Annotated in this window: 54 protein-coding genes and 1 pseudogene (1 of these 55 only partly in view); 42 read left to right on the forward strand and 13 right to left on the reverse strand. The window is 63.9% G+C overall.

The genetic code is table 11. The features are described from left to right. Positions 1 to 157: 157 nt before the first annotated feature. From J8I33_RS31310 to J8I33_RS31330, 5 genes and pseudogenes are all read left to right on the forward strand, one after another. Positions 158 to 886, forward strand: a complete 729-nt coding sequence (locus J8I33_RS31310; protein WP_209925805.1) for a M35 family metallo-endopeptidase — start codon at positions 158 to 160, stop codon at positions 884 to 886. A 4-nt stretch (positions 887 to 890) separates the two neighbouring features. Next, positions 891 to 1361 carry a hypothetical protein gene (locus J8I33_RS31315; protein WP_209939741.1) on the forward strand — a complete coding sequence of 157 codons (471 nt, stop codon included), beginning with the start codon at positions 891 to 893 and terminating at the stop codon, positions 1359 to 1361. Positions 1362 to 1405: 44 nt separating this feature from the next. Further along, a pseudogene (locus J8I33_RS31320) lies at positions 1406 to 1675 on the forward strand (EamA family transporter); the annotation flags it as partial. A 122-nt stretch (positions 1676 to 1797) separates the two neighbouring features. Then, positions 1798 to 2451 (forward strand): hypothetical protein, encoded by a 654-nt coding sequence (locus tag J8I33_RS31325; protein ID WP_245172602.1) that lies wholly within the window; start codon positions 1798 to 1800, stop codon positions 2449 to 2451. A gap of 51 nt (positions 2452 to 2502) precedes the next feature. Beyond that, positions 2503 to 3054: an RES family NAD+ phosphorylase gene (locus J8I33_RS31330; RefSeq protein WP_348636041.1), complete on the forward strand. Its 552-nt coding sequence runs from the start codon at positions 2503 to 2505 to the stop codon at positions 3052 to 3054. Positions 3055 to 3097: 43 nt separating this feature from the next. On the opposite strand, the gene J8I33_RS31335 is transcribed toward J8I33_RS31330, so the two are convergent. Next, on the reverse strand, positions 3098 to 4312 hold the full coding sequence (locus J8I33_RS31335) for an MFS transporter (RefSeq protein ID WP_209939743.1): 1215 nt from the start codon (positions 4310 to 4312) through the stop codon (positions 3098 to 3100). Positions 4313 to 4644: 332 nt separating this feature from the next. On the opposite strand from J8I33_RS31335, the gene xdhA reads away from it, so the two are divergent. The 4 genes from xdhA (at position 4645) to J8I33_RS31355 (ending at position 9851) form a co-directional block, all read left to right on the forward strand. Beyond that, a complete protein-coding gene (xdhA, locus tag J8I33_RS31340) occupies positions 4645 to 6216 on the forward strand; it encodes a xanthine dehydrogenase small subunit (RefSeq protein WP_209925807.1) in 1572 nt (523 codons plus the stop codon). Between the two features lie 18 nt (positions 6217 to 6234). Continuing rightward, the gene (gene xdhB / locus J8I33_RS31345) at positions 6235 to 8598 is read left to right on the forward strand and encodes a xanthine dehydrogenase molybdopterin binding subunit (protein WP_050011711.1); all 2364 of its coding nucleotides are present in this window, start codon (positions 6235 to 6237) and stop codon (positions 8596 to 8598) included. 69 nt (positions 8599 to 8667) lie between these two features. Next, positions 8668 to 9336, forward strand: a complete 669-nt coding sequence (xdhC, locus tag J8I33_RS31350) for a xanthine dehydrogenase accessory protein XdhC (RefSeq protein WP_176015552.1) — start codon at positions 8668 to 8670, stop codon at positions 9334 to 9336. Between the two features lie 113 nt (positions 9337 to 9449). Then, a complete protein-coding gene (locus J8I33_RS31355) occupies positions 9450 to 9851 on the forward strand; it encodes a nuclear transport factor 2 family protein (protein ID WP_089488199.1) in 402 nt (133 codons plus the stop codon). 45 nt (positions 9852 to 9896) lie between these two features. Here J8I33_RS31355 and J8I33_RS31360 read toward each other — a convergent pair whose 3' ends face one another. From J8I33_RS31360 to J8I33_RS31370, 3 genes are all read right to left on the reverse strand, one after another. Further along, positions 9897 to 10844 (reverse strand): LysR family transcriptional regulator, encoded by a 948-nt coding sequence (locus J8I33_RS31360; RefSeq protein ID WP_050011708.1) that lies wholly within the window; start codon positions 10842 to 10844, stop codon positions 9897 to 9899. Positions 10845 to 10936: 92 nt separating this feature from the next. Beyond that, the gene (locus tag J8I33_RS31365; RefSeq protein ID WP_050011707.1) at positions 10937 to 11575 is read right to left on the reverse strand and encodes a 2-hydroxychromene-2-carboxylate isomerase; all 639 of its coding nucleotides are present in this window, start codon (positions 11573 to 11575) and stop codon (positions 10937 to 10939) included. 94 nt (positions 11576 to 11669) lie between these two features. After that, complete coding sequence (locus J8I33_RS31370) at positions 11670 to 13112, reverse strand: TAXI family TRAP transporter solute-binding subunit (protein ID WP_124555691.1); 1443 nt, start codon at positions 13110 to 13112, stop codon at positions 11670 to 11672. A 432-nt stretch (positions 13113 to 13544) separates the two neighbouring features. Here J8I33_RS31370 and J8I33_RS31375 point away from each other — a divergent pair, with 432 nt between their 5' ends. The 3 genes from J8I33_RS31375 to J8I33_RS31385 all read left to right on the forward strand — a co-directional run bounded on the left by J8I33_RS31375 (position 13545) and on the right by J8I33_RS31385 (position 18589). Beyond that, a complete protein-coding gene (locus tag J8I33_RS31375) occupies positions 13545 to 13910 on the forward strand; it encodes a BON domain-containing protein (RefSeq protein WP_050011705.1) in 366 nt (121 codons plus the stop codon). 138 nt (positions 13911 to 14048) lie between these two features. Beyond that, positions 14049 to 16139 (forward strand): D-(-)-3-hydroxybutyrate oligomer hydrolase, encoded by a 2091-nt coding sequence (locus tag J8I33_RS31380; RefSeq protein WP_209939744.1) that lies wholly within the window; start codon positions 14049 to 14051, stop codon positions 16137 to 16139. 614 nt (positions 16140 to 16753) lie between these two features. Beyond that, entirely contained in the window at positions 16754 to 18589 is a 1836-nt protein-coding gene (locus tag J8I33_RS31385) for a peptidase S1 (RefSeq protein ID WP_209939745.1), read from the forward strand. A 154-nt stretch (positions 18590 to 18743) separates the two neighbouring features. Here J8I33_RS31385 and J8I33_RS31390 read toward each other — a convergent pair whose 3' ends face one another. The 5 genes from J8I33_RS31390 to J8I33_RS31410 form a co-directional block, all read right to left on the reverse strand. Next, positions 18744 to 19532, reverse strand: a complete 789-nt coding sequence (locus tag J8I33_RS31390; RefSeq protein WP_069621218.1) for a sulfite exporter TauE/SafE family protein — start codon at positions 19530 to 19532, stop codon at positions 18744 to 18746. A gap of 309 nt (positions 19533 to 19841) precedes the next feature. Further along, positions 19842 to 21281: a DHA2 family efflux MFS transporter permease subunit gene (locus J8I33_RS31395; RefSeq protein ID WP_209939746.1), complete on the reverse strand. Its 1440-nt coding sequence runs from the start codon at positions 21279 to 21281 to the stop codon at positions 19842 to 19844. Positions 21282 to 21415: 134 nt separating this feature from the next. After that, positions 21416 to 22147 (reverse strand): DsbA family oxidoreductase, encoded by a 732-nt coding sequence (locus tag J8I33_RS31400; RefSeq protein ID WP_209939747.1) that lies wholly within the window; start codon positions 22145 to 22147, stop codon positions 21416 to 21418. 179 nt (positions 22148 to 22326) lie between these two features. Next, a complete protein-coding gene (locus tag J8I33_RS31405; RefSeq protein WP_069621215.1) occupies positions 22327 to 23121 on the reverse strand; it encodes a PAS domain-containing protein in 795 nt (264 codons plus the stop codon). Further along, complete coding sequence (locus tag J8I33_RS31410) at positions 23118 to 24080, reverse strand: ornithine cyclodeaminase family protein (protein ID WP_209939748.1); 963 nt, start codon at positions 24078 to 24080, stop codon at positions 23118 to 23120. The genes J8I33_RS31405 and J8I33_RS31410 overlap by 4 nt, the downstream gene beginning before the upstream one ends. A gap of 380 nt (positions 24081 to 24460) precedes the next feature. Between J8I33_RS31410 and J8I33_RS31415 the strand changes: the two genes are divergently transcribed. The 10 genes from J8I33_RS31415 (at position 24461) to groL (ending at position 32585) form a co-directional block, all read left to right on the forward strand. Continuing rightward, positions 24461 to 25240 carry an ABC transporter substrate-binding protein gene (locus tag J8I33_RS31415; protein WP_209939749.1) on the forward strand — a complete coding sequence of 260 codons (780 nt, stop codon included), beginning with the start codon at positions 24461 to 24463 and terminating at the stop codon, positions 25238 to 25240. A gap of 67 nt (positions 25241 to 25307) precedes the next feature. After that, the gene (locus J8I33_RS31420; protein WP_209939750.1) at positions 25308 to 26552 is read left to right on the forward strand and encodes an FAD-binding oxidoreductase; all 1245 of its coding nucleotides are present in this window, start codon (positions 25308 to 25310) and stop codon (positions 26550 to 26552) included. Between the two features lie 333 nt (positions 26553 to 26885). After that, positions 26886 to 27245 (forward strand): hypothetical protein, encoded by a 360-nt coding sequence (locus J8I33_RS31425; protein WP_050011695.1) that lies wholly within the window; start codon positions 26886 to 26888, stop codon positions 27243 to 27245. Between the two features lie 39 nt (positions 27246 to 27284). Next, positions 27285 to 27800: a sigma-70 family RNA polymerase sigma factor gene (locus tag J8I33_RS31430; RefSeq protein ID WP_089488204.1), complete on the forward strand. Its 516-nt coding sequence runs from the start codon at positions 27285 to 27287 to the stop codon at positions 27798 to 27800. Next, complete coding sequence (locus J8I33_RS31435) at positions 27797 to 28579, forward strand: anti-sigma factor (RefSeq protein WP_124555700.1); 783 nt, start codon at positions 27797 to 27799, stop codon at positions 28577 to 28579. Before J8I33_RS31430 ends, J8I33_RS31435 begins: the two co-directional genes overlap by 4 nt. 26 nt (positions 28580 to 28605) lie before the next feature. After that, positions 28606 to 29025 (forward strand): quinol oxidase, encoded by a 420-nt coding sequence (locus J8I33_RS31440; protein ID WP_209939751.1) that lies wholly within the window; start codon positions 28606 to 28608, stop codon positions 29023 to 29025. Then, positions 29022 to 29654 (forward strand): DUF1571 domain-containing protein, encoded by a 633-nt coding sequence (locus J8I33_RS31445; protein WP_124638626.1) that lies wholly within the window; start codon positions 29022 to 29024, stop codon positions 29652 to 29654. The genes J8I33_RS31440 and J8I33_RS31445 overlap by 4 nt, the downstream gene beginning before the upstream one ends. A gap of 44 nt (positions 29655 to 29698) precedes the next feature. Next, the gene (locus J8I33_RS31450) at positions 29699 to 30211 is read left to right on the forward strand and encodes an SRPBCC family protein (protein ID WP_124654043.1); all 513 of its coding nucleotides are present in this window, start codon (positions 29699 to 29701) and stop codon (positions 30209 to 30211) included. Between the two features lie 393 nt (positions 30212 to 30604). Next, positions 30605 to 30898, forward strand: a complete 294-nt coding sequence (groES, locus tag J8I33_RS31455) for a co-chaperone GroES (protein ID WP_004186661.1) — start codon at positions 30605 to 30607, stop codon at positions 30896 to 30898. Between the two features lie 46 nt (positions 30899 to 30944). Then, positions 30945 to 32585, forward strand: coding sequence for a chaperonin GroEL (gene groL / locus J8I33_RS31460; protein ID WP_006476740.1), 1641 nt, complete (start codon positions 30945 to 30947; stop codon positions 32583 to 32585). A 146-nt stretch (positions 32586 to 32731) separates the two neighbouring features. On the opposite strand, the gene J8I33_RS31465 is transcribed toward groL, so the two are convergent. Beyond that, positions 32732 to 33598, reverse strand: coding sequence for a hydroxymethylpyrimidine/phosphomethylpyrimidine kinase (locus tag J8I33_RS31465; RefSeq protein ID WP_124593927.1), 867 nt, complete (start codon positions 33596 to 33598; stop codon positions 32732 to 32734). A gap of 255 nt (positions 33599 to 33853) precedes the next feature. Here J8I33_RS31465 and J8I33_RS31470 point away from each other — a divergent pair, with 255 nt between their 5' ends. The 8 genes from J8I33_RS31470 (at position 33854) to J8I33_RS31505 (ending at position 40457) form a co-directional block, all read left to right on the forward strand. Further along, complete coding sequence (locus J8I33_RS31470; RefSeq protein ID WP_004186709.1) at positions 33854 to 34024, forward strand: rubredoxin; 171 nt, start codon at positions 33854 to 33856, stop codon at positions 34022 to 34024. 104 nt (positions 34025 to 34128) lie between these two features. Further along, a complete protein-coding gene (locus J8I33_RS31475; RefSeq protein WP_209926572.1) occupies positions 34129 to 35430 on the forward strand; it encodes a hypothetical protein in 1302 nt (433 codons plus the stop codon). Positions 35431 to 35612: 182 nt separating this feature from the next. Then, positions 35613 to 36191 carry a YqgE/AlgH family protein gene (locus J8I33_RS31480; RefSeq protein WP_034206570.1) on the forward strand — a complete coding sequence of 193 codons (579 nt, stop codon included), beginning with the start codon at positions 35613 to 35615 and terminating at the stop codon, positions 36189 to 36191. Further along, positions 36188 to 36637, forward strand: a complete 450-nt coding sequence (gene ruvX, locus J8I33_RS31485) for a Holliday junction resolvase RuvX (protein ID WP_006476737.1) — start codon at positions 36188 to 36190, stop codon at positions 36635 to 36637. Before J8I33_RS31480 ends, ruvX begins: the two co-directional genes overlap by 4 nt. Continuing rightward, a complete protein-coding gene (gene pyrR, locus J8I33_RS31490; RefSeq protein WP_050011687.1) occupies positions 36624 to 37136 on the forward strand; it encodes a bifunctional pyr operon transcriptional regulator/uracil phosphoribosyltransferase PyrR in 513 nt (170 codons plus the stop codon). The genes ruvX and pyrR overlap by 14 nt, the downstream gene beginning before the upstream one ends. A 73-nt stretch (positions 37137 to 37209) precedes the next feature. Continuing rightward, positions 37210 to 38241, forward strand: a complete 1032-nt coding sequence (locus tag J8I33_RS31495) for an aspartate carbamoyltransferase catalytic subunit (protein WP_006476735.1) — start codon at positions 37210 to 37212, stop codon at positions 38239 to 38241. 61 nt (positions 38242 to 38302) lie between these two features. Beyond that, complete coding sequence (locus tag J8I33_RS31500) at positions 38303 to 39580, forward strand: dihydroorotase (RefSeq protein WP_124555707.1); 1278 nt, start codon at positions 38303 to 38305, stop codon at positions 39578 to 39580. A 19-nt stretch (positions 39581 to 39599) separates the two neighbouring features. Continuing rightward, positions 39600 to 40457, forward strand: coding sequence for a lysophospholipid acyltransferase family protein (locus tag J8I33_RS31505; protein WP_209939752.1), 858 nt, complete (start codon positions 39600 to 39602; stop codon positions 40455 to 40457). 32 nt (positions 40458 to 40489) lie between these two features. Here the strand turns inward: J8I33_RS31505 and J8I33_RS31510 are convergent, their stop codons facing one another. Continuing rightward, positions 40490 to 41329, reverse strand: coding sequence for a symmetrical bis(5'-nucleosyl)-tetraphosphatase (locus J8I33_RS31510; protein WP_209939753.1), 840 nt, complete (start codon positions 41327 to 41329; stop codon positions 40490 to 40492). Between the two features lie 334 nt (positions 41330 to 41663). On the opposite strand from J8I33_RS31510, the gene rfbB reads away from it, so the two are divergent. From rfbB to glf, 11 genes are all read left to right on the forward strand, one after another. Next, positions 41664 to 42725, forward strand: coding sequence for a dTDP-glucose 4,6-dehydratase (rfbB, locus tag J8I33_RS31515; RefSeq protein ID WP_209939754.1), 1062 nt, complete (start codon positions 41664 to 41666; stop codon positions 42723 to 42725). A gap of 11 nt (positions 42726 to 42736) precedes the next feature. Further along, entirely contained in the window at positions 42737 to 43630 is an 894-nt protein-coding gene (gene rfbA / locus J8I33_RS31520) for a glucose-1-phosphate thymidylyltransferase RfbA (RefSeq protein ID WP_124593933.1), read from the forward strand. After that, entirely contained in the window at positions 43615 to 44166 is a 552-nt protein-coding gene (rfbC, locus tag J8I33_RS31525; protein ID WP_124593934.1) for a dTDP-4-dehydrorhamnose 3,5-epimerase, read from the forward strand. The genes rfbA and rfbC overlap by 16 nt, the downstream gene beginning before the upstream one ends. Then, positions 44163 to 45056 (forward strand): dTDP-4-dehydrorhamnose reductase, encoded by an 894-nt coding sequence (gene rfbD, locus J8I33_RS31530; RefSeq protein WP_124593935.1) that lies wholly within the window; start codon positions 44163 to 44165, stop codon positions 45054 to 45056. The genes rfbC and rfbD overlap by 4 nt, the downstream gene beginning before the upstream one ends. Positions 45057 to 45060: 4 nt before the next feature. After that, positions 45061 to 45969: a glycosyltransferase family 2 protein gene (locus tag J8I33_RS31535; RefSeq protein WP_209939755.1), complete on the forward strand. Its 909-nt coding sequence runs from the start codon at positions 45061 to 45063 to the stop codon at positions 45967 to 45969. Between the two features lie 39 nt (positions 45970 to 46008). After that, a complete protein-coding gene (locus J8I33_RS31540) occupies positions 46009 to 46791 on the forward strand; it encodes an ABC transporter permease (RefSeq protein WP_124593972.1) in 783 nt (260 codons plus the stop codon). A 10-nt stretch (positions 46792 to 46801) separates the two neighbouring features. Beyond that, positions 46802 to 47548, forward strand: a complete 747-nt coding sequence (locus J8I33_RS31545; RefSeq protein WP_124593937.1) for an ABC transporter ATP-binding protein — start codon at positions 46802 to 46804, stop codon at positions 47546 to 47548. A 104-nt stretch (positions 47549 to 47652) separates the two neighbouring features. Beyond that, positions 47653 to 48354, forward strand: a complete 702-nt coding sequence (locus J8I33_RS31550; protein WP_209939756.1) for a sulfotransferase family 2 domain-containing protein — start codon at positions 47653 to 47655, stop codon at positions 48352 to 48354. Positions 48355 to 48431: 77 nt separating this feature from the next. Further along, on the forward strand, positions 48432 to 49352 hold the full coding sequence (locus J8I33_RS31555) for an NAD-dependent epimerase/dehydratase family protein (RefSeq protein WP_124593939.1): 921 nt from the start codon (positions 48432 to 48434) through the stop codon (positions 49350 to 49352). Between the two features lie 67 nt (positions 49353 to 49419). After that, positions 49420 to 51276, forward strand: a complete 1857-nt coding sequence (locus tag J8I33_RS31560; protein ID WP_209939757.1) for a DUF4422 domain-containing protein — start codon at positions 49420 to 49422, stop codon at positions 51274 to 51276. Position 51277: 1 nt separating this feature from the next. Next, on the forward strand, positions 51278 to 52426 hold the full coding sequence (gene glf, locus J8I33_RS31565) for a UDP-galactopyranose mutase (protein ID WP_124593941.1): 1149 nt from the start codon (positions 51278 to 51280) through the stop codon (positions 52424 to 52426). Between the two features lie 52 nt (positions 52427 to 52478). Here glf and J8I33_RS31570 read toward each other — a convergent pair whose 3' ends face one another. Continuing rightward, positions 52479 to 53438, reverse strand: coding sequence for a glycosyltransferase (locus J8I33_RS31570; protein ID WP_209939758.1), 960 nt, complete (start codon positions 53436 to 53438; stop codon positions 52479 to 52481). Between the two features lie 2 nt (positions 53439 to 53440). Further along, positions 53441 to 55882, reverse strand: a complete 2442-nt coding sequence (locus J8I33_RS31575) for a glycosyltransferase (protein WP_209939759.1) — start codon at positions 55880 to 55882, stop codon at positions 53441 to 53443. 236 nt (positions 55883 to 56118) lie between these two features. On the opposite strand from J8I33_RS31575, the gene J8I33_RS31580 reads away from it, so the two are divergent. Then, positions 56119 to 57039: the 5' portion of a glycosyltransferase family 2 protein gene (locus J8I33_RS31580; protein ID WP_239468928.1), read on the forward strand. 93 nt of this gene lie beyond the right edge of the window; only the first 921 of its 1014 coding nucleotides appear in the window; it begins with the start codon at positions 56119 to 56121; its stop codon lies off the right edge, out of view.

The raw sequence follows: 57039 nt of genomic DNA on the forward strand, positions 1-57039 counted from the left end.
GATGGCTCCCGCCGTCCGCTCGCGAACATCCGCTACCGAATCGTTACCGACACCGGCCAGATTTTCACGGGCACCACCGATACAGCCGGGCAAACACATCGGATCGCCACCGACGCCGCAGCATCCTTGAAAATCTTTACTGAGGCTTATTGAACCAATGAGTGATTTTTTCGGGAAAAGCAAAGGCGAATTTAAAGTTGACCAAAACGAAGAGTGGATTCTTGTTCATTCGGGTGCGGTCACCAACACCAATCCTGGGTCAATGGTTTATGTATCGATCAATACAACGCCAATTTGTCCGAACATGACCAACAAGGAGTTTCGTGAATTAATGATGCGTCTTCGAGACGCCGCGGTGATCTTGATTGAGGAACGTATATCGGATCTAGCGCGCTGGGATAAATCTGCGAGAGATAGGGTGCAATTCTGGTTCGGTAGAAGCGACGAGGCGATACGCGAAATACTTAGTTGCGGTCTTCCGAGGCTGGCGATGGCCATGCGCGAGCTGCAACCCGAAAAGATCATCAGATGGGATGAGCAGCGTGGACAGCAACTCACATGCTCGGTCGCCCCTGATACCGGTACAAATGACGCGGCAGTGTGCAAGCCCGATTCGGCACGTCGCATCATTGCGATCTACCCCCACTTCTGCACTGTCGAGGACGTGTATGTCGCAGGGAACTGCAAGTTAAAAATTCTCATCCATGAATGCGCGCACTACATTGACACGTTCGATGCGGATGACGTCAACTATGGTTTTGCCCGCGGCATCGGCTATTGGGCGCAAACCGATCCGGTCGGTGCAAGCAGAAATGCAGACAGCATCGCATGCTATGTTGCGCACTTTGATGACATGGACGAGTTCCTCAGAAAGAGGATCTGGTAATCACATGATGAAGATACTGTTTGCCGGTGCCGTGCTCATGGGCTCATCTTTAACTAGTCATGTAAATGCCTGCACCATATCGGAAAATCTTCTTGAGAGTGTGCCGCTCGATTACCCTGGAATTCCGAATGCATATCGCATAAAGATGGTTGATATGGTGCTGGCTGCACGACAATGGCCTGATGTTGACGTGCAGGCGCAAATCGTAGCCAGCGCATATATCTCCGAAAAAGATGCTTCGTCGCTGGCGAAATCGCGGGGTGAACAGTTAAAGAGATTCTTGATGCAACTTGGTCTCAAGTCGCAATATATCTATGTTGATACGCACGTCAATCGAACTGTGTACCCGGTTGATAGTACGGGCCATGGAGGATATCTACAACTCGGTGTGAGTCTTTTGCCTCTCTGTAAGAGTGGATGCGATAGTTTGTGCAATGACGCTCGATTCGTTCCATCGACAAAGCTCGGTCAATAACAAAATGGGATTTTTTCGATGGTCGGCGATCGTCGGCGCGCTGCACGAGCCCGCGCTATCTCGGCGCGCTCGTGTATCTGGCCGTGCCGGGCTCGGTGATCGGCTTCACCGCGTACCTGACGCTCGTCGGCCGGATCGGGCCGGAGCGCGCCGCGTACTGCACGGTGCTGTTCCCGATCGTCGCGCTGGCCGTGTCGACGGTGTTCGAGGGCTACCAGTGGTCGCCGCTGGCGGTGGTGGGGCTGCTGCTGGTGGTGGCCGGCAATCTCGTCGCGTTCGACCTCACGCGGCGGTTGTTTCTGCGCACGGCGTGACGGCGTTCGCGGCTGCGCGAACCCGCGATCGAGGAAACCGGCGAACGGTTGATTTGGTTGACACGGTTGACTTGGTTTCGATTCGGGGCTGCGCTCAATCATTCCGGTCGTGACGGGAGGTGATGATGATTGCGCGAGCGCATACGCTGGAAGGGACGGCCGTCGTTCTTGATGTCGAGACGGAGGAAGCGCTGCGCAGCGCTGTCGGCGCGGCGACCATGCTCGGCCCCGATCGCGCGCGGGCGCTGCTCAGCCTGTCCGACGAGCAATTGGGGCACCTGTTCAAGGTCGGCATCGCGCAGGTCATCGATCTGGCCGGCACGATCACGTTCGGCATCGCCGCGGCCGCGACGCGCGACAGGAAGCCGGCCGGCGCGAAGAAGCGGGCGGCGGGGGGCGTCGCCGATCCGGAGCGGCAGGTGCAGGCGGAACGGCGGATGCTGGTCGCCGACGGCAAGCTGCTGCCTGCCGCGCAGACATGGGCCGGCCTCGGCATGACGCGGCAGGCGCTCAGCAAGGCGGTGGCGTCCGGCCGGATCTTCGCGGTCGACGTCGGCGCCGCCCAGTGCTATCCGGCCTTCTATCTGACGGCAGACATCGATCGCAAGACGTTGGGCCGGGTGACCCAATGTCTCGGCAGTTTGCCGCGATGGAGCAAATGGCAGTTCTTCACGACGCCGAAGGCGTCGCTGGGCAACGTTACGCCGCTCGTCGCGCTGTCGCGCGGGAAGGTGGATGAAGTCGAGCGCGCCGCCACGGCGTTCGCCGAGCGCTAGGCGGCCCGTTTGCCGACGGCGCCGGGGGAACATTTCGCGAGCGCGACGCTGGTGACGCACGAAGTTGCGCCGACGGCGCTGGTGCGTATCTCGCGATATGCGACCGGCGAGCCTTACTTCGGGAAATCGGGCGGCAATCGCTTCGACGATCCGCGCAAGCGGCGGCGGTACGGCACCCGCTATTTCGGTTTCGATCTGCGTTGCGCGTTCGCCGAAACGGTGCTGCACGACGAAGTCGCCGATCTGGTGCCGGGCGGTTTTCCGCTCGTGACGACCGAACTCGACCGCTATGTCCTTTCGTTTGACGGCGCGCCGCTGACCGTCGCCGTCCTGCACGGCTTGCCGCTGAAAAATCTCGGTGGCGACGGTGCGTTGTCGACCATCGCACCGTACGACGTTCCGCAACAGTGGTCGCTTGCCGTCCACCGGCATCCCCGCCGCGTCGACGGATTTTTGTACATGTCGCGCCATCTCAATACGTCGGAAGCGCTCGTGCTGTTCGATCGTGCGGAGCCGAAGCTCTCGCTCGGGCGCGCCGTTCCGTTCAGGCGCCATCCCGATGCGGCCCGCGTATTGCGGGACTTCAACGTACTGCTGCGTTGACGCGTGTGGCGCGTGACCCACACGCCACACGCGCGCATCCCTTTCACGCCGCCGCGCCGCTGCCCGCCACGCGCGCCTGCCGCTGGTACAGCACCATCGACAGCCCGACGCCCGCGGCCGCGGCCACCGCCGCGAACAGGAACACCTGCGGATAGCCGAACGCACCGGCCACATAGCCGGCGAGCGGGCCGGTGATGCCGAGCGACAGGTCGAGGAACACCGAATACGCGGACAGCGCCGCGCCGCGGCTCGCGGGCGGCACCAGCGCGACGGCCTCGACGCCGAGCGCCGGGAAGATCAGCGCGAAGCCGAAGCCCGTCAGCGCCGCGCCGACGAGCGCGACGTGCGGCACCGGCGCGAGCCACAGCAGCAAAAGGCCCGCGGATTCGAACGCGAACGACACGATCGCGACGCGGAAGCCGCCGTAGGTCTTGATCGTGTTCGCGAACAGCAGGCGCGCGCCGATGAACAGCGTGCCGAACACGGTCAGCGACAGCGCGGCGTTCGGCCAGTGGCGCGCCGCGTAGTACAGCGTGACGAACGTCGCGATCGAGCCGAAGCCGGCCGAACCGAGCGCGAGGCCGAGGCCGTGCGGCAGCACGCGCGTGAACACGCTCGCATACGACATCCGTTCGCCGTGCACGAGCGGCACCGGCGCGATCGGGCGAGCGAGGGTGAAGCCGAGCGCGGCCAGCGCGATCACGATCACGCCGATCAGCGCCGGATTCAGCGTATGCGCGATCGCGACGCCGACCGGCGCGCCGAGCGCGAGCGCGCCGTAGGTCGCGATGCCGTTCCACGAGATCACCTTCGCGTTGTGCGCGACGCCGACCCGGCCGATGCCCCACAGGATCGCGCCGGTGCCGCACAGGCTTTCGCCGACGCCGAGCACGAGCCGGCTCGCGACCAGCAGCACGAGGCTCGCGACCGGCCAGTGCGCGAGCAGCAGCGCGACGAGCAGCAGCACGCCCGACACGCCGCAGCCGACCAGCCCGCGCAGCACCGTCTGCTTCGGCCCGAGCGTATCGGCGAGGCGCCCGGCGAGCGGCCGCGACGCGAGCGTCGCGAAATACTGGACGCTGATCGCCCCGCCCGCGACGATCGCGGAAAAGCCGAGGTCGTCGTGGACGAAGCCCGGCAGCACCGCGAGCGGCAGGCCGATGGTCAGGTAGCAGATGAACGTGAAGCAGACGACGGACACGATTTGCAGCGTGACCGCAAACCCGCTGCGCGGCGGTGTGGCGGAATCGGATGACATGGGGTCGGAACGAATGGCGGAGCGGACGGAAAACGGCGGAAAAGGGAATCGGGATTTTCCCATGGAACCGGTTTTCCCGCAGGTACCGTTTAGTTAACTGCGCCCCGTTCGTAGAGAGGACCGCCGGTCACGGGGCAGGGACGGACGGAGCGCCCCGTCCGGCAAGGGCGTCAGCCGGCCGGGCGCGCATATCGCAGCAGTTATATGAGCCGCATGCGTGATGGGCTATGGGTTGCGGAATTTGACGGTGATAGCGTGCAAACTGTCGGAAAAACGTCGGTCGAGCGCTCCGCGCAGGCCGCCTTGCCCCCCATTTGAAGAAACACCGAGACATGAGTGAGCCGATCCGCTTCTACCATCGTCACGCGATCCGCGAAGTCAGCGGCGCGGACGTGACCCGCACCGTGCTGCAATACCTGCGCGAGGACGCGCATTGCACCGGCACCAAGGAAGGCTGCGCGGAAGGCGACTGCGGCGCGTGCACGGTCGTCGTCGGCGAGCTGACCGACGCCGGCGCGGTCGAGTTCAAGGCCGTCAACGCATGCATCCAGTTCCTGCCGACGCTCGACGGCAAGGCGCTGCTCACGGTCGAGGACCTGCGCCGGCCGGACGGTTCGCTGCACCCGGTGCAGCAGGCGATGGTCGATTGCCACGGGTCGCAGTGCGGCTTCTGCACGCCCGGCTTCGTGATGTCGATGTGGGCGCTGTACGAGAAGCACGGCCACGAAGGCTGCGGCAGTGCGTGCGCGAAGGCGAAGGACGTGCCGACGCGCACCGAGATCGCCGATGCGCTGACGGGCAACCTGTGCCGCTGTACCGGCTATCGCCCGATCGTCGATGCGGCGGTGCGGATGTTCGATGCGACCGGCGAAGCCGCGCCGCAGCCGGCCGCGCCGGTCGACACGGCCGCGCTCGCCCGCACGCTCGCATCGCTCAAGCGCGACGACACGTTCGACTACGCGACGGTCAACGGCGCGCGCTTCGCGGCGCCGCGCACGCTCGACGCGCTGGCCGCGCTGAAGGCCGAGCGTCCCGACGCGCGCATTCTCGCGGGCAGCACCGACATCGGCCTGTGGGTCACCAAGCAGATGCGCCGCCTCGACGACCTGATCTACGTCGGCCAGATCGCCGAACTGCAGCAGGTCGTGCACGGCGACGACTGGATCGGGATCGGCGCGGGCGTGACGGTCGAAAAGGCCTATGCGGCGCTGGCCGGCACGTATCCGGAACTGACCGAGATGTGGAAGCGCTTCGCGTCGCTGCCGATCCGCAACGCGGGCACGCTCGGCGGCAACGTCGCGAACGGCTCGCCGATCGGCGATTCGATGCCGGGCCTGATCGCGCTCGGCGCACGCGTCGTGCTGCGCGGCGGCGACACGGTGCGCGAGCTGCCGCTCGAGGCGCTGTACACCGGTTATCAACAAAAGGACATGGCGCCGCACGAATTCGTCGTCGGCGTGAAGGTGCCGACCCGCACCGGCGCCCGTGCAAAGCTGCAGTTCCGCACGTACAAGCTGTCGAAGCGGTTCGATTCGGACATCTCGGCCGTGTGCGCGGCGTTCGCGTTCATCGCGGACGGCGACAGGATCCGCGAGCCGCGCATCGCGTTCGGCGGGATGGCCGCGACGCCGAAGCGCGCGGCCCATACGGAAGCCGTGCTCGACGGCGCGCAGTGGCACGAAGCCACCGCGCAGGCCGCGATGCAGGCGCTCGAGCGCGACTACCAGCCGCTGTCCGACATGCGCGCAACCAGCACGTATCGCCTCGATACCGCGAAGAACCTGATGTTCCGATTCTGGCTGGAGACGCGCCCGCACGACCCGCTGCCGCCGCAGGCGCTGAACGTGCGCGAAGTGGCCGCCGAAGCAGGCGCTGAAGTTGCCGACGACGCGGCACGCGTCTGACGACGGAGAACACCGAACATGAACCAGCAAGCAGAACCGTTCCTGAGCACCCTCGACCCGCAGGCCGACGCCGCGCAGGTGCACGTGTCGCGCGCGCACGAATCCGCCCACCTGCACGTGAGCGGCCGCGCGACCTATACCGACGACATCCCGCTCGTCGCCGGCACGCTGCACGCGGCGCTCGGGTTGTCCGCGAAGCCGCACGCGAAGATCGTGTCGATGAACTTCGACGCGGTGCGCGCGACGCCGGGCGTGGTCGCCGTGTTCACGGCCGACGACATCCCGGGCGTCAACGATTGCGGCCCGATCATCCACGACGATCCGGTGCTCGCGAACGGCATCGTGCAGTTCGTCGGCCAGCCGATGTTCATCGTCGTCGCGACGTCGCATGAAACCGCGCGGCTCGCCGCGCGGCGCGCGCAGGTCGACTACGAGGAACTGCCCGCGATCCTGACCGCGCAGGAAGCGCGCAAGGCCGAAACCTACGTGATCCCGCCGCTGAAGCTCGCGCGCGGCGACGCGGCCGCGCGGCTCGCCGCCGCGCCGCACCGCGAGTCGGGCGAGATGCTGCTTGGCGGCCAGGAGCAGTTCTACCTGGAAGGGCAGATCGCGTACGCGGTGCCGAAGGACGACGACGGGATGCACGTGTACTGCTCGACGCAGCACCCGAGCGAGATGCAGCACCTGGTCGCGCACGTGCTCGGCGTCGCGTCGCACAACGTGCTGGTCGAATGTCGCCGGATGGGCGGCGGCTTCGGCGGCAAGGAGTCGCAGTCAGGCCTGTTCGCGTGCTGCGCGGCGCTCGCCGCATGGAAGCTGCTGTGCCCGGTGAAGCTGCGTCCGGACCGCGACGACGACATGATGATCACCGGCAAGCGGCACGACTTCCATTACCGCTTCGACGTCGGCTACGACGACGACGGTCGCATCGACGGCGTCGCGCTCGACATGACGTCGCGCTGCGGCTTCTCGGCCGACCTGTCGGGCCCGGTGATGACGCGCGCGGTGTGCCACTTCGACAACGCGTACTGGCTCGGCGACGTCGACATCGCCGGCTACTGCGGCAAGACCAACACGCAGTCGAACACCGCGTTCCGCGGCTTCGGCGGCCCGCAGGGCGCGTTCGCGATCGAAACCATCCTCGACGACATCGCGCGTTCGCTTGGCCGCGATCCGCTCGACGTCCGCTACGCGAACCTGTACGGCAAGACCGAACGGAACGTGACGCCGTACGGGCAGACCGTCGAGGACAACGTGCTGCACGAATTGCTCGGCGAACTCGAGACGACGAGCGACTATCGCGCGCGGCGCGCGGGCGTGCGCGCCTTCAACGCCCGCAACACGGTGCTGAAGAAAGGCATCGCGCTCACGCCGGTGAAATTCGGCATCGCGTTCAACGTCACGCACTTCAACCAGGCCGGCGCGCTCGTGCACATCTACACCGACGGCTCGGTGCTCGTGAACCACGGCGGCACGGAGATGGGGCAGGGGCTCAACACGAAGGTCGCGCAGGTCGTCGCGCACGAACTCGGCATCCGCTTCGGCCGGATCCGCGTGACCGCGACCGACACGAGCAAGGTCGCGAACACGTCCGCGACCGCCGCGTCGACGGGCTCCGACCTGAACGGCAAGGCCGCGCAGGACGCGGCGCGCCAGTTGCGCGAGCGGCTCGCGGCGTTCGCGGCGAAGCAGTTCGGCGACGGCAACGTCGAGGCGGCCGACGTGAAGTTCGGCAACGACGTCGTGTGGGTCGGCGGCCATGGCGTGCCGTTCGGCGAGGTGGTCGCGAAGGCGTATCTCGCGCGCGTGCAGCTGTGGTCCGACGGGTTTTATGCGACGCCGAAGCTGCACTGGGATCAATCGAAGCTGCAGGGCCGGCCGTTCTACTACTACTCGTACGGCGCGGCCGTGTCGGAAGTCGTGGTCGACACGCTGACGGGCGAGATGCGCACGCTGCGCGTCGATGCGCTGCACGACGTCGGCGCGTCGCTGAACCCGGCGCTCGACATCGGCCAGGTCGAAGGCGCGTTCATCCAGGGGATGGGCTGGTTGACGACCGAGGAGCTGTGGTGGAACGCGGGCGGCAAGCTGATGACGCATGCGCCGTCCACGTACAAGATCCCGACGGTGAACGACACGCCGCCCGAGTTCAACGTGCGGCTGTTCCAGAACCGCAACGTCGAGGACAGCATCCACCGCTCGAAGGCCGTCGGCGAGCCGCCGCTGCTGCTGCCGTTCTCGGTGTTCTTCGCGGTGCGCGATGCGGTGGCCGCGGTCGGCGACTACCAGGTGAATCCGCCGCTCGACGCGCCGGCCACGGGCGAGTCGATCCTGCGCGCGATCGGCGCGGTGCGTGCGGCGAGCGCGAGCCGGGCAGGTTGAGATGAAACGCTCTTTGCGCTTGCTTCGTTCGTTGCTCGCTCACGGCGGCACGACCCGACGGAGGCCGGCATGAACGGCCCCGCTCGTTCGCCGCGTGCCGCGTCGCAGGCGTCCGCCGCCGGATGCGACGGCGCGTGCGGCAGCGCGTCGTCGCAACGACAGCCGTTCGCGCCCGGCTCCGGCCAGCGCAACCGCGTGACCGCAGCACCGCCGCCGATGCACATCGTGCTGTTCGGCGCGGGGCACGTCGGCCACGCGCTCGTCACGCTGCTCGGCGCGCTGCCGTGCGTCGTGCAGTGGGTCGACACGCGCGACGAGCTGTTCCCGGACGAATGTCCGCCGAACGTGCAGCCGGAGCCGACCGACACGCCGGAGGCCGTCGTCGACGCGGCGCCGCCCGGCGCGTACTTCCTCGTGATGACGCACAACCACGCGCTCGACTTCGCGCTCGCCGCGCAGATCATGCGGCGGCGCGACTACGCGTACTTCGGGATGATCGGCTCGCGCACCAAGCGCGTGAAGTTCGAGCGCCGGCTCGCCGCGCGCGGCGTCGATCCGGCGCGGCTCGTCGAGATGGTGTGCCCGATCGGCGTCGCGGGCATCGTCGACAAGGCACCGGGCGCGATCGCGGTGGCCGTCTGCGCGGAGCTGCTGCAGGCCCGCTCGGGCATGCCGGTGGCCAATGCGAAGGCGGCCGCGGCCGGGCGCGCACGCGACGACCTGTCCTGCGCGCGCTAAAACGCGCGGTAAAACGGTCATGCCGCGCGGCTGGCGCACGACCGCGCGTTTTTGCCTACACTGCACGACAACGCGCGGCAGCGGGCCGCGCTTCACGTCACCGTGCACGCCCCATGTCCGATCACTCCGTCTATCTCGACGCGCTCGATGCGAGCCTCGTCGCCATCGAGCGCTGGCTGTCCGGCGTCGATACCGCGCCGGCGGCGCTCGATGCGCTGCTCGCCGCGTTTTCCGTCGACTTCACGATGATCCTGACCGACGGCCGCGTGGTCGACCATGACGGCATGCGCGCGCTGTTCGCGACGCTGGCCGGCGCGAAGCCGGGGCTGCACATCGCGCTGTCGGAGATCCGCGTGCTCGCGGCCGATGCAGCGCATGCGGTGATCACCTATCTCGAAACGCAGCATGCGGCAGCGGGCGAACTGCCGGCGCGCCGCGCGACCGCCGTGTTCGCGCGCGACGCGGCGGGCGTCGTGCGCTGGACTCATCTGCAGGAAACCTTCTGCACGGCCTGAGCGGCCGCGCTGCCTGACCACTCCGCGCCGCGCTTTGGCCGCGCGTCAGCGCTTGCGCGTGCGGGCGACCGTCAGTTCGTCGGACACGCTCTGCATCAGCGCGCACAGCCACGCGATGTCGGTCGGCCGATCGGGTTGCGGGTGCGTGAGCAGGTAGCTCTTGATGCGCGGGAACGGCACGGGCGGCGTGACGACGACGAGCGGCAGCAGTTGCGCATAGTGCGTCGCGAAGCGGCGCGTCGTCGTGAAGATCAGGTCCGACTGCAGCAGCACCTGCGGCACGATCCCGAAATACGGCAGCGTCGTCACGATGCGCCGCGTGAGGCGTGCGCGCGCGAGGCCGATCTCGATCGCGTTGCGCTTGTCGCCGGTGTACGGCGTCGGCGCGACGTGCGCGGCCGACGCATACGCGTCGCGCGTGAGCGGTTCGCGGGCGAGCGGATGCGCGTCGCGCATCAGGCACACGATCGTGTCGGAGAACAGGTCCTGGCGCGCGAACTGCGGGTCGGGCTTCGGCCAGTTGCCGATCACGAGATCGAGCGCACCCGATTGGAGCGCGCCCGCGTGGTCGAGCGCGGGATTCAGCGAATCGATTTCCAGATGCGCATGCGGCGCCGCGTCGCGAAAGCGCTCGATCAGCGTCGGCATGAAGAAATCGTTCAGGTAGTCGGGTGCGGCGACGCGGAACGTGCGCCGCGCGGACGACGGATCGAAGTCGCCGTGCGGCGTCGCGATGAAATCGACCTCGCGCAGCGCGCGCGACGCGGCTTCGAGCAGCGACGCGCCGTATTCGGTCGGCACCATGCCGGATTTGCCGCGCACGAGGATCGGGTCGTTCAGCGTCTCGCGCAGCTTGCGCAGCGCAGTGCTGATTGCGGGCTGAGTCTGGTTCAGCCGCAGCGCGGCCTGCGTGACGCTGCGCTCGAGCAGCAGCGTGCGCAATACGCGCACGAGCCAGATGTCGAGCGAGGCGGTACGGTCGTCGTCGTCCATTGGTGGGGGGGATTCGGGGGACGCGTAACCTTACCGCAGCCGCGCGTTGCCGTGCGTGATACCGGCCATCACGCACCCCATCACGCACCCCATCACGCGCGGCCCTTCGGCAGCGTGCTGATCCGCTTGACCTCGCGCGATTCGAGCCAGTTCGGCGTGCGCGCGCAGTACAGCACCATCGGCAGCGCGTCCTCGCCCCAGAACAGCTGCTTGTTCATCCAGAAGGTGGGCACGCCGAACACGCCGAGCGCGATCGCATCGGCCGTGTTGCGGGCCAATTGCGCGGCGGTTTCCTCGAATTCGATCAGCTCGTCGCCGTGGCTCACGCCGACGCGTTCGCACAGCGCCGCGAAGCCGTCCGGCGTCGACGGATCGTTGCCTTCTCGCCAGACGAAGCGGAACATTTCCAGCACCGTCACGATATCGGCGCGCAGCGCGATCGCGAGGCGCAGCACCTTGTCGGAATCGAATGGATGCGCGGGCGGCATCTTGAAGCGGATGCCGAGCTGTTCCGCGCGAAACAGCGCGTGACGGTACGTGAACACGCGCTTGGCCGGCACGTCGGCGCTCGGGCGCTGGCCCCAGTGGCGCTGCAGGTCGGGCAGCGATACGGCGACGGGGTTGAACGGCACGTCCGGCCATTTGTCGTGCTGCTCGAGCAGCAGATACGAGAACGGCGACACGAAGTCGAAGAACCAGGCGGGTTGGGCGGTATCGAGGCCGGTTGTCATGTCGTTCTCCAGAAGGGGGGGCGTGCGGCGCCTGGCGGCGGCCTCCATGTTACGCGGCAGCGCGCGCATGCAGCAATGATCGCGGATCGTTCGCTCACGCGGAACCGGGAGTCGCCCGGGGGCCATCGCCGGCCGGCGGCGGGCCGGTTTCCGCGCGCGCCGGCGAATTGCCGGCGCCGGGCGGGCCCGCCGGCGCATCCTGGTCGTGCGCGGTGAGCCGTTCGCGCACGAAGCCGATGTGCTCGCGCAGCACGTAGAACTGCCCGGCGTACGCGAGCGGCATCTTCATCCGGTTCACGGCTTCCTCGATGTCGTCGAGCTCGTCGAGCAACTGCACGCGCTCCTCGGCCGTATGTTCGCCGAGCGCGCGGCGCTCGAGCGCGATCAGCGCGCCGTACCAGCGGTAGATGCGCGAGCGCACGCGCCAGCCGTACAGCGACGGCACGAGCCGCAGCCCGGGGATCAGCACGACGATCAGCGGCACGACCACGACCAGCAGCCGGTCGACGAGGCTCGCGACCCAGAACGGCAGCCGCCGGTACAGGAAGCTCTTGCCCGACTTGTAGTAGCGGGCGGCGTCGTCGGACAGCGGAAAGCCGCGCGTGACGGACGACGGGAATTCGCCCGCGTGCTGCAGGATCGTCGCGTGGCCGTGCACTTCGCGCGCGGCCTCGATCAGCAGGTCGGACAGCGCCGGGTGCAGCGAGTCGCGCGCGACGAGTTCGATCGTCGGCGCGACCGTGTGGATGTCGGCCGGCGGCAGGTTGCGGCCGAGATCGTAGACGCCCATCGGCAGCGTGATCGCGGTCAGATACGGAAAGCGCCGCGCGTACGCCTCGGCCTGCGTGAACGAATATACGTGCACGCCGGGCGCGCGGAACAGCTTTGCCATCACCGGGATCTGCGTCGAGTCGCCGGACAGGAACGCGGCGTCGATCTTGCCGTCGAGCAGCGCGGTCGCGGCGTCCTCGCCGGCGGTCGGCAGCAACTCGGTCGGGCCGCCCGGCACGATGCCGTTCATCTTCAGCAGCGCGAGGCTCAGTTCGCGCGCGCCGCTGCCTTCGGCGCCGAGCGCGAGCCGCTTGCCCTTGAAATCGGACAGGCGCGCGACGACCGGGCCGCGGTACATGATCGCGAGCGGCACGTAGCCGATGCTGCCGAGCGACACCAGATGCTCGTCGCGCTCCTTCGGGCCGATGCCGCTCTGCACGAAGCCGACGTCGACCGGCGCGTTCGGGTTCGACAGCCGCGCGAGGTTCTGCGCGGAACCTTCGGACGATTGAACGTCGAGCGTGACGCCGTTTTTCGCGAGGATCGTCTTGTATTTCTGCGCGGCGTTCCAGTACGTGCTGCCGGGTGGCCCGGCCGAGATCACGAGCGTGGACGGCGGCGCCGGCTGGATCAGCTTGACCGCGAGCCAGACGGCCGCGCCGGCGAGCAGCACGGTCGGGCCGATCGACAGCGCGAGGTCGCGCCACGACACGGCGACGAAGCGGGCGAGGATGCGGCGCGGCGGGCGGGGACGGGCAGGCTTCATGGGATCGGCGGATGACGCTGGCGTGACGCATCGGTGACGGTCGTCGCGGGACGATGCGGATTCTCGCGGCGATGGTACCCGGTTTCCCTGCGCCTGCGCGAGTCGGGGCGGTATTGCACCGCGGCACCGCGACGGCGGCGGGCATCCCGGCGTCAAAAGCTTTGCGCTTCGGCGGGCGCTGGATTACATTGTGCGACGCAGCCGCGCCCGATTCGCGCGCGACCCGGCACGTCATGAGGCCGGGCGCGTCCGGCCGGCGGCTGCCCGGCCCGACCGGCCCGCTTTTGCGTGCGCCGGCCGCCGGCCCGTGACGCCTCTCTCGTATCGCCGTGGAAAACACCGGCTGTCCCGCCCGTTCGCGCGCGGGCCGGCTGTTTTTGGGGGTATCCGGCCGTACTGTGCACGGCCGTTCCGGAGTGATAAGGAGATAGCATGAAGTCGATCGTGTTGAGAGCGTTGGGCGTCGCCGCCGTGGCGGCCTGTCTGTCGGGCAGCGTATATGCGCAGTCGAGCGACGCAGCGGCAACGGAAGCGCCGGCGGCCGCGACGAGCGCGCCGAAAGCCGCCGCGAAAACCGCGAAGAAGGCGAACCGCAAGCTCGGCTATGCGGTGCGCAAGGCCATTACGAAGGCAGGCGGCATCGACGTGGCGAACCTCGTCGTGCGCTCGAAGGGCGGCGCGATCACGCTGGAGGGCACGGTGCCCGACCAGGCTCAGATCGACAAGGCGGAAGAGGCGGCGAAGGGCGTGAGCGGTGTGACGTCGGTCACGAACAAGCTGACGGTTCAGCAGCAGTAACGCCGGGCGGCGGCGCGCGAGCGCCGCGCGCGCCCGTTTCAGGCGGGCCCCGGCATGCCGGGGCCCGTTTGCGCTTCAGGGGGCCGACAGCCGCGCGCGGCGCGGCGACGGACCGATAACGATATCGAGGGGGCGGCGATGACGAAGTTCGGGTGGGGCAAGCGGGTGGTGTGGGGGGCGGCGCTGGCCGCAGTCGCGATGCTCGGCGCCTGCAACGGCGACGAGTCGGCCGAGCGCAACCGGTTGCCCGGCTTCGTGTCCGGCAGCGTGCGCACGACGGCCTACGACGGCGCGAGCGACGACCTGCTGACGGCCGGCCTCGGCAAGACGGGCCTCGCGGCGGCGACCGCGCCGGGCTTCGCGAACCCGTCGCGGCCGACGAGCGCCGAATTGCGCCGCCTCGCGATCTGGTCGAACTACCGCGCGCTCGTCGACATGAGCGCGAACGGCGGCTACGGCCGCTTCTGGGGGCCGAACGTCGACCTCGACGGCAACGACACGCTCGGTGAAGGCAAGATCCCCGGCACCGAATATCTCGCGTATGCCGACGACGGCAGCGGCGCCAAGAACGTGACGCTGCTCGTGCAGGTGCCTGCCAGCTTCAATCCCGCACAGCCCTGCATCGTCACCGCGACGTCGTCCGGCTCGCGGGGCGTGTACGGCGCGATTTCCGCGGCCGGCGAATGGGCGCTCAAGCGCGGCTGCGCGGTCGCCTACAACGACAAGGGCGGCGGCAACGGCGCGCACGAGCTCGGCTCCGACACCGTCACGCTGATCGACGGCACGCTCGCCGACGCGGTGCTGGCCGGCACCGCGAGCCTGTTCACCGCGAACGTGACGAGCGGCGATCTCGCCGCGTTCAACGGCCGCTTCCCGAACCGCTATGCGTTCAAGCACGCGCATTCGCAACAGAATCCGGAACAGGACTGGGGGCGCGTGACGCTGCAGGCGGTCGAATTCGCATACTGGGCGCTCAACGAGCAGTTCGGCCCGCTGATCGACGGCACGCATCACGCCGTGCGCTATCGCGCGGGCGACATCACGACGATCGCCGCGTCGGTCAGCAACGGCGGCGGCGCGTCGCTCGCGGCGGCCGAGCAGGACAGCCGCGGCTGGATTACCGCGGTCGTGGTCGGCGAGCCGCAAATCAACGTGCGGATGGCGCCGAATGCGGTCGTCCGGACGGGCGGCCAGCCGGCGCCGTCGTTCGGCCGGCCGCTGGCCGATTACGCGACGCTCGCGAACCTGCTGGAACCGTGCGCGGCCGCGTCGGCGTCGCTCGCCGGCGCGCCGTACCTGAGCGCGCTGCCGTCCGCGACCACGCAGTCGATCCGCACGCAGCGCTGCGCAACGCTCGCCGCGGCCGGGCTGGTGGCGGGCGCCGACACGCAGAGCCAGGCGGCCGACGCGCTCGCGCAGCTCCATGCGGCCGGCTATCTGGCCGATTCCGACCAGTTGCAGGCGGCGATGTGGGATTCGCAGGCGATTCCCGCGATCGCGGTCACCTATGCGAACGCGTACACGCGCTCGCGCGTCACCGACAACCTGTGCAACTTCAGCTTCGCGACGACGAACGCGGCGACGGGCGCGGTCGCGGCGCCCGCCGCGTCGCCGATGCCGGCCGTGTTCGGCATCGGCAACGGCGTGCCGCCGACGGCCGGCATCAATCTCGTGTTCAACAACGGCGCGGGCGTCGACCACCGGCTCGCGACGCCCGATGCGAGCTTCGCGGGCGCGCTGTGCCTGCGCCAGCTGTGGACGAACGGGATGCTCGGGATGCCCGCGAACGTCGACGCGGTGCGCGTGAACGCGAACCTGCACGGCAAGCCGGCGATCATCGTGCAAGGCCGCAGCGACGCGCTCGTGCCCGTGAACCACGCGTCGCGCGCGTACGTCGCGCAGAACGGCATCAGCGAAGCCGGGCGCAGCCAGCTGGTGTTCTACGAAGTGACGAACGGCCAGCACTTCGACGCGTTCCTGTCGGTGCCGGGCTTCGACACGCGCTTCGTGCCGGTTCACTACTACAACGTGCAGGCGCTGAACCTGATGTGGAAGCGCCTGAAGAACGGCGCGCCGCTGCCGCCGTCGCAGGTGATCCGCACGGTGCCGCGCGGCGGCACGCCGGGCGCCGCGCCCGCGCTGACGAGCGCGAACCTGCCGCCGATCTCGGCCGCGCCGGGCGCGAACGCGATTTCCGTCGGCGTCGGTACGATCGACGTGCCGCTCTGACGGCGCCCGTCACGCGCCTCCAGCAAGCCGGACAGCCGTCCGGCTTTTTTTATGCGTTTCTGGAATCGGTCCCGGACTGCCTTTTATCCGAATGACGAGCGCTGTAACAAATTCTTACTTTACGGCGATAAATCCGGAACCTATTATGCGCCGGTATTTTCACTTAATTTTTAATAAATCAGATTACGAAAATATTTCTTTCTATTTAATTAATCGATTCTTTCGATTTTATTCAATCGGCTCGAGTCGCGATTGGTCGCGGTTTCGCGATTAATCGGTATCTCGCCGATGGGGATCGTTCGTCTGGTCGAAGTGAAGACGCTTTGCTGAGCAGGCTTTGCGAGGCGTCATTTTGTCCGACACTTTCGTTGTGCGTGCGAATCCGCGGAATGAATCCGTATTGCGTCGAATCATTGAATTGTCATTGGCAATGGAATGGATGCCATTGTGCGGTTGCAAAAAACATGGGTGGGGTAAATCGTGCCGATCGGTATTTGCCGATCCGGTAAAAAACTCGGAATGCGTCGCATAACGAATGCATTCCCGGTGCGGAGCGCCGGCGCAAATGATCCTTTGCGACCGGCGGTATTTATCGTTCTGTTCGAGAGGCAATAATGACGACACGCAAGTCCTTGAAAGACGGTTTCGCGCTATTCGGAACGACCTTGAGCGTACCGCTCGCCGCCGCGGCGGCCGCGGCGCTGCTCGTCACGGGGTGCGGCGGCGACGATGGGCCGAGCCCGGCTGCGTCGGCCGCCACCGCGGCCGCGACGTCCAGCGGCGGCACGTCGGCCACCACCGACGCAACGGCCGCCACCGCGGCCGACCAGCCGTACGTCGACACCGACGTATACGGCACCGGGCCGAACGACGCGGTCACGGATTCGACCGAAGGCGCGGCGGTCGTGCACCGCCAGGTCGCGATCGGCGGCAAGACGATCCAGTACACGGCCACCACGGGCCACCTGACGACGATCGATCCGATCACGTCGGCGCCGAACGCGAAGATGTTCTACGTCGCGTACACGCAGGACAATCCCGACCCGTCGAAGCCGCGCCCGGTCACGTTCTTCTACAACGGCGGCCCCGGCTCGTCGTCGGTCTACCTGCTGCTCGGCTCGTACGGGCCGAAGCGCCTGCAGTCGTCGTTCCCGAACTTCACGCCGCCCGCGCCGTACAAGCTGCTCGACAACCCGGACAGCCTGCTCGACCGCACCGACCTCGTGTTCATCAACCCGGTCGGCACCGGCTACTCGACCGCGATCGCGCCGGCGAAGAACAAGGACTTCTGGGGCACCGACCAGGATGCGCGCTCGATCGACCGCTTCATCCAGCGCTACCTGACCAAGTACTCGCGCTGGAATTCGCCGAAGTTCCTGTACGGCGAGTCGTACGGCACCGCGCGCAGCGCGGTCGTGTCGTGGGTGCTGCACGAGGACGGCATCGACCTGAACGGGATCACGCTGCAGTCGTCGATCCTCGACTACGCGAACGCGCTGTCCGCGCCGGGCACGTTCCCGACGCTCGCGGCCGATGCGTTCTACTGGAAGAAGACGACGCTCAACCCGACGCCGACCGATCTCGACGCGTACATGGTCCAGGCCCGCCACTACGCGGACAACACGCTCGCGCCGCTTGCGCAGAAGCCGAATCCGCAGGACGGCGGCTTCGTGAACGTGCGGCTGAACCTGAAGCTCTCGACCGCGCAGCAGATGGGCGCGTACATCGGCACGGACCCGACGTCGCTGATCCAGACCTTCGGCAACCCGGCTGCGCTCGGCAACGTGCCGTCGTCGAACGACAACCCGCCGTACACGTTCTTCCTGACGCTCGTGCCGGGCACGCAGATCGGCCAGTACGACGGTCGCGCGAACTTCACGGGCAAGGGCATCGCGCCGTACATCCTGCCGAACTCGGGCAGCAACGATCCGTCGATCACGAACGTCGGCGGCGCGTACACGGTGCTGTGGAACAGCTACATCAACACCGATCTCAAGTACACGTCGACGTCGTCGTTCGTGGACCTGAACGACCAGGTCTTCAACAACTGGGACTTCAGCCACACGGACCCGACCGGCGCGAACAAGGGCGGCGGCAATACGCTGTACACGGCCGGCGACCTGGCGTCGACGATGAGCGTGAACCCGGACCTGAAGGTGCTGTCGGCGAACGGTTATTTCGACGCCGTCACGCCGTTCCACCAGACGGAGCTGACGCTCGCGCAGATGCCGCTCGATCCGACGCTGAAGGCGCAGAACCTGACGATCAAGAACTACCCGTCGGGCCACATGATCTACCTGAACGACGCGTCGCGGACCGCGCTGAAGGGCGATCTCGCCAACTTCTACGACGGCATTCTCGCGAACCGTACTGCGCTGCAACGCGTGCTGAAGCTGCAGGCGCGCACGCAGCAGATGAAGCAGCAGAAACTGCAGCAGCAGGGGCAGTAAGCGGCGAGGGCGGCGGACGCCGCCCCGGATGGACGACAGCCCGATCGGCGCAGGCCGGTCGGGCTGTTTTGCTTTTGTCACGGATGACGGCGCGGCGTGTGATTGCGCCGGCCGGGAAAAGACGTGGCCGTGGGAAGGGCGGAGCGGCGCCCGCTTACGCCAGCACGAGCCGCACGCCGACCGCGACCAGGGTCGACGCGAGCAGGTTGCGCAGCAGCCGCTCGGGCGCGCGCGCCGACAGCAGGCTGCCGATCACGATGCCGGGCAGCGAACCGAGCAGCAGCGACAGCAGCATCGACCAGTCCACCGAGCCGAGCAGCCAGTGGCCCATGCCCGCGACCAGCGTGAGCGGCACCGCATGCGCGATGTCGGAACCGACGATGCGGGTCGTCGCCAGCAGCGGATACAGCAGCAGGAGCACGGTCACGCCGATCGCGCCGGCGCCGACCGACGTCATCGACACGAGCACGCCCAGCACGGCGCCCGTCAGCACGGTCGACCACAGCGTGCGCGCGGGGTTCGGCGTGAGCGGGTTGCGCGCGGCGAATGCCGTGAGTTGAGGGCGAAAGATCAGCGCGAGCGACGTGAGCAGCAGCGCGACCCCGAGCACGAGCTGGATCATCCGCGCGGTGCCCGGCGTGTTCATCCCGTGCGTGTGCAGCCACCACAGCGTGAGCGCCGCGGCCGGTACGCTGCCCACCGCGAGCCGGCCCGTGATGCGCCAGTCGACCGAGCCTTTCAGGCCGTGGACGAGCGTGCCGGTGGCCTTGGTCGCGGCCGCGTACAGCAGGTCCGTGCCCACGGCCGTCGCCGGGTGGACGCCGAACAGCAGCACGAGGATCGGCGTCATCAACGAACCGCCGCCGACGCCCGTCAGGCCGACGAGAATGCCGACGAACAGGCCGGACAGCGAGTACAGCAGATCGATATGGGGAAGCGACATCGGAGGCAGGCGGTTAGGTGGCGTTCGGCGGCGGCGCGCGGCCGCGGCGCTGCGCGCGCGTCAAAGTCCGCCATTGTCGCAAAAGTGGCGCGTCAATGTACGACTGCGTTAAAAATCGGCCGGGAAGGTCTGCACCGCAGGCGGCCGGCGGGACGTAAAACGGGCGTTTGAATGGGGCGCGGCCGACGATGACGACCGGTCTGAAAGCGATGACGAACCGGGGCCGACGCCGTGTATCCGGGCGCGCATAAAAAGGGCGCGACAGTGCGCGCCCCGACTCGATGCCGGTTCCGGGCCGCCCATCGACGGTCAGTGCATCGCGGGCCCGGCACCTTCGACCGTGCGTGGCGGCCGGATGCGCAGCGCGAAACCGGTCAGCGCGGCCACGGCCGCAAACGCCGCGCCGAACGCGAAGGCCGCGTGGTAGCCGCCGTTCAGTGCGTCGAGCGGCGCCGCTTGCGCTGCCGCGAGCGCATCGGTGCGTGCGCCGGCGAGACTCGCGAGGACCGCGAGCCCGAGCGCGCCGCCCATCATGAACGCGGTGTTGACGATCCCCGACGCGAGCCCGGAATCGGCCGGATCGACGTCGTTCATCGCGGCGAGCAGCACCGGATTGAACGCGACGCCTGCACCAATGCCCAGCAGCGTCATGCCGGGCAGCACGTGCCACACGAAACCGCCGTCGACCGGCGCGCGCGAGAACAGCGCAAGGCCGCACGCCGCGATCAGCAGGCCGGCGGCGATCGGGCCGCGGATCCCGAAGCGCATCACGATCCGCGCCGACAGCCCGAGCGAGAACGCCGCCATGATCAGGTTCGCCGGCAGGAACGCGAGGCCGACCTGCAGCGGCCCGTAGCCGAGCACGCGCTGCATGTACAGCGCGGACAGGAAGAACCACGCGAACATCGCGGCCGCCCACAGCACGGCGATCGCGTTTGCGAGCGCGACGTTGCGCGCGGCGAACAGCGTAAGCGGCATCAGCGGGTGCGCGGCGCGCGACTCGATCGCGATGAACAGCGCGAGCAGCACGACGGCCGCGCCGATCAACGCGACGGTCTGCGTCGACAGCCAGCCGGCCTCGTTGCCGCCGACGATTCCGTAGACGGCCAGCATCAGCGATGCCGTCACCGTGATCGCGCCCGCCACGTCGAGCCGCGCGGTGCCGGCCGCCGCACGCGTGCGCGGCAGCAGCGCGGCGCACATCGCGTAGACCGCGACGCCGATCGGCAGGTTGACGAGGAAGATCCAGTGCCACGACAGCGAGCTCGTCAGCAGCCCGCCGAGCAGCACGCCGATGCTGCCGCCGCCCGCGCACACGAAGCCGTAGACGCCCATCGCGCGAGCGCGTTCGCCGGGCTCGGTGAACAGGTTCATGATCAGCGACAGCGAGACGGCCGACACGACCGCGCCGCCGAGCCCCTGCACCGCGCGCGCGGCGATCAGCATCGCCTGCGATTGCGCGAGCCCGCATGCGAGCGACGCGAGCGTGAACACGACGAGGCCCGCGAGAAACATGCGCCGCTGGCCGTACAGGTCGCCGAGCCGGCCGCCGAGCAGCAGGCAGCCGCCGAATGTCAGGAGGTAGGCATTGACGACCCACACGAGGGCCGTTTCGGTGAAGTGGAGATCGGTGCTGATCGACGGCAGCGCAACGTTCACGATCGTGCTGTCGAGCACGATCATCAGCACGCCGAGGCAGAGCACGATCAGCGCGTACCAGCGCTTCTCGCCGTGAATCCCGTGGGTCATGGGCTCGCAGCCTTCTATTCGTTATATGGAAGGATGCATTGTAGATGCCACCGGCGCGGGCTTCCTGTCGGTTTGTGGCAGGAGCGTCGCGTAGCGGCGCGTGTGGCCCGGCGCGCGTGAAGCGGGATGTTGCGTTACGCGCGCCCCGGCAATTCGCAGCCGTCGGGGCCGCAGGCGGCCGCGTCGCTGCCGTCGAGTTCGACGACGCCGTCGCGCCACGCGTGGTCGAGCGCTTGCGCGAACGCGTCGGCCGGCTGCGCGCCCGATACGGCGTAGCGGCCGCCGAATACGAACAGCGGCACGCCGCGCCCGCCGATCTGCGCGGCGCGCGCGATGTCGGCCTCGACTTCGTCGCGGTACGCGTCGCTGTGCAGCACCGCTTCGACGGCCGAGCGCTCGAGCCCGGCTTCGACCGCGAATTCGGTCAGCGCGGCATGATCGAACAGCGAGCCGTGCTCGCAGAAATACGCGCGATACAGGCGCTCGGTCAGCGCATGCGCGCGGCCCGACGCGTGCGCGAGCTTCACGAGCCGGTGGCCGTCGAGCGTGTCGCCGACGAGCGTGCCGGGCAGGTCGTAGCGCAGCCCGACGCTCGCGGCCGCCTCGGTTACCTGGCGCAGCATCTGGTCGACCTGTGCGGGCGCCATCCGGTATTTGCCTGCGAGCATCGCCTCGACCGGCTCGACGGGCTGGCCGGGCATCAGCCGGTACGCGCGCAGCGCGACGTCGACGCGGTCGGCGTGCGCGAACGCGGCCAGCGCCTCGTCGAAACGGCGCTTGCCGATCCAGCACCATGGGCAGATCAGGTCGGACCAGATTTCGACGGTCAGGGTCGGGCGGTCGGTCGGGGCGGGAGCGGTCGTCATGGCGGTTGGAGCGGTCAAAAATGTAACTGTGACTATATCACTTTATGCTCCCGGGCTCCGTCGTCCGCAGGCCCGTGCGGAATCCGGGCCGCGCCCGCGCATCGCGAAGCCTGGACGCGGCATCGGCAGCCCGGTACCGGTGAACGGAGCGTGCCGTCATCACGCCCGCCGCTGCGCGCTCAGGCGTCGCCCTGCGTTTCCTTCAGATGCTTCAGATGCTTGTAGACCGTCGCGCGCCCCATCCCGAGCACGTTCGCGACGTAGTTCGCCGCGCTCTTGCCGCGGAACGCGCCTTCCGCGTACAGCGCCTCGACGAGTTCGCGCCGATGCTCGCGCGTGAGCCCGTTCAGCCCGACCTGCCGCTCGCGCAGCCAGCCGTGCAGGAACGTATTGATGCGCTCCTGCCAGTCGTCGCGGAACAGCTCGTCGGGCTGCGCGACGACGCCCGCGCCCTTAATGAACAGGTCGAGCGTCGCGCGCACCTCGTCGAACACCGCGATGTTGAAGTTGATGCACATCATCCCGGCCGGGCGGCCTTCGTCGTCGAACAGCACGTTGCTCACGCAGCGCATCCGCCGGCCGTCCCAGTTCAGCTTCTCGTACGGGCCGATCACGCGCTCGCGCGCCGAATGATCGATTTCCTCGAGCGCGGAATCGTCGCCGACCTCGCGCTTCGACAGGTTGTTCGCCAGATACAGCACCGTCTGGTCGTGCAGGTCGTGGATCACGACTTCCGCGTACGGGAAGAACAGCGCGGCGATACCGTCGGCGATCGGCGCATAGCGGGTGAGCAGCAGGTCTTTGACGGGAGATTTCTTCTTGCGCATCGGTATCGCGATCTCGGGTGGGCGGGAGCCGGGCAGCGTGTCGGGCCGGCGGGCCGGCGCACCGTCGGCCGGCATGCCCGTGCGCCCGCGCGCGGCCGCCGCGGCGGTTGCGCCATTGTATCGGCCCCGCGCGCGCGGGGCGCTCATCCGCGCGTCAGATGCGTGTACAGCGCGTGCGCGATCGCGATGTCCTCGAGCCCGAGGCCGATCGAGCGGAAGAATGCGTGACGCGTGCGCGACGGCGCCGCGCAGGTGCCGGCGACGAGCGCGGGCAGGTCGCCGGCGATCCGGCCGGCATCCCAGCCGTGCTCGTCCGCCGCGATCTGCATCTCGCCGGCGCTCGCGGGCGTCGTGTGCCGGTAGTCGCAGTAGACGTCCATGTCCGGCAGCCACGCGGGCGGGATTTCGTGTGCGCGCGCGACGTTCGTGCTGATCGACGTGACGAGCGCGGCGCGCGTGAGCATCCCGTCGCCGAGCACGGGCGTGCCCGACGACGTGCACAGCATCACCACGTCCGCGTCGCGTACGCACGCCTCGACGCTTGCCGCCGCGCGTGCGCGCGGGTCGAGCGCGGCGAGGCTCGCCTGCAGTGCCGTATCGCCGGCCAGCGCGGGCGAGTACACGCGGATCGTGTCCCAGTCGCGCAGCGCCGCCGTGTGCCGCAGGTGCGCGAGGCCGACCGCGCCCGCGCCGACGATCGCCAGATGACGCGCGTTGCGCGGCGCGAGGCAGTCGACCGCGAGCGCCGTCGTGCCGGCCGTGCGTTCGACGGTCAGCAGCCCGGCGTCGCACCACATCAGCGGCCGGCCGGTTTGCATCGACATCAATGCGGTCCATGCGGTGACGATGGGTTTGCCGCCTGTCACGACATACGGCGACAGCTTCGCGCCGAATACCTGCTGGTCGGCGAGCGCGCCGAGATACGTGATGAAGTCGCCGGCCTGGTCGGGAAACGGCGTGAGCGTCTGCGGCGGCTGCACCGCGCGCGCCGCGGCGAGCGACGCGAACATGCGGCGCAGCGTGCCGAGCACGTCGAGCGACGGCAGCGCCGCGCGCACCGCGGCTTCGTCGACGGTCAGCGGCAGGGTGGGGCAGGGTTGCGTCATCGGGACATCTCCGGTGCGGGCTGGACAGAAAGTCTCGAAAGACGGTGTCCGGCGGGGTTCGTTGTGGAATAAAAGTCTAATATAGACAAACGAAATCGGGATAATTTTTCTTTTCGAGACGTCGTGGCGGTGCTGGGATCATGAAAAATTCCACAGAATCAACGATGTTTTGGCTCGGACGACGAAATTTCGGCGTCGAGCAACACGGCGATCTCCTCGTATCCCCTATAGTCTATAGTAGACTTTGAGTCTATATTTCGCATGCAGAGCCCGACACGTCGCCATGCGGCGGCCGCCTGCGCCGAATCCCGACCCGGCGTCCGACCGAGGGCGTCGTGCGACCGATCTTCATCGCCTCATTCCAGAACAGAAGGACCGTCATGAACTGGAAACTTTCCCTCTGCGCCGCTGCGGCGCTCGCGTGCGCGGCCGTCACGGCCCATGCGGAACAGACCATGTTGCGCTTCGGGATCGAAGCCGCCTATCCGCCGTTCGAGAGCAAGACGCCGGCCGGTCAGCTGCAGGGTTTCGACGTCGACGTCGGCAATGCGGTATGCGCGAAGCTGAACATGAAGTGCGTGTGGGTCGAGAACGCGTTCGACGGGCTGATCCCGGCGCTGCAGGCGCGCAAGTTCGACGCGATCAACTCGGCGATGAACATCACCGCGAAGCGCAAGCAAAGCATCGACTTCACGCCGGCGATCTACGTGGTGCCGATCGTGATGGTCGCGAAGCACGGCTCGCCGCTGAAGCCCGACGTCGCGAGCCTGCGCGGCAAGCACGTCGGCGTGCTGCAGGGCTCGTCGCAGGAGGATTTCCTGAAGGCGCACTGGGCCAATGCGGGCGTGGACGTCGTGTCGTACCCGGATCAGGACCAGATCTACGCCGATCTCGTCGCGGGGCGTCTCGACGCGGCCGTGCAGGAAGCGCAGACCGCGCAGGACGGCTTCCTCGACAAGCCGGCCGGCCGCGACTACCGGATCGTCGGCGAGCCGCTGAAGGATCCGGCGACGCTCGGCGAAGGCACCGGCTTCGGGATGCGCAAGAACGACAAGGCGCTGCAGGCGAAGATCGTCGGTGCGCTCGATGCGCTGAAGAAGGACGGCACGCTGAGCGCGCTGTCGCAGAAGTACTTCAAGCGCGACATCATCGCGAAGTAAGCGCCGCCGCGTGCCGCCCGCCGGGCCGGCGCACGGCGCATCCCATCTCGACGCAGTGCGGGGGACCATGGATTTCGACGTCATCGTTCTGGGGGCCGGCATCGTCGGCGTGTCGTCGGCGCTGCATCTGCAGGATCGCGGGCTGCGCGTCGCGCTCGTCGACCGGCGCGCGCCCGGCGAGGAAACCAGCCACGGCAATGCGGGGCTGATCGAGCGCTCGTCGGTCGTGCCGTATGCGTTTCCGCGCCGGCTCGGCACGCTGCTGCGCTACGCGCGCAACCGTTCGGTCGATCTCTATTGGGATTACCGCGCGCTACCTGCGTATGCGGGCTGGCTCGCGCGCTTCTGGCGCGAATCGTCGCCGCAGCGGCTCGCGGCCGCCGCGCGCGACCTGCTGCCGCTCGTCGCGGCGAGCGTCGTCGAGCACGTTGCGCTGCTCGCACGCACCGACGCGCAGCCGCTCGTGCACGACGGCGGATGGATCGAGGCGTTCCGTTCACCGGGGCTGTTCGACGCGGAAGCGCGCGCGCAGCAGCAGGTCGCCGCCGCGCACGGGTTGCGGATGACCGTGCTCGACGCGCATGCGCTGCGCGCGCGAGAGCCCGGTATCGGCGACGCCTTCTGCGGCGCCTTCCACTGGCAGGATCCGAAGACCGTGTCGAGCCCGGGCGGGCTGACCAAGGCCTATGCGCGACTGTTCGAGCGCGACGGCGGCACGTTCGTGCACGGCGACGCGACGACGCTCGTGCAGGTCGATGACGGCTGGCAGGTCCGATCCGAACACGGGCCGATCTCGGCGCGCTCGGCCGTGGTCGCGCTCGGGCCGTGGTCCGATCAGGTGTTCGCGCCGCTCGGCTACCGGATTCCGCTGCGCGCGAAGCGCGGCTATCACATGCATTACCGGCCGACGCGCACGCCGCTGAACGTGCCCGTGTGCGATACCGAGGCCGGTTTCGTCGTCGCGCCGATGGAGGGCGGCCGCCTGCGGCTGACGACGGGCGTCGAGATCGCGCCGCGTGGTGCGCCGCCGACCGGCGTGCAACTCGCGCGCGCCGAACCGCTGGCGCGCGACGCGTTCGGCATCGGCGAGCGGCTCGATCCGGAACCGTGGCTCGGGATGCGGCCGTGCACGCCCGACATGCGTCCGGTGATCGGGCCCGCGCCGCGCCATCGCCATTTGTGGTTCGCGTTCGGCCACTGCCATCACGGGCTCACGCTTGGGCCCGCGACCGGCCGCCTGCTCGCCGAAATGATGACGGGCGCGCCGACCTATATCGATCCGCATCCGTATCGGCCCGCACGCTTCAGTTGAACCGGCCGCGCGCAGTTGCGGCGTCGGTCGCCGGCACGCGCCGATGGCAATGCGCGTATCTCACGGTTTTTCGTTCTGCTGCCCGGGTGGTCGAAATCCGCGCCGTCGAAAATGATCTGCCAATCGACAAGAAAGACATTCAGGCTTCCCGCGTGCTTTCGTCGCATGAATGATCGCCACCACTCGTCGCGCCGCCGCATGGAATAACCGGCCGCCGCCGTCCGTTTACATACCGAGTTCCGGCACAGCCGGCCGGCGGGATAATGATCGCGACGCAGCCGATCGTCCCGTTCGGCGGCACCGTGTCGCGACACGACGCCAAGGAGAACGGGAATGAAACGGATGCTCTTCGCTGCCGCGCTGACGGTGGCGATCGTGCGGCCGGCGGCCGCGGAACCGCCCCAGGTCGGCGACGGGAAACTGGTCGACGAAGCGCACATGACGCTGTACGTGTTCGATCGCGATGCGCCGGGCAAGAGCATGTGCGACGGCACATGCGCAGCGAACTGGCCGCCCGCGCTCGCCGACGCGTACGACAGGGCGTCGGGTGCGCTGAGCCTCGTCGCCCGCGACGACGGCAAAAAGCAATGGGCATACCGCGGCCGCCCGCTGTATCGCTGGAAGATGGACCGCAAGGCCGGCGACGCGAGCGGCGATGGAATCGGCGGCATGTGGCACGTCGCGCGACCGTGACCGTGACCGTGACCGCGCGGCGACGCGCGAGGCGCCCCGATGAGCTATGAATCGGATCTGCTGGTATGGCTTCCGCATCTCACGCGCTATGCGCGTGCGCTAACGGGCGAGCGCGCGTGGGCCGACGATCTCGTGCAGGACACGCTCGAGCGTGCGCTGAACCGGCCGCCGCGCGACGGCGGCAACCTGCGCGCATGGTTACTGACGCTGCTGCGGCACCGCTTCATCGACCAGTTGCGCGCGCGGCACGAGATCGCGGTCGACGACGCGACGGCACCGTGGCAGACGATGGCCGCGCCGGCCGGCGAGGTCGGCGGGCTGGAGTTGCGCGACGTGCAGCGTGCGCTGTACCGGCTGCCGGTCGAACAGCGCGAGGTGCTGCTGCTGGTCGCGCTGGAGGAGTTGAGCTATCGCGATGCCGCGCAGGTGCTCGGCGTGCCGGTGGGCACGGTGATGTCGCGGCTCGCGCGGGCGCGCGCGCAGATGCGCGCGTTGCTGTCGGACGCGCCGTCGACGCACGGCACGGCCACGTTACGGGTGATCGGGAAGCCATGATGGACGATCCGCGCAAGCCTTCGAACGAGCAGGGAGACGATGCGTCGGCGCAACTGCTGTCCGCGCTGCTGGACGGCGAACTGTCCGGGCACGAGCGGCGCGAGGTGCTCGCGCGCCTGCAGGCCGATCCGCAGGAAGCCGAACGATTCGCGCATTACCGCGCGCAGCGCGATGCGCTGAAGGCGCTGTTCCCGTTGCCGGGCGCGGCGCCCGCGTTGTTCGTGCAGCGCCGCGCGCCGCGCTGGCGCGCGGTCGCGCATGCGTTCGCGGGGCTGGCGGCCGGGCTGCTGATCGGTGTCGCGCTGCATGCGGGCTGGGCGGCATTCGGCCGCGAACCGGCGTTCGCCGCGCGCGCCGATGTCGCCTACGCGGTGTACGCGGCCGACCGCGAGCATCCGGTGGAAGTCGGCGCGAACGATCCCGAGCGTCTCGCCGCGTGGTTGTCGGCGCGCGTCGGCCGGCCGGTGCGCGCGCCGTCGCTCGACGAATACGGTTACGCGCTGCTGGGCGGCCGGTTGCTGCCCGGCGACGCGGGGCCGGCCGCGCAGCTCATGTACCAGCGCGCGGACGGTGCGCGCGTGACGCTGTACATGACCGCATACGATGCGCGGCGTCTCGCGCCGCACGCGCTGTCGGCGAACGGCCGCTACACGTATTTCTGGTCGGATCGCGGCATGGGTTATGCGCTGTCCGGCCGTGGCGACGAACGGCGTCTGCGCGAGCTCGCGATCGACGCATGCGGTGCGCTGGGCGGGCCGACCGACGCGTGGAAGGGCTGACGCGCGGCGCCCGCAGGGAGCAGGCGATGAAGATGGCGACGATGAAGGGGCTCGTACTGGCGGTGTTCGCCGCGGGCACGGTGCTTGCGCACGCGGATGCCGACACGCCCCTGCGCGTGCCGATCGACGCGGACGGCGTGCAGCGCGCGACGATCGTCGGTGGCAGCTATTTCTTCCGGCCGAATCACGTGATCGTCCGTGCGCACGCGCCGGTCGAACTGACCGTGTCGGCCGAGCCCGGCGTGGTGCCGCACAGTTTCGAGATCGACGCGCCGCAGGCCGGCATCGCGGTACGCACCGAGCTCGGCACGACGCCGAAGACGTTTCGTTTCACGCCGGTGCAGCCGGGGCGATTCGCCTACTATTGCACGCACCGGCTACTGTTTTTCAGAAGCCATCGGGAGCGCGGAATGGAAGGCGTGATCGATGTCGAGGCGGCGCCGTGATCGCCGCGTTGCTGGCCGCGAGCCTGATAGGAGCGAGCATGACCGCCGATCCCGTGACCGTCGCGCAGGCGCATTTCGACCACGTCCGCTCGTACCGCGCGACGATCCGCTCGTCGGCGCGCGACGGCGAGCGCACCGAAATCCGCTACGCGTACCTGAAACCGGGCTTCGTCCGGATGGATTTCGTGTCGCCGCATCGCGGCGCGGTGCTCGCGTACGATCCCGGCGACGGCAAGGTCAGGCTGCGCCCGTTCGGCACGCATGCGCCGCCCGCGCTGACGCTGTCGCCGTCCAATCCGCTCGTGCGCGACCGCACCGGCCACCGGGTCGACCGCTCGGACGTCGGCGAACTGCTGCGCAACGTGCATGCGCTGCAGCAGGGCGGTGCGACGGTGACCGAAGGCGAGGAGGCCGTCGGCGGCCGGACCGCGCAGCGCGTGCTGGTCACGGGCGCACCCGCGCACGCGATCGACGGCGTGCATCGCTACCGGTTGTGGCTCGACGCCGCGGACGGCTTTCCGCTGAAGGTCGTCAGCTATGCGGGCGACGACGACGTGCCGCTCGAAACCGTGACGCTCGACGACGTGGAGATCGACGTCGCGTTTCCCGAGCGTTTCTTCGCGCCCTGACGGCGCGCCGATCCGCGTTCCTGAACGCGCATGCCGGAGGCTGCATGGCGGAGTACCGGTTTTCGACAACCTGGCGGGTGGATGCGCCGCTCGCGGCGGTCTGGGACGCGATCTACCAGGTCGATCGCTGGCCCGACTGGTGGAAGGGCGCCGTGCGCACCGTCGAGCTGGAACCGGGCGACGCGCGCGGCGTCGGCGCGTTGCACCGGTATACGTGGAAGGGGGCGCTGCCGTACCGGCTGACCTTCGATATGCGCGTGCGGCGCGTCGAGCGGCCGCATGCGCTCGAAGGCCATGCGAGCGGTGCGATCGAGGGCGACGGCTGCTGGTCGTTCGCCGCCGACGGCGCGCGCACCGTCGTGCGCTACGACTGGCACATCCGCACGCACGGCTGGATGAACTGGCTGGAGCCGCTCGCGCGGCCGCTGTTCCGGTGGAACCACGACGTCGTGATGCGCGAAGGCGCGAAGGGGCTCGCGCGGCGGCTGGGCGCGACCGTCGAGACGGACGGCCGGACCTTCCGGCCGTTGTCCGGCGCGGACTGCGCCGACGCGTGAAATCGGCCCGGCGACGCCGGCGAGCGAGCACGGCGCGGCAGACGAAATCGGCGTCCGCGCGGTTTTTTCGATGCGATGTCACCGGTCCCGGCAACTCCGGGCTTACCCGGTGTCCAAACGGGGCTGGATGGGATCAGCGGGCCGCATGGGCCCGCCTGGCGGGTCGGTCGCATTCGACATGGCATTGTTTTAAAAGGGGTTTTTGTTGTTTTCGTGGGTTTTTCCCGCCGCGTCGCCGCCCCGAAAATTCCTCCGGTTTCCCTTCTTGAATTTGTCAAAACCCGTCCATATAATTAGCACTCGCTGCACGAGAGTGCTAACAATTCTCTGCCGGGCGCCAAGCCGGGCAGTTTCCCTAAGCGTTCTTCAATCTCAGTCAAGAGAGGAGTGAATATGAACCTTCGTCCTTTGCACGATCGCGTGATCGTCAAGCGCCTGGATCAGGAAACCAAGACCGCCTCGGGCATCGTGATCCCCGACGCCGCTGCTGAAAAGCCGGATCAGGGCGAAGTCCTGGCCATCGGCCCGGGCAAGCGCGACGACAAGGGCGCCCCGATCGCGCTCGACGTGAAGGTCGGCGATCGTGTCCTGTTCGGCAAGTACGCAGGTCAGACCGTGAAGGTCGACGGCCAGGAACTGCTGGTCATGCGCGAAGAAGACATCATGGCCGTGGTCAACGCCAAGTAAGCGTCCTCCGACGGTACATATTCCCAAGAATTCAAGGAGTTAGAAGATGGCAGCTAAAGACGTCGTATTCGGCGATTCCGCCCGTTCGAAGATGGTCGAAGGCGTGAACATTCTCGCCAACGCAGTCAAGGTCACGCTGGGTCCGAAGGGCCGCAACGTCGTGCTCGAGCGCAGCTTCGGCGGCCCGACGGTCACCAAGGACGGTGTGTCGGTCGCGAAGGAAATCGAGCTGAAGGACAAGCTCCAGAACATGGGCGCGCAAATGGTCAAGGAAGTCGCTTCCAAGACCAGCGACAACGCAGGCGACGGCACGACGACGGCAACCGTCCTCGCGCAATCGATCGTTCGCGAAGGCATGAAGTACGTCGCATCGGGCATGAACCCGATGGACCTGAAGCGCGGCATCGACAAGGCAGTCGCAGCGGCTGTCGAAGAGCTGAAGAAGATCAGCAAGCCGTGCACGACCAACAAGGAAATCGCACAGGTCGGCTCGATCTCGGCGAACAGCGACTCGTCGATCGGCGATCGCATCGCTGAAGCGATGGACAAGGTCGGCAAGGAAGGCGTGATCACCGTCGAAGACGGCAAGTCGCTGGCCGACGAGCTCGACGTCGTCGAAGGCATGCAATTCGACCGCGGCTACCTGTCGCCGTACTTCATCAACAACCCGGACAAGCAAGTCGCCGTCCTCGACAACCCGTTCGTGCTGCTGCACGACAAGAAGGTGTCGAACATCCGTGATCTGCTGCCGGTGCTCGAGCAAGTCGCGAAGGCTGGCCGTCCGCTGCTGATCATCGCTGAAGACGTCGAAGGCGAGGCACTGGCCACGCTGGTCGTCAACAACATCCGCGGCATCCTGAAGACCGTTGCGGTCAAGGCGCCGGGCTTCGGCGATCGTCGCAAGGCAATGCTGGAAGACATCGCGATCCTGACCGGCGGTCAAGTCGTCGCGGAAGAAACCGGCCTGACGCTCGAGAAGGCAACGCTGGCAGAACTGGGCCAGGCGAAGCGCATCGAAGTGGGCAAGGAAAACACGACGATCATCGACGGCGCAGGCGAAGCCGTGAACATCGAAGCACGCGTGAAGCAAGTGCGCGCGCAAATCGAAGAAGCGACGTCGGACTACGACCGTGAAAAGCTGCAAGAGCGCGTGGCCAAGCTGGCAGGCGGCGTTGCAGTGATCAAGGTCGGTGCTGCGACCGAAGTCGAAATGAAGGAAAAGAAGGCACGTGTCGAAGACGCACTGCACGCGACGCGCGCAGCTGTGGAAGAAGGCATCGTTGCAGGTGGCGGCGTTGCGCTGATCCGCGCACGCACCGCGATCGCAGGCCTGACCGGCGCGAACGCCGACCAGAACGCCGGCATCAAGATCGTGCTGCGCGCAATGGAAGAGCCGCTGCGCCAGATCGTCACGAACGGCGGCGAAGAAGCCAGCGTCGTCGTGGCGGCGGTTGCTGCAGGCAAGGGCAACTACGGCTACAACGCAGCAACGGGCGAGTACGTCGACATGGTTGAAGCCGGCGTCGTCGACCCGACCAAGGTCACGCGCACCGCACTGCAGAACGCAGCTTCGGTTGCAGGCCTGCTGCTGACGACGGACGCAGCTGTCGCAGAACTGCCGAAGGAAGATGCACCGATGCCGGGCGGCATGCCGGGCGGCATGGGCGGCATGGGCATGGACATGTAATCGACTTCGGTCGATTGTCCGGAGCGCGCAGCGATGCGCGTTCCAGCCAAAAGAAAAGACCCGCAGCGATGCGGGTTTTTTTTATGCGTGCGTGGAATGCGGCGCGGCACGGCGTGCGCGGCGGCGGGGCGGCCCGCCCCGGCGACTCAATGCCGATGCGACGTCCTCGACACCAGATCGGCCTTCACGGCCGGCGGCGTGTCCGACTCGTCGTTGCTGCGCGCCCAGAAGAACCGGTCGGGCAGGTACGCGCCCATGCCGGGCCGGAACGCGTCGCGCACGGCCTGGTACAGGTATTCCTGCGCTTCGCGCACGGCTTCCGGCGGCTCCTGGCCGTTCGCGAGCAGCGCCGCGATGGCCGCGCCGAGCGTATCGGTGATGCCCATCAGCCGGTGCGGCGAGCGATCCCACATGTCTTCGCGAAGCTGGCCTTCCTCGCCGTACAGCGTATTGACGAGCCGGTGCGAGCCCGTTTCCGACGACAGGATGTATTCGCAGCCCTGCGACAGCAGGTGCGACACAGCCGCGTCGAGATTCGGCGCCTCGGCATCGCCGTCCGGCTGCGCAAGCGCGATCAGTGTTGCGTGGTCGGCGACCAGCAACGTGGTTTGCGGCGCCAGCAGGTCGGCGATCGACTCGCGCAGGTCGTCGGCGGCGAGCACGTGTTCGTCGTCGAGCGTGAAGTCCGGCGCGAGCACGAGCGGCACGCCGTCGTAGTCGGCGACGACTTCGGCGATCGCGCTGACGACTTCCGCGCGCGTCGCCGCGCCGATCTTGAACGCGGCAACCGGCATGTCCTCGAGCAGCATGCGCGCCTGCGCGGCGACGACGTCGGGGTCGAGGCCGGTCACTTCATCGCAGGCGGCCGAGTCGCGCACGGTATAGCCGGTCAGGACGGACACGCCGTGACAGCCCATGCTCGCCAGGGTCATCAGATCGGCTTGGAGGCCGGAGCCGCCGGTGGGATCGGACAGGCCGAAGGTGAGGACGATCGGAGGGGCGTTGCTGGACATGTAAAAATGGGGCAAGAGAAAAACGGACAAGCGACGGAGATGCGGACCGCGAGGCGAATGGGCTTGTTTGGCCCTGTGTTGCCCGGCAGGCCGCACTTTTCAACCATTATGCGGTGGAATCCGGCCGGTACGACGGATTTTTTAGCGCAGCGCAACGTAGTTGCCGTCCTCCAGCGCGATTGCTAGGCAGTCCGGCCCCGACACGGTACCATCATGGCTCCCGAATTTACCGACTTTTCCCCGACGCGGCTTAAGATGGAATACAAGAGCTGGATGTGCCTGATTTGTGGCTGGATTTACGACGAAGAAGCCGGGCTGCCGGAAGAGGGCATTGCCCCGGGCACGCGCTGGGAAGACGTCCCGATCAATTGGACGTGTCCCGAATGCGGTGCCCGCAAGGAAGACTTCGAGATGGTCCAGATCTGATCGGACCGCTGGCCCACGGACACCCCGCTCAGGCCTCGCACCGGCCCGGCGCTCGCGCGCCGCGGTTCGCGCGAGCGACTTGACGATGACAGGCGCGCGTGTCCATGACGTCCGATCCGGCGAACGTTCCCCACCCTGACGCATTGCCCAACCCGCGCGGCGGCGCCGTACGCGCGGCCGACGCGTGGCTGGCGGCCGCCGCCGACGCATTCGAGCGGCGCGACGCCGCCGCGGCGCCGCTGGCGGCGGCCGCGGCCGTGCTCGCGGAAGCCGGCTGGCTGCCGGCCGCGCGTTTTGCCGGGCAACTGTCGGCCGCCGTGCCGCTCGTCGCCACCGAGCCGACTTCGGCCGGCTGGCGCGCGGCGCTGCACGATTTTCGTGCGGCCGTCGGGCGCCACAACCTGCGCGAGCTCGCGTGCTCGCCGGTTCTCTTCGAGCATTTCCGTGCATTGCGCGCGCAAAGCGCCGCCGACCTGCGCGCGAGCACGCCGCTCGATGCGCTCGCGCTGGTCGGCCGGGCGGTGCCGCCTGCCACGCTGCGTGCGCTACCCGACGCCTTCGCGCCTCGGATTCGCGCCCGCTACGAGCAGGCGCTGCTCGACGTGCTGCGTGCCGAGCACGGCGTGCCGGGCGCGGCGCTCGACGAAGTCGACGCGATGCTGGCCGCGCTCACCGACGACGGGCCGTACGATTTCTGGCGGCTCGCGGCCGCGTGCGTGCGCGCGCTGCGCGCAAGCGGCGCACCCGAGCTGAAGCGCTTTCTCGCGCGGATCAACCTGCTGCTCGGCGAACACGCGCAGGGCCGGCGCAGCGCGCCGCCCGAGCTGGTGCGCGAGACGGTGGCGCTGCTGTGGCGCGATTTCGCGCTGTTCGGCGCCGCCGCCGAGGACGTCGCGCTCGTCGACGTGCTGCACGACTACGGATTGACGGTCGACTGGCACGTCGCCGGCACGCCCGCATCCGAAGCGTTGTGGGAGGCCGATGCCGCGCGGGCCGAGCACGATGCGGTCGCCGCCGCGCCCACCCGTGCGCTCGGCGTCGTGACCGTCAACGCGCATGCCTATGAGGATTTCCTGCAGACCGCCGATGCGTCGATGGCCGACCTGGCGGCCAACCCGGCCACCGCCGACGCCGGCGCCGCATGGCACGCGTCCGCCGCCGCCTACCGGGTCGGCACGGCCGCGTGCGCGCTCGGGCTCGGCCACGCGGCGCTGCTGGCCGACACGCTGGGCCTCGCGTGGCGCCGTGCAGCGCACGGCGTGCCGCTCGCCGACGGCGGCCTCGATGCGCACCGCCACGCGTCCGACATGCTGCGTGCGGCGCTCCTGAAGATCGCGGCCGGCGTCGCGCCGCCGGATCTCACGGCGGCGTCCGAAGCGCTCGGCACGGCCCTCGGCCGGACCTGACGAACAAGGGGACGGACACGCGACGGCGGCCCTTGTCGCACGGGCCTGCAACACGCTGCCGACAGCGCCCGCGCGCGTGTTAGAGTGCCGTGTGATCCGCGTGCGCCGTTGCCAGCGCGGCGCGGCGTTGCTTGTTGATCGCGGCCCGGTCAGGTCGCGGCGTCTTTGCTAAAATTCAAACCATGTCAAAGCCTTCCGATCGCATCAATCTCACCAACCAGTTCCTGATCGCCATGCCGAACATGGCCGATCCGACGTTCTCGGGAACGGTGATCTATCTTTGCGATCACAGCGAGCGCGGTGCGCTCGGCCTCGTCATCAACCGTCCTACCGACATCGACCTCGAATCGCTGTTCAACCGCATCGACCTGAAGCTCGACATCGAGCCGCTGCTGCACATTCCCGTGTACTTCGGCGGCCCCGTCCAGACCGAGCGCGGCTTCGTGCTGCACGAGCCGGTCGAGGGCGCGAGCTACAACTCGTCGATGTCCGTCGACGGCGGGCTCGAGATGACGACGTCGAAGGACGTGCTCGAGGCGGTCGCGACGGGCACCGGCCCGAAACGCTTCCTGCTGACGCTCGGCCATGCAGGCTGGGGCGCCGGCCAGCTCGAGGAAGAAATTTCCCGCAACGGCTGGCTGACGGTCGCCGCCGATCCGCGCATCGTGTTCGACACGCCGGCCGAAGAGCGCTTCGAAGCCGCACTGGGCCTGCTCGGCGTCAGCTCGTCGATGCTGTCCGGCGAAGCAGGGCACGCATGAGTGGCGCGAGCGCGCGCGATGCGACGCTCCTGGCGTTCGACTACGGCGAAAAACGGATCGGCGTCGCGATCGGCAACGCGCTGACGCGCTCGGCCCGCGCGCTCGTCGTGATCCAGAACCTGAACCGCGAACACCGCTTCAAGGCTGTCGGCGACTTGCTGGCCGAATGGCGGCCGGACGCCCTCGTCGTGGGGCTGCCGATGCATCCGGACGGCACGCCGCACGACATGACGCAGCAGGCGAAGCGTTTCGGCAACCAGCTGAACGGCCGCTTCGGGCTGCCCGTCACGTGGGTCGACGAGCGCTATTCGTCGGTCGAGGCCGAGGCCGGGCTGCGCGAGCGCAACGTGCGCGGCCGCGCCCGCACCGACATGCTCGATGCCGAAGCCGCGCGCGTCATTCTTCAACAGTATCTCGATCAATTGTCCGACCATGAGCACCATTGACGCCGAGGCGCTTTACCGCGTCCTGCTCGACCAGATCCGCGCAGCCTACGGCACGGCGTTCGCCGAACCGGGCGGCCCGCGGCTCGCCGGCATTTACAGCGGCGGCGCGTGGCTCGCCGAGCGCCTCGCGCGCGATCTCGGCGCTCAGGCGTTCGGCGTCGTCAACGTCGCGCTGCACCGCGACGACTACGCGAAGAAGGGGCTGCACAGCCAGGCCAGCCCGACGTCGCTGCCGTTCGAGATCGACGGCGCGCGCATCGTGCTCGTCGACGACGTGCTGTACACCGGGCGCACCGTGCGCGCGGCGCTCAACGAGTTGTTCGACTACGGCCGTCCGGCCGCGGTCGAGCTCGCGGTGCTCGCCGATCGCGGCGGCCGCGAGCTGCCGGTCGCCGCACGCTTCGCGGGCGGCACGCTCGACGTGCCGGCCGACGCGACGCTCGTGCTCGCGCGCGACGATGCGGGCTTCACGCTGCGCGTCGAATCGCACGGCGCCTGAACGACACGCGAACCGTATCCCGGGCCGCCGGTTTGCACCGCGGCCCGTTTGCATAGTTGGAATCACGCACACCATGACCACCGACACCACTGGCCGCACCGGCAATCCCGCGGCGGCCGCGAGCCCCGACCGGTTCCGCTACGGTTTCCTGAAGGGCAACCCGCAGCTCACGAAAAACGGCGAGCTGAAGCACCTGCTGTCGATCGAGGGCCTGCCGCGCTCGATCGTCAATCACATCCTCGATACGGCCGAGCAGTTCGTCAGCGTGACGGACCGTGAAGTGAAGAAGGTGCCGCTGCTGCGCGGCAAGTCCGTGTTCAACCTGTTCTTCGAGAATTCGACGCGCACGCGCACGACCTTCGAGATCGCCGCGACGCGCCTGTCGGCCGACGTGCTGAACCTGAACATCAATGCGTCGTCGACGAGCAAGGGCGAATCGCTGCTCGACACGATCAACAACCTGTCGGCGATGCATGCCGACCTGTTCGTCGTGCGTCACGCATCGAGCGGCGCGCCGTACCTGATCGCCGAGCACTGTGCGCCGCACGTGCACGTGATCAACGCCGGCGACGGCCGCCATGCGCATCCGACGCAGGGCCTGCTCGACATGTACACGATCCGTCACTACAAGCGCGACTTCACGAAGCTGCGCGTGGCGATCGTCGGCGACATCCTGCATTCGCGCGTCGCGCGCTCCGACATCCACGCGCTCACCACGCTCGGCGTGCCGGAAGTGCGCGCGATCGGCCCGCGCACGCTGCTGCCGGGCGGCCTCGAGCAGATGGGCGTGAAGGTGTTCCACAACCTCGACGAGGGGCTGAAGGGCGTCGACGTGATCATCATGCTGCGCCTGCAGAACGAGCGAATGAGCGGCGCGCTGCTGCCGTCCGCGCAGGAGTACTTCAAGACGTGGGGCCTGACGCCCGAGCGCCTCGCGCTCGCCGCGCCCGACGCGATCGTGATGCACCCGGGCCCGATGAACCGGGGCGTCGAGATCGATTCGCAGGTCGCAGACGGCCCGCAGTCGGTGATCCTCAACCAGGTCACGTTCGGCATCGCCGTGCGGATGGCGGTGATGGGCATCGTCGCCGGCAACAGCGACTGAGCCCGCTTTCGCGCGTCCTCATTCGGGCATTCAACGCAATCAACGTATTCACAGACAGCGCATGAAGATTCATATCCAAGGCGGCACGCTGATCGACCCGGTCGCCGGCACCGAACGGCAGGCCGACGTATTCGTCGCGGACGGCAAGATCGCCGCGCTGGGCAGCGCGCCGGCCGGTTTCAACGCGGACAAGACGATCGACGCATCGGGCCTGATCGTCGCGCCCGGCCTCGTCGACCTGTGCGCGCGGCTGCGCGAGCCCGGCTACGAGCACAAGGCGACGCTCGCGTCCGAGATGGCCGCGGCCGTCGCGGGCGGCGTCACGACCCTCGTGTGCCCGCCGGACACCGATCCCGTGCTCGACGAGCCGGGCCTCGTCGAGATGCTCAAGTTCCGCGCGCGCAACCTGCACCAGGCGAACGTGCATCCGCTCGGCGCGCTCACGGTCGGCCTCAAGGGCGAAGTGATCACCGAGATGGTCGCGCTGACCGAATCCGGCTGCGTCGGCTTCACGCATGCGAACGTGCCGGTGCGCGACACGCAGGTGCTGCTGCGCGCGCTGCAATACGCAAGCACTTACGGCTACACGACGTGGCTGCGTCCGCTCGACGCGTTCATCGGCCGCGGCGGCGTGGCCGCGAGCGGCGCGCTCGCGTCGCGGCTCGGGTTGTCCGGCGTGCCGGTCGCGGCCGAGACGATCGCGCTGCACACGATTTTCGAACTGATGCGCGTGACGGGCGCGCGCGTGCACCTCGCGCGGCTGTCGTCGGCGGCCGGGCTTGCGCTCGTGCGTGAAGCGAAGGCCGAGGGGCTGCCCGTGACCTGCGACGTCGGCGTGAACCACGTCCACCTGATCGACGTCGACATCGGCTACTTCGATTCGCAGTTCCGGCTCGATCCGCCGCTGCGCAGCGAGCGCGACCGCGAAGCGATCCGCGTGGCGCTCGCCGACGGCACGATCGACGCGATCTGCTCCGATCACACGCCGGTCGACGACGACGAGAAGCTGCTGCCGTTCGGCGAAGCGACGCCGGGCGCGACGGGGCTCGAGCTGTTGCTGTCGCTGACGCTGAAGTGGGCGGACGAGACGCGCACGCCGCTCGCGCAGGCGCTGCGCCGCATCACGTCCGCGCCGGCCGACGTGCTGCAACTGCCGGCGGGGCGCCTTGCCGAAGGCAGTGCGGCCGACCTGTGCGTGTTCGATCCGCGCGCGCACTGGCGCGTCGAGCCGCGAGCGCTGAAGAGCCAGGGCCACAACTCGCCGTTCCTCGGCTACGAACTGCCGGCCACGGTGCGCACGACGCTCGTGGCCGGGCAGGTCGCGTTCGAGCGCCACTGAACCACGCCGGATCCTCGCCATGACCGCTCTTCGCAAGCTGCGTCTCGTCTTTCATCTGCTGCGCGGCATGGCGATCGTCGCGCTGCGTTTTTCGCACGTCACGCCCGCGCGCCGCGCGGAGCTGATACGCCGCTGGTCGGTCAAGATGCTGCGCATCTGCGGGATGCGCCTCGTCGTCCACAACGACGGCGTGCGGCTCGACGCGAGCGCGCTCGTCGTGGGCAATCACGTGTCGTGGCTCGACATCTATGCGGTGAACGCGTGGCGGCCGACGCCGTTCGTGTCGAAGGCGGAGGTGCGGCAGTGGCCGGTCGTCGGCTGGCTCGCCGAGAAGCTCGACACCGTGTTCCTGCAGCGCGAGAAGCGCACCGAGGCGATGCGGATCATGCACGAGATGGCCGAGCGCCTGCGCACCGGCGGTGTGATGTGCGTGTTTCCGGAAGGGACGACGTCCGACGGCCAGGATCTGCTGCCATTTCATGCGAACCTGTTCCAGGCCGCGGTATCGGCCGGCTGCGCGGTGCAGCCGATCTGCCTGATGTACGAGGACGCGCACGGGCGGCAGTCGGTCGCGCCGGCCTATACGGGCGATTTGTCGCTCGGCAAGTCGCTCGACATGGTGCTGCGCGGCGGGCCGCTCGTCGCGCATCTGTACGTGTGCGAGCCAATTCCGCCGGGCGGGGACCGGCGGGCGACGTCGGCGGCGGCGCGCGACGCGATCGCGGCCGCGCTGGCGACGCTGCAGGAGAAGGTCGGCAAGCCGACGGCCGAGTCGCTCGCCGAGCTGCAGAAGCATGCGTATCCGGCGACCGAGCTCGGCGCAGACGCGGCGGGCTCGGCGACGACCGATGCGCCCGTGCCGGGGCGCGAAGGCTGACGCGCCGGCGGGGCGCGTGAATCAGCGTGCCGTCACTCGCCGCCCGGCGAGCGGCACGCTTCGCACTGCACCTGCGTGACCGTGCGCTGTGCCGGATCGGCCGTCAGCCGAACGGCCGACAACTGGTTTCCCCATACGCATCCCGAATCGAGCGCGACGACGTTGTCGCGCAGCATCAGGCCGAGTGCGGCCCAGTGCCCGAACACGACCGTCACGTCCGCGGTGCGGCGCCCCGGCACGTCGAACCACGGCAGGTAGCCGGGCGGCGCACTGTCGGGGCCGCCGTTCGCCTTGAATTCCATCACGCCGTCGGGCGTGCAGAAGCGCAGGCGCGTGAACGCGTTGAACGCGACGCGCATCCGGTCGCGCTTTTTCAGGTTCGGGTTCCATTGGTTGGGTTCGTTGCCGTACAGGCCTTGCAGCGTGTCGCGCCAGTCGGGGGCGCGGAGTGCGCGCTGGAGTTCGTCCGCGAGTTCGAGCGCGAGCGTGGCGTCCCATTGCGGTAGCACGCCCGCGTGGACGAGCAGCTTTCCGTCTTCGACATGCACGAACGGGCGGTGGCGGACCCAGTCGAGCAGGGCTTCGGCGTCGGGGGCGTCGAGGATCTCGCCGATCGTGTCGCCGGGGCGTTCGGTGCGCAGGCCGGCGGAAACCGCGAGCAGGTGAAGGTCGTGGTTGCCGAGCACCACGGTCGCGCGCGGGCCGAGGTCGACGACCGCACGCAGCGCGGCGAGGGAGCCCGGGCCACGGTTGACGACGTCGCCGGCGATCCAGAGGGGCGTGTCGGCGGAGGGCGCGAGCTGGTCGAGCAGCGACTGGAAAGCGGAATGGCAGCCTTGGATGTCGCCGATGGCGAGGGGGGTGTGCGTCATGAAGGGCGACTGTTACAATTTGTGACGTTCAAGAAAAGTGATGGCCAAAAAACGCTACGGTTGAGAATTTTATTCCGTCAGAGCGTGCCATCGGGACGAAAAAATTTTAAGACCGAGAGGGGCGGAGCGCTGTATCAAGTTGTTAGCGGCATGGCTTTTGCGCACTGCGGATCCCTATAATTGCTTCTTTCCCCAACAAAATTAGCACTTCATGACTTTGACGGTAGGGACGACCGGGTAAAATCCTCGGCCTGATGTGACTGTCATTGTCACTTGCGATTCTCAGCGGCAAGCGTCGGTTGGCGACTTGCCGCGCTTTACTAGAGGGAGCCTCATGATCCTGGTTACGGGCGGCGCGGGTTTTATCGGTGCCAACTTTGTTCTCGACTGGCTGCGTGAATCCGACGAAGCCGTGCTCAACGTCGACAAGCTCACGTATGCGGGCAACCTCCGCACGCTGCAGTCGCTGGACGGCAACCCCAAGCACGTGTTCGCACGCGCCGATATTTGCGACCGCACGGCGCTTGATGCGTTGTTTGCCGAGCACAAGCCACGCGCAGTGTTGCACTTTGCTGCCGAAAGCCACGTCGACCGCTCGATCCACGGCCCTGCTGATTTCGTGCAGACCAACGTCGTCGGCACATTCACCCTCCTCGAAGCGACCCGTCAATACTGGAACGGCCTGAGCGACGCAGACAAAGCAGCGTTCCGTTTCCTGCACGTTTCGACCGACGAAGTTTTCGGTTCGCTGTCCGCGACGGATCCGCAATTCTCCGAAACGACGCCGTATGCACCGAACAGCCCGTATTCGGCGACGAAGGCCGGCTCGGACCACCTCGTGCGTGCCTACCATCATACGTATGGCCTGCCGACGCTGACGACGAACTGTTCGAATAATTACGGCCCGTATCAGTTCCCCGAGAAGCTGATTCCGTTGATGATCGCGAATGCGCTCGCCGGCAAGCCGCTGCCGGTGTATGGCGACGGTCAGAACGTGCGCGACTGGTTGTATGTCGGCGACCACTGCAGCGCGATCCGTGAGGTGCTCGCGCGCGGCGTGCCCGGCGAGACGTACAACGTCGGCGGCTGGAACGAGAAGAAGAACCTCGAAGTCGTGCATACGCTGTGCGATTTGCTCGACAAGGCGCGTCCCAAGGCAGCAGGTTCGTATCGCGACCAGATCACCTACGTGACGGACCGGCCCGGCCACGATCGCCGCTACGCGATCGATGCACGCAAGCTCGAGCGCGAACTCGGCTGGAAGCCGGCGGAAACGTTCGAGACGGGTCTTGCCAAGACTGTCGACTGGTATCTCGACAACCAGGTATGGGCCGACGAAGTCGCGTCGGGCGAGTACCGCAAGTGGGTCGAGACCAACTACGCGAAGCGCGCTTGAGGAGATACGCGATGGCACGTAAAGGCATCATCCTCGCCGGCGGTTCGGGTACGCGGCTGTATCCGATCACCCACGTCGTCTCGAAGCAGCTGCTGCCGGTGTACGACAAGCCGATGATCTACTATCCGCTGTCGACGCTGATGGTCGCCGGCATCCGCGATGTCCTGATCATCTCGACGCCGCAGGACACGCCGCGCTTCGAATCGATGCTCGGCGACGGCAGCCAGTGGGGCATGAACATCCAGTATGCGGTGCAGCCTTCGCCCGACGGTCTCGCGCAAGCATTCATCATCGGCAAGGAATTCGTCGGCAACGATCCGTCGGCGCTGATATTGGGTGACAACATTTTCTATGGGCACGACCTGGCGGGACAACTCGAACGGGCGGATGCACGAGAGTCGGGAGCAACTGTATTCGCTTATCACGTGCATGACCCCGAGCGATATGGCGTCGTCGAGTTCGACAAATCGTTTCGGGCGATTTCTATCGAGGAGAAGCCAACACAGCCGCGCTCAAACTATGCAGTGACGGGATTGTACTTCTACGACAATCGAGTCTGCGACATTGCAGCGGACATCAAACCGTCTGCGCGTGGTGAGTTGGAGATCACCGATGTCAATTCGCGCTATCTTCAAGACGGTGTGTTGAACGTCGAAATCATGGGGCGTGGTTACGCGTGGCTCGATACGGGAACCCATGATTCATTGATCGAGGCAGCGAGCTTTATTGCGACGCTGCAGAAGCGACAAGGTTTGGTAGTGGCATGTCCGGAGGAAATTGCATATCGGAAGCATTGGATCGATGGGGAGCAACTGTCTAGGCTTGCACAGCCGCTTGCCAAAAATGGTTACGGCCAATACCTCAAGAACATTCTCACGGATCAGGTTGCATGGGCATCGAAGTAAAGGCGACAGCGATTCCAGACGTCAAATTGATCGTTCCCCGTGTATTCGGGGACGCGCGCGGATTTTTCCTTGAGAGCTTTAATGCGCGTGAATTCTCCGAGAAGCTCGGTGTCGATGCACCGTTCGTTCAGGACAATCACTCGCGCTCGACCAAGGGAGTGCTGCGTGGTCTGCACTATCAAATTCAGCATCCACAGGGCAAGCTCGTGCGGGTTGTGGATGGGGAAGTGTTCGATGTTGCTGTAGACATTAGGAAAAGTTCACCCACCTTCGGAAAATGGGTGGGGGCGGTCCTGAGTGCATCGAATTTTCACCAATTTTGGATTCCGCCCGGTTTTGCACACGGATTTGTTGTGTTATCAGAAACGGCGGATTTTCAGTACAAGACCACGGATTACTGGTACCCGGAGCATGAGCGGAGCATTGCGTGGAATGATCCGGAAATCGGCATTGAGTGGCCCATCGATTTTCAGCCAACGCTGGCGGCGAAAGATGTGGCAGGCCAGCGTCTGAGCGAAGCGGATGTCTTCGCGTGAGGGGTACTGTGGATAGGCCGACGATTGTTGTCACAGGCGTGAGCGGCCAGGTTGGCTTCGAACTTCAGCGCACGCTTCAATGCCTAGGGCGTGTCGTGTCTTGCGATCGCGCTGCTCTAGACCTGTCTGATCTGGCGCGTGTGCGTGAATTCATTCGCACAACGGCACCATCGATCATTGTCAACCCAGCTGCTTATACAGCGGTGGATCGCGCCGAGACCGATGAAGTGATGGCCATGCGGATCAACGCGGAGTTACCTGCTACTCTCGCTCAAGAGGCGGCGGCGCTGGGTGCAGTGCTTGTGCATTATTCAACCGACTATGTGTTCGACGGGCAGAAGTCCGGTCCGTATGTTGAAGATGATCAGCCGAACCCGCAAAACATATACGGAAAGAGCAAGCTCGCCGGAGAGTTGAGTGTTGCCGCAGCAGGTTGTGCACACCTGATCTTGCGTACGAGCTGGGTTTATGGACGGCGGGGAAAGAATTTTCTGCGAACGATGCAGCGACTTGCAACCGAACGTCGAGAGTTGAAGGTGGTTGCCGATCAGATTGGCGCGCCGACGTGGTCTCGGACAATCGCGGAGGCGACCGCGCAGATCCTTTCACAAGGAATCGCTGCAAATCGCTCGGAATGGTGGCGGGAGCGCTCTGGTGTCTACCATCTTACAGCCGCAGGCGAGACATCATGGTGCGGCTTTGCGAAGTCCATTCTTGAACGCGATGGCCATCATGCCGATACGGTGGTGGTGCCGATCACGTCAAGTGAGTATCCGACACCTGCTGCGCGACCTTCCAATTCGCGGATGAGTATCGACAAAATATCCAAGATATTCGGTCTGCACATGCCCGCGTGGGACGAGGCGCTGGGCCTGTGTCTTGGTGATTGATCGAATGAGCGAGCGTTCCGCGACATCCCAAAAAATCGGCATTGTCGTCGTGTTTTATCGACCCAACGCTGATTGCGTGCGTAACGCCAATCGACTTGCTGGTTTTGGCCATTGTATTGTTGTAGATAATACAGAAAGCAGCGCCAACGCAGGCGGCGTTAGACTTGATCCGGCGATCGAGTACATCACAAATGGCCGAAATTTAGGGATCGCAACTGCATTGAACCAAGGTGTCGAGCGACTGCTTGAGCACGGTTGCCGATGGGCTTTGCTGTTTGACCAAGACAGCGAGCCGACACCGGAGTTGCTTACCGGTTTGCCAAAGCGGATCGATGCGGCCGTTAGACGGAATCCACGCGTTGCGCTTGTCGGCCCCGCGTATGCAGATGCTAGGCTTGGCGGTGTCGCCCCATTCATTCAGTTTCGACATTTTTCACTCAAACGCATTCGACCGACATCGAATGAGCCGGTGTCTGTCGATTTTTTGATTACGTCAGGATCGTGCATCAATTTGTCGTTGTGGCGTGAAATTGGTCCGATGGACGATTCACTATTTATTGATTTTGTCGACCTTGAATGGTGCGTTCGTGCGCGTGCGCGTGGGTGCCTCATTCTAGGTATACCGGACATCACGCTCGTGCACGAATTGGGGGGCGAGCCTGTTAGGGTTCTTGGTCGACTCTATCCGAGTCATAGCGCGCTACGCCACTACTACTTGTTTAGAAATGCTGTACTTCTAATCAAGCGAGACTATGTTCCGTTGAGTTGGAAGAGTACGGAACTAATTAAATTCCCGTTTAGGCTGGCCATCTATGGCGTATTCATGACTCCCAGAATGGAGCATCTTCGCCTATCTTTGCTGGGCTTGTGGCATGGGCTGAAGGGGCGTAGCGGGAGGTTAGAGCGGCAATGAAGTATTACACAGCGATTCTGATTTCGATTGATGGTTCTTATGTTCAATAGTGCACTAATTGACTTGTGGCAGAGTCTGGCCTCTTGGAGGCTCTGGATGTTGTTGGGGTGGCTCGAAATTCGTCAGCGATATGCTCGCTCACGGGTGGGACCATTCTGGCTCACCATCAGTATGGGGGTGATGGTGGGCTCTCTGGGCGTCGTATACGGCACGCTTTTCGGTCAAAAGATGAGCGACTATCTGCCCTTCCTTGCGACAAGCATTGTTATGTGGGGTTTTTTTTCGCAAGTCGTTCAAGAGGGAAGTCTATCGTACATCAACAGCGGCTCTTATATCCGCCAGACCCCAACTGCAAAACTCATTTTTGTATTGCAGGTCGTTTGGCGGAATCTGGTGGTTTTGACTCACAACTTTGTCATCATCCTTGTCCTGCTTGTTGTTTTCGGCGTAAAGGACTGGGTATCGCTGATCTTTTTTGTACCCGCATTCGGCCTTTACGTTCTGAACGCTGTTTGGATTGCAATGGTAGCCGGGCTTTTGTCGGCTCGATTTCGAGACCTGCCTCAGATCATCGGTGCTTTTCTGCAGGTGGCATTCTACGTGACGCCGATCATCTTCAAGCCGACTTCGTTAAATCGGTTCTCGTTCATCGTGGAGTGGAATCCTCTTGCATACATGATCGATATCGTTCGTGCACCGTTGATTGGTGAGATACCGGGAGCGACTACATGGATCGTCGTGGGCGGGATGGCTCTGGTGGGCTGGCCCCTCGCGTTGATGCTGACAGGGCGATATCTGAAGCGTATCCCGTACTGGATTTGAGGGGCAGAAAGTGGCTTACATTGAACTAAAGAACGCGACACTTGACCTGCCTATCTACGATCTCCAAGGTCGGTCACTGAAGAAAAAGGTGATGCGAATGGGGCGACGGAATACTATTGCTGAGGACAACGATGGAGTAATCGTCGTTCGAGCCCTTGATAGCGTTTCGATGCGGTTCGAGAGCGGGGACCGAGTTGGGCTAATCGGTCATAACGGGGCAGGAAAATCGACTTTGTTGCGTACGATGGCCGGGATCTATACACCCACGTCGGGCGAAGTGCAGCGAAGCGGAAAGGTCGTGCCGTTGCTGGATATCAGCTTGGGAATGGATGAGAATTCCACTGGCCTCCAGAACATTCGTCTCCGGGGATTGCTGCTCGGTATGTCGGATACGGAAATCAAGGCAAAGCAAGAAGAAATTGCCGATTTCTGTGAGCTTGGCGACTACCTAGATTTACCGATTCGAACGTACTCGAGCGGGATGCGGGTTCGCCTCGCATTCGCAGTGTCTACGGCGGTTGATGCGGAAATCCTGTTGCTCGACGAAGTCATGGGGGTGGGGGATGCATCTTTTATGCAAAAGGCGAAGACTCGTCTACAAGACCTGCACGGTCGGGCCGAGATTGTAGTCCTCGCAATGCACTCGAATACCGAAATTCGTCGCGTGTGCAATAAGGTGTTATGGATGGAAAGAGGCCGCGTCCATCGGTTCGGGGGCGTGGAGGAAGTGCTTCAAGAATATGAGGCGCAGGTCTGAGTTACCACGCATCGATGTTGTTTGTGGAAGAGGGGACGCGGTCGAACGCGACGCGTCTCTCACGAAGAACCGGTAGGAGCATAGTCGGTAGTGCAAATATGACGATGATGTACTTCAATGACCACCAGCTTAGATTCATTCGTATTCCCAAGAATGCGTGCTCGACGGTCATTAATAGCCTGGGTTTCTCGAAAATTCAAGGAAGGAACCCGCATCACGTTGGCGAATCGTTCGCCGGCGCTTCGCCGGACGCCCACGAGTGGCCGTGCCTTATTGTTCTGCGAGATCCTTTTGAGCGAGTTGTTTCCGCGTACTTAAACAAGTTTACGGAAATCTTGCCGGACGAATTGTTTGTCCACGAACTCGTCGAATACATCTGGCGGGTGCAAAGAGGGAAGGCACGACCATCGTCGACTTCATCGGTTACATTTCGCGAATTTGTAACGCATCTCTGTGCTTTTCCAGACGAACAACTCGACCCACATTGGCGCAGTCAGTCCGCGTTCTTGACCGAGCAGCCGACGATCTGGCTCTGGATGGAAACACTGCAGGAGCAATGGAGTGGCCATCCGCGGTTGCGAGAGATCGAACTCAAAACTTACGCCCCACACGCGACTAGGTCAGACATAGGCATTGGCAGCAACGTGCTAGACGTGAACGGTGAGGTGTTCCTCGGGTTCAAGGAAATTTGCGGACAGTTTCCGGCATCGTCACAGTTTCGCGACGCAGAGCTCGTTGGACGTATTCGAGCCAGGTTCGCGGCTGACTATACCCTGATCGAGTCGATGTTTGGAACTTCCCAGTAAAAGCAAGTGGTACCGGACTTCGTTCATGGCCACGCGGCGATGCACTGCAATATCGAAAATCTTGTGGATTTAGAAAGATGAGAGCACTAATCACTGGGGGATTCGGTTTCATCGGTTCCCATTTGACACGCCACCTTCTTGACAAGGGTTGGAACGTTACCGTTGTCGACTTGGAAGGTGCTACACCGTGTGTGGCGCTGCCGATGGATAAGTTGACTTTGATCAACGGGCCCTACTACGCCCCGGAGGTGATTGCGCAATGCGGTGGAGAGATCGACGTGTGTTTTCATCTCGCATCTAGCGTTGGGCCCGCGCTGTCGAACGAGAAGATCGTATTCGATATTGAGACGAATTTAATCGGAACTGTCTCGTTGCTTGATGCGCTCTCGCCGAAGCAAATTCGGCGATTTGTTTATATTTCATCGGGAGGTACCGTCTATGGCACGGTGCCGAGTGTACCGATTTCGGAAAATCAACATGGCTTCCCGACGTGTTCATACGGAATTGTAAAAAAGGCGGTTGAGTATTATTTGCATCTTTATAGCAAAATTCACGGGATGCGCTACAACGTTATTCGCCTTGCAAATCCGTATGGGGTTGGCCAGCGCCTAAATTACAACCAAGGGGCAATTGCGAACTTTATTGGAAAAATCATCAATAACGTCCCCATCGAAATCTGGGGGGACGGATCTGTTGTTCGCGATTATATCTATATAGATGATGTGGTGAGGGCCATCGTGGCTGCCGCAGAAAGCGACGCGGAAAATGAAATATTCAATATTGGCTCGGGCGTAGGTCTTTCCCTGAATCAAATAGTGAAAATTCTTCGCGACGACTTTGGATTGCCGTTCGAGGTAAAATATCAGGCGTCGAGAAGTGTGGATGTTCCTGTTAATATCCTTGATATTGCAAAGGCAGTCAATAGATTAAACTGGCGACCTGAAATTGATGTCAAGAGTGGCATTGAAGCCACTTTGACGTGGGCCCGTGGTCAGTGAAAGTTATTGCCGCGTGCGAAAAAAAGCATCAAGAAATACTGGCCATGCTGAGTCAAGAGTTACTTCAATGAAAATTTCTCTCTACATAAATTATTTCAACCCTGCTTACATGGTGAAGAGCAGGGTGATGAAGCCGATTCAGACTGGATGTGCGATATCAAAGCACGACTTGCCGACGCTCAAAGATAATGTCGGTGAAAATATTTCCGGGAAAAACGCGTCGTATTGTGAATTGACGGGGCAATATTGGGTCTGGAAAAACGACAAAGAATCGGATTATGTTGGATTTGTTCATTATCGTCGTTTTTTTGATTTTTTCCCGGAGCGAATTGATCGAAATGTAGATTCAAGTGGGCTCGTCATTGAGGATCGTCTGTCCGCGGAAGTGCTCGCCAAATATGGTCTGACCGATCATGATATCGAGCGCTGCGTGGAGGGTGTCGACATGATTTTGCCGGAGCCCTGGAATGTCGCGGGTTGCGGTGCTACAACAATTTACGATCAATATCGTGACGCCACATTTCATCACATCAAAGATCTTGATCTTGCTGGTGAGATAATTTATGAAACATGCCCGGAGTACTATGGGCATTTCAAAAAAGTGATGAGCTCGGAATCGGGTTTATTCACCAACATGTTCATTTTTAAGCGTGAAATATTTGAGGAATATTCCGCTTGGCTTTTCCCGTTGCTCGCCGAGCTAGACAAGCGTATCGATGTTTCAAACTATGGCCCCGCCGAGCGTCGCGTCATTGGGTATATCGCTGAACGCATGGTTGGCGTGTTCGTCTCGAAGAAATCGGCGGACGACAAGGATTTGAAGATTAAGTACTTGCGCCGTGTATTTGTAAAAGATACGTCCCCGATCGCGTCATGTCCACCGTTGCCGGTTACCGATCTCAAGCCGGTATCGGTTGTTGCCGCTACGGATTCGCACTACGTTGCTCATATGGCTGCGCTCGTTGCTTCGGTTTTTTCTAACGCGGCACACGATAGGTTCATCGATTTTCTGATTCTTGATGGAGGGATGACCGAACTTGAGCGTCGAGGTCTTCGCGCGCTGGAACGATTGCATCCACATGCAAAGATTTCGTTTGTTGATATGTCAATGCAGTTTCTTGACATCGATGCTCATATGTACTTCACGCGCGCCACGTTCTATCGGCTTGCGTTGCCTGAGATCGTCTACAACCGCAATAAGATCTTATTTCTCGATACCGATGCTGTAGTCATCGATGATGTCGCCAAGATTTTTGACACTGAGCTTGATGGCAAGTCAGCGGCCGCGGTAAAGGACGTCATCATGGCATCGTTTGTTGCGATGGGAGTTCGTTCAATGGCGGAGACAGGAGGCTATCCGACTGCGAAATACTTGTCCGACGTGGTCGGAATGAAGGAGCGGTATCGGGACTACTTTCAAGCAGGACTCATTTTGTTTAATCTCGAGAAGCTTCGAGAAAATCGGTTGTGTCAGAAAATGATTTCTGATCTTCGGCGTAATAGATATTGGTTTCTTGATCAAGATATATTAAACAAATATCTTGTTGGTGATGTTCGGTTTCTGGATTTAACTTGGAATAGTGTGAGTTTGCCGCCGGGGCATGGAAATGCGCTGCCGGTCGACATCTACAACGCGTATCTCGAATCACGAAAGAATCCTTCCATGCTGCATTATGCAGGAGCGATTAAGCCGTGGAACGATCCGGGTTCAGAGTTTGCGCAATATTATTGGTTTTATCTGAGAATGACGCTTTGGTATGAAGATCGCTTGCTAAAGCTAAGTTCTTCGGCGGCACCCTTGTCTTTGCGTAGTAATACCATGAAGCGACGGGTTGCTTCGGCAGTGTGGAGGCGATTGCCTGGTTTTATCCGCCGTGCAATCTTTCCGCTAGCCACGACATTGGATCAACGGTGGAAGAATTGATATGGAAAAAATACTTATTGTCGGCGCGGGCCTCTCTGGGGCGGTGATCGCCCGTGAATTGGCCGAAAAGGGAATGAAGATTACGGTGGTAGAGTCGCGTAATCATGTGGCCGGTAATTGTCATACCGAGCGGGACGCGCGAACTGGAGTGATGGTTCATGTCCACGGCCCTCATATTTTCCATACTGATAACGAGGAAGTCTGGAAATATGTAAATCGCTTTGCAGAATTTGCGCCATATATTTGTCGAGTGAAGGCGACAACCGGTGGGCGCGTTTATGGGCTTCCGATAAATTTGCACACAATCAATCAATTTTTCGGAAAGACATTTAATCCGAAAGAGGCGAAGCAATTTATCGAGCAAAACGCGGAAAAGTCAATTTCAGAGGTGCGAAGCTTCGAGGATCAGGCGTTGCGCTTTCTGGGGAAAGACTTGTATCACGCGTTTTTCCGTGGCTATCCGATCAAACAGTGGGGTTTGCCGCCGAGCGAGTTGCCTGCATCTGTTTTGAAACGATTGCCGGTGCGATTTAGTTACGATGACAATTACTTTGGCCATCGTTTCCAAGGAATGCCGGTCGAGGGGTATACGCTCATGGTCGAGCGGATTCTCGATCATGAAAATATTGACGTCCATTTGAACTGTAGCTTTGATCGCACATCGACGTCAAAATATGATCATGTATTCTTCAGTGGTCCACTGGACAGTTGGTTTGAACATAAGTTGGGGCATCTCGCGTATCGAACATTGAGGTTCGAGCCAATTTATGACACGGGAGATTTCCAAGGCTGCGCGGTGATGAGTTATCCAGAGGAGAATGTTCCGTATACGCGCATTACTGAACACAAGCATTTCACTCCCTGGGAGGATCACGAGGAAACTATCGTATTCAAGGAGTTTAGTAGTCAATGTCAGCCAGGTGATATACCGTACTATCCGATCCGTTTGGTCGAAGATAAGGAAATGCTGCGCGACTATGTTGATCTGGCCGAGACGGAGCGTAACGTCACATTTGTTGGTAGATTGGGCACATATCGCTATCTCGATATGGATGTCACTATTGCCGAAGCTCTAGATGTGGCGGACACTTTCCTCACCGCTCGTACGGAGCGGGCGCAAATGCCTGCATTTGTCGTATCGCCTCTTTGATTCGATTGGGTATTTTTCCTCTTTGCCAAATGCAAGTTTGGCAAAGAGGAAATTAAGCAACGTAGAGGTGCTGAATCGAATCGAGAATAGTCTGCGCACGATTCTTATATGTGTGATCTCGCCGAGTGCGCGCTTGTGCAGCCTGTGCAATTCTTTTTGCGGAGATGGGATCGTCTTTCAGCATTTCCCAATGTCGACGCAACTCTACTGGCGAATCAAATAGGAGAATTTCTCCGCTTGCTTCATCGTAGTAGTCGCTAATTTCGAGACCTTCGACGAACATGCACTGTACTGTACCGGCTGCGGCTGCTTCAAATGTTCGCGGTCCAGGGGTTGAGGCATCTAAATTGAAGCGCTCGTTTGCTAAATTATGTCGCCTACCGACATTTAGTGTAATGAGCGAGGATGCATACATATCCGGAAGAACATTGTTGGGTATGCGCTGATTCGAAGTGAAACTCAAGTCTTGCGGCCAGCCGTCGCCAAATATTTCAACATTAATATGTTGGAGATAAGGTGCGCAGTCCCTCAGGAGTTGAATCCGATTGTTGAACCCGACTCCACAAAAAAATAAATCACGTGTCTTTTCTGTTTTGAAATCTCGAAAATGAGCCTCGCAATCTGCTGCGAGCGGAAGATGCACGACATGCGGGTGCTGGTAGTGCGTAGATGTCCATTTGTCGTTGGAAAAAACTATATCGGCTATCGATGTAATTTTTGCTGCATGATCGAATTCATAGGGATCGTCATGAAGCCAGAATGCCATTGTGGCGTCGACATCCATTGCGGCCTGCTTTAACGGGAGGTAGTATGCTTCTGAAGGCATGCAAGATCCGAACACTAAGATCAGATCTGGTGATGTGGCCTGTGCAATCAACGTTGCGCTTTCAAGGGAGCATGCGGTTACATCGGCGACGTTTTCGAGAGCGCGAAAGCCGTTCGCAACGTATCCTCTAAGGATTGCATTGTTGTTAACTGCGTCGGGCGATGCTCCCGCAATTAGTACTTTCATTTTTACCTCGGTACCCGAATTCTGTTTGCAATGATGCGCAGCGTCGGACGTACGCCGTGAATCTTGTAGAAGGCAGCCAGTTTATGCGCCTTCCGTATTGCACCGGAGAACATCTTTCCGCCAAGCGGCAAAAACTGCGTCCCATGGTGCCAACTGAATGGATGGGGCGCGATTCCTGCATCTGCGAGATTCAATTCCGCCTCGAATTGTGGCATGCCATGAGGGCGATTTTTCAACAACGTCGAATAGACATCGCTCAAAGAAGCTACATGACTCGAAATTTGAGCGTATAGTGTTGGAGAGATATTCGATCGGTACTTCGAAAGCATTGAGGGCGAGTCGACGAGGGTGTGGATCGCGTCGATCAGATCTCCTTCGCTATCGGGAGCGATTTTCAGTCCGTTCACGCCATGGTCTATGCGCTCGCCGAGCGCTCCGATGTTTGTGACAATTGGAACGAGGCTCATCTGAAGTGCTTCCGACAGCGTAAGGCAATAAGTCTCGGGCCAGATCGATAGGTGCAATGAGACATCGCACTCCTTCAATGCTTCGGGCATAGCGTCGTATCGGTAGCCTCCGTGAACAACGACGTTCGGATAGCGGGCGGGGTCGGCAAGATCGGCATACTGTGGATCAATTCGACCAAACAAATGCAGTTCCACCGGTGCGCTTGCGAGTAGTGGAAGAGCACGCGACAATACGTCGCCACCTTTCTGATGCGTGATATTGCCGAGCCACGCTATCTTCAAAGGTGTCGATTTTGTATGGTTGCGGGTCGTGGCAGTTGCCGTACTGTCAGGTATGGGTACGGGAAGCACCTGCACATTGGAGTGAAGTCTGACTGACGGATAGATGCGCTCGTATATGTTCTTGCTGTGGCTTGTATTGAAGACAAGCATGTCGACACGACTTAATGTGTCATTCCAGAAACTCCGTCGGAGTGCCTGGGAACCCGGCGCAACATGATGTTTTTGCCACAAGCAGACGTCACATTGCGATAACGGGATGTCTGGTGCGCCGCAGAACGTCTGCTTGAACGACAATAGATTGAATTCGTGACAGGCGCCGTAGAAATCATGTGCAGTGAACGCGCTCGCAATCCCTAGGAGGCGCGGCACGAGGGTAAGTGACGGGGGGTGGCCGATAAAATGATGGAAATGAACGAGATCTACATGGTATTTGCTTAGGATATTTCGAAATGCATTTTCCCTCTCCTCACATCGAAGCAGATCAGTACCGTAGGTGTGAGCGAAATTTATAGTCTCAAGTGCTTCGTACGTTTCTGACAGAAGCTGGGCAGATCGCCCGGTTCGATTGTCCGGAACATAGAACAATACGCGGTAGTCGCCTTTGAGTGCGTCACGCAGGCGATCAAGATATACTTCGACGCCGCCGAAGTTTTTGCTTCCGATTACGTTATGCGTGACGAACAAAACTGTTCGTCGATCAGATACGACTGAACTGGAGGCAGAGGAGCGAATCTCCGATGCGGCGGTTAGAATGGTATCGACACGTCGGTCATACGTATGCAATTCTGTGGCCTTCGCGCGAGCGGCTTCCGCAATTTCGTTGCGATAGGCACGATCGTTAATTATCTGCGTCGCTTTCGCGATGAAATCATGCTCGTCCGAAAAGAAGACAAGCTCCTTCCCCGGCGTAAAGAAGGTTTTGGCCTCCGTCAACGAATCGTGAATGATCTGAACCGAGCCGGCCAGAGCAGCCTCGAACAAGCGAGGGGGTGGTGTCTCCGCAAATTCCCGACCACCGGACGCGGTAAAGACGCGAGGCAACATCAACGTAATTGCGCTTCGATTTGCGAAACGTGCGAAATCTGAGGGCGACGTTCGCCAGGACAGTGCGCTTGGTGGTAAGTCAATCCCGTGCGGTGGCAGAAAGGGATTGGTCGGAAGCGCAAGCTTAAATTTCCAATCATCAGGCAACTGCTTCAGGACCGAGCGCAGGAACTGGCTTCGGTTGGGCCAGGCGGTTCCCGCAAAAAACATGTGGTAGCGCAGTTCTTGCTGTAGCGGGAGAACCGGCAACGAATGAAATTCTGAGGCACCGGCCAGTGGCAGATGCCGACCACGACTTCCGTAAGCTGAAACACTGGACGAATCGTTCGTAAACACGACATCGAACAACTCGGCGTTTCTCAGATTGATTGGAAGCTCATACGGATCTTCTGTAACCCAGAGCACCGAGCGACCGCAAATGGTTGCAAGCGTCGCACACAGGTCCTTACGAAGTTCTTCGCCATCGAACGCAATGAACAGGTCACATTTCTGGCGCATTGCGGTTGCAGCAGCATCGATCGGGTCTACTTTGGCGACGAATTCGACATCCGGGTGTCGCTGCAAGGCATGAAGAATCGCGAGACAAATGTAATGGTTTGGGTTGCGATATTTCGTGTCAAGCAAGAGGACGCGGAATTTTGGTTGACTCATAGATCTTTCTCTGCCGACAGGGGCGGTACGTGAGGTCATACAGGGGTCATTGAGCGACGGTGTTGGTAGCCTCGTCGTGACGGATGTTCGTTCGCGAACTCAAAGCCGTGCTGTTGCCGGCCCGCTAGCGTCGCGCTGAGCGTTCGGGGCCCGGCGGTATGCTGGAAGTGTACGGATGGTGCTTCGTTGGTGCGGTTGGGGAGGTACCGCAATGTTAACGCACATCGGGGATTCTGATGCCCTTTCTTGAGGCAATGGGGTCGAGTCTAGCAAGCGGTAAGCATGGTGGTGTAAGTAACCGTAACCGCGGTCGAGGCCATCGCTTGCCAATATGGTGGCTTATGGCCACACTTACCGCTTTTAGGAGATGTCAACCGGATGGTCAAGTACCGAATTCAAGGGCATTGGCGGTGATAGGCAGCGCACGGAATGATGGCGCGCGACTTTCGGTTTCCGTTGTCGTGTTTCGGCCGGACGTTGCCGCTCTGATCAGGACTCTCGACACGCTGAGGAGTGCGATCTCAACCTTGAACGATGAGAGAGGCCCGGATGGGACGACAATCTTCTTGGTCGACAACGGCGGACTACCGGACGTAGGGAGTGCGGTTCAGTCACTACATGCAGTCGGCGCAGACGTGGCAGTCCTAAGCGGACATGGAAATGTCGGATACGGTCGTGGTCACAACATCGCCTTACAAAGCGTTGGCAGCCGATACCATCTCATTCTTAACCCGGATGTCGATATCGAGCCATCCGCACTGGCCGACGCGATAGCTTTTCTTGATGACAAGCCGGAGGTAGGTCTGCTTGCGCCGCGTATCGGTGATGAGCACAGCGCATTGCAACACCTTTGTCGACGCTTTCCGAGCTTGGTGGACCTCGCAGTGCGTGGGTTCATACCCGTAGCGTGGCGCAAATGGTTCCGTCGGCGCCTCGCCCACTACGAAATGCGCGACGTGATAAACGACCGCGACGTCGTCTGGGATCCACCCATCGTCAGCGGCTGCTTCATGCTGTTCCGCACGGAAGTGCTGAAGAAGTTGGGCGGTTTCGACCCGCGCTACTTCCTCTACTTCGAGGACTACGACCTGAGCTTGCGTACGCATGACGTCGCGCGCGTCGCGTACGTCCCGTCGGTCCGCGTGATCCACCACGGC

The sequence above is a fragment of the Burkholderia sp. AcTa6-5 genome (genome assembly GCF_017815075.1).
GTDB lineage: Bacteria > Pseudomonadota > Gammaproteobacteria > Burkholderiales > Burkholderiaceae > Burkholderia > Burkholderia sola.

Coding starts and splice junctions, on each gene's coding strand:
- J8I33_RS31510 (WP_209939753.1), bottom strand. CDS start 41,329: ATGACGCACACCCCCCTCGCCATCGGCGACATCCAAGGCTGCCATTCC.
- J8I33_RS31365 (WP_050011707.1), bottom strand. CDS start 11,575: ATGACAACCGGCCTCGATACCGCCCAACCCGCCTGGTTCTTCGACTTC.
- J8I33_RS31400 (WP_209939747.1), bottom strand. CDS start 22,147: ATGACGACCGCTCCCGCCCCGACCGACCGCCCGACCCTGACCGTCGAA.
- J8I33_RS31310 (WP_209925805.1), top strand. CDS start 158: ATGAGTGATTTTTTCGGGAAAAGCAAAGGCGAATTTAAAGTTGACCAA.
- J8I33_RS31425 (WP_050011695.1), top strand. CDS start 26,886: ATGAAACGGATGCTCTTCGCTGCCGCGCTGACGGTGGCGATCGTGCGG.
- J8I33_RS31410 (WP_209939748.1), bottom strand. CDS start 24,080: ATGACGCAACCCTGCCCCACCCTGCCGCTGACCGTCGACGAAGCCGCG.
- J8I33_RS31560 (WP_209939757.1), top strand. CDS start 49,420: ATGAAAATTTCTCTCTACATAAATTATTTCAACCCTGCTTACATGGTG.
- J8I33_RS31465 (WP_124593927.1), bottom strand. CDS start 33,598: ATGTCCAGCAACGCCCCTCCGATCGTCCTCACCTTCGGCCTGTCCGAT.
- J8I33_RS31535 (WP_209939755.1), top strand. CDS start 45,061: ATGAGCGAGCGTTCCGCGACATCCCAAAAAATCGGCATTGTCGTCGTG.
- J8I33_RS31405 (WP_069621215.1), bottom strand. CDS start 23,121: ATGAGCGCCCCGCGCGCGCGGGGCCGATACAATGGCGCAACCGCCGCG.
- rfbB (WP_209939754.1), top strand. CDS start 41,664: ATGATCCTGGTTACGGGCGGCGCGGGTTTTATCGGTGCCAACTTTGTT.
- J8I33_RS31480 (WP_034206570.1), top strand. CDS start 35,613: ATGTCAAAGCCTTCCGATCGCATCAATCTCACCAACCAGTTCCTGATC.
- J8I33_RS31415 (WP_209939749.1), top strand. CDS start 24,461: ATGAACTGGAAACTTTCCCTCTGCGCCGCTGCGGCGCTCGCGTGCGCG.
- pyrR (WP_050011687.1), top strand. CDS start 36,624: ATGAGCACCATTGACGCCGAGGCGCTTTACCGCGTCCTGCTCGACCAG.
- J8I33_RS31335 (WP_209939743.1), bottom strand. CDS start 4,312: ATGTCATCCGATTCCGCCACACCGCCGCGCAGCGGGTTTGCGGTCACG.
- J8I33_RS31470 (WP_004186709.1), top strand. CDS start 33,854: ATGGAATACAAGAGCTGGATGTGCCTGATTTGTGGCTGGATTTACGAC.
- J8I33_RS31555 (WP_124593939.1), top strand. CDS start 48,432: ATGAGAGCACTAATCACTGGGGGATTCGGTTTCATCGGTTCCCATTTG.
- J8I33_RS31575 (WP_209939759.1), bottom strand. CDS start 55,882: ATGAGTCAACCAAAATTCCGCGTCCTCTTGCTTGACACGAAATATCGC.
- J8I33_RS31435 (WP_124555700.1), top strand. CDS start 27,797: ATGATGGACGATCCGCGCAAGCCTTCGAACGAGCAGGGAGACGATGCG.
- J8I33_RS31390 (WP_069621218.1), bottom strand. CDS start 19,532: ATGTCGCTTCCCCATATCGATCTGCTGTACTCGCTGTCCGGCCTGTTC.
- glf (WP_124593941.1), top strand. CDS start 51,278: ATGGAAAAAATACTTATTGTCGGCGCGGGCCTCTCTGGGGCGGTGATC.
- J8I33_RS31540 (WP_124593972.1), top strand. CDS start 46,009: ATGTTCAATAGTGCACTAATTGACTTGTGGCAGAGTCTGGCCTCTTGG.
- J8I33_RS31370 (WP_124555691.1), bottom strand. CDS start 13,112: ATGAAGCCTGCCCGTCCCCGCCCGCCGCGCCGCATCCTCGCCCGCTTC.
- J8I33_RS31360 (WP_050011708.1), bottom strand. CDS start 10,844: ATGGACGACGACGACCGTACCGCCTCGCTCGACATCTGGCTCGTGCGC.
- J8I33_RS31495 (WP_006476735.1), top strand. CDS start 37,210: ATGACCACCGACACCACTGGCCGCACCGGCAATCCCGCGGCGGCCGCG.
- rfbA (WP_124593933.1), top strand. CDS start 42,737: ATGGCACGTAAAGGCATCATCCTCGCCGGCGGTTCGGGTACGCGGCTG.
- J8I33_RS31385 (WP_209939745.1), top strand. CDS start 16,754: ATGACGACACGCAAGTCCTTGAAAGACGGTTTCGCGCTATTCGGAACG.
- J8I33_RS31325 (WP_245172602.1), top strand. CDS start 1,798: ATGATGATTGCGCGAGCGCATACGCTGGAAGGGACGGCCGTCGTTCTT.
- J8I33_RS31505 (WP_209939752.1), top strand. CDS start 39,600: ATGACCGCTCTTCGCAAGCTGCGTCTCGTCTTTCATCTGCTGCGCGGC.
- J8I33_RS31380 (WP_209939744.1), top strand. CDS start 14,049: ATGACGAAGTTCGGGTGGGGCAAGCGGGTGGTGTGGGGGGCGGCGCTG.
- J8I33_RS31475 (WP_209926572.1), top strand. CDS start 34,129: ATGACGTCCGATCCGGCGAACGTTCCCCACCCTGACGCATTGCCCAAC.
- groES (WP_004186661.1), top strand. CDS start 30,605: ATGAACCTTCGTCCTTTGCACGATCGCGTGATCGTCAAGCGCCTGGAT.
- ruvX (WP_006476737.1), top strand. CDS start 36,188: ATGAGTGGCGCGAGCGCGCGCGATGCGACGCTCCTGGCGTTCGACTAC.
- rfbC (WP_124593934.1), top strand. CDS start 43,615: ATGGGCATCGAAGTAAAGGCGACAGCGATTCCAGACGTCAAATTGATC.
- J8I33_RS31500 (WP_124555707.1), top strand. CDS start 38,303: ATGAAGATTCATATCCAAGGCGGCACGCTGATCGACCCGGTCGCCGGC.
- J8I33_RS31395 (WP_209939746.1), bottom strand. CDS start 21,281: ATGACCCACGGGATTCACGGCGAGAAGCGCTGGTACGCGCTGATCGTG.
- xdhB (WP_050011711.1), top strand. CDS start 6,235: ATGAACCAGCAAGCAGAACCGTTCCTGAGCACCCTCGACCCGCAGGCC.
- J8I33_RS31420 (WP_209939750.1), top strand. CDS start 25,308: ATGGATTTCGACGTCATCGTTCTGGGGGCCGGCATCGTCGGCGTGTCG.
- J8I33_RS31375 (WP_050011705.1), top strand. CDS start 13,545: ATGAAGTCGATCGTGTTGAGAGCGTTGGGCGTCGCCGCCGTGGCGGCC.
- xdhC (WP_176015552.1), top strand. CDS start 8,668: ATGAACGGCCCCGCTCGTTCGCCGCGTGCCGCGTCGCAGGCGTCCGCC.
- J8I33_RS31440 (WP_209939751.1), top strand. CDS start 28,606: ATGAAGATGGCGACGATGAAGGGGCTCGTACTGGCGGTGTTCGCCGCG.
- J8I33_RS31550 (WP_209939756.1), top strand. CDS start 47,653: ATGATGTACTTCAATGACCACCAGCTTAGATTCATTCGTATTCCCAAG.
- xdhA (WP_209925807.1), top strand. CDS start 4,645: ATGAGTGAGCCGATCCGCTTCTACCATCGTCACGCGATCCGCGAAGTC.
- J8I33_RS31570 (WP_209939758.1), bottom strand. CDS start 53,438: ATGAAAGTACTAATTGCGGGAGCATCGCCCGACGCAGTTAACAACAAT.
- J8I33_RS31430 (WP_089488204.1), top strand. CDS start 27,285: ATGAGCTATGAATCGGATCTGCTGGTATGGCTTCCGCATCTCACGCGC.
- J8I33_RS31315 (WP_209939741.1), top strand. CDS start 891: ATGATGAAGATACTGTTTGCCGGTGCCGTGCTCATGGGCTCATCTTTA.
- groL (WP_006476740.1), top strand. CDS start 30,945: ATGGCAGCTAAAGACGTCGTATTCGGCGATTCCGCCCGTTCGAAGATG.
- J8I33_RS31450 (WP_124654043.1), top strand. CDS start 29,699: ATGGCGGAGTACCGGTTTTCGACAACCTGGCGGGTGGATGCGCCGCTC.
- J8I33_RS31355 (WP_089488199.1), top strand. CDS start 9,450: ATGTCCGATCACTCCGTCTATCTCGACGCGCTCGATGCGAGCCTCGTC.